This window comes from Butyrivibrio sp. FCS006, from assembly GCF_000424525.1.
GTDB lineage: Bacteria > Bacillota > Clostridia > Lachnospirales > Lachnospiraceae > Butyrivibrio.
In genome coordinates this window covers 115,343-173,013 of the sequence record NZ_KE384203.1, presented here as the reverse complement: position 1 = coordinate 173,013, position 57,671 = coordinate 115,343, and the positions used below count along the sequence as shown (strand labels likewise).

Genomic DNA, 57,671 nt, shown 5'->3' with positions numbered 1-57,671 from the left:
TCAAGACTTTTGACGAGGACAACGGATACGGTCTTCTTCGCCATGTGCTTATAAGGATAGGTAAGAACACCGGTGAGATCATGGTTGTATTGGTTACCGTCTCACCTGTATTCCCGTCCAAGAATAACTTCGTCAAGGCACTTAGAAAAGAGCATCCGGAGATCACTACAATCGTTCTTAATGTTAATGACAAGCAGACCAGCATGATCCTCGGAGATAAGGAAAAACCTATCTATGGACCGGGATTCATCTATGATATCTGCTGTGGTATGAAGTTCAAGATTTCACCAAAGTCTTTTTACCAGGTAAATCCTATTCAGCAGGAAGTGCTGTACAAGACTGCAATCGAAATGGCTGATCTATCAGGCGATGAAGTTGCCATGGACTGCTACAGCGGAGTTGGAACCATCGGCCTTATAGCAAGTCCTCATGTAAAAGAGGTCATCAGTGTTGAACTTAACAAGGATGCAGTAAAAGATGCAATCCTCAATGCCAAGATCAATGAAGTAAAGAACATTACATTCTATCAGAATGACGCCACTGTATTTATGCAGCAGATGGCAGAATCCGGAGATAGGGTCGACCTCGTGTTCATGGATCCTCCAAGATCAGGATCAACACCGGAGTTTATCAGGTCGCTGATAGCTCTTTCTCCCAAGAAGGTAGTGTACATATCCTGCAGCCCGGATTCACTGGCCAATGATCTTAAGCTCATTACCAAGGGCGGCTACAAGGTTAAAAGAGCTGTTCCCGTGGACATGTTCCCGTTCACAAGAGGCTCGGAAGTAGTATGTCTTTTAACAAAAGAAAAATGAACTAAATAACATTTTGTATAATTGTATACCTTGATTCTTTTTCAAGTCTGCGTTATATTTTATTGAAGAAATCAGCGATTTAACGTGGTGAATTTGAGAGGAGAAAAAGATGTCCCAGGTTCAAGGCAGTACAAAGAAGTATGTTGAGATGAGCAAGCAGGAACTTGAGCAGGAAATTGTTAAGCTCAAGGCCGAGTACAAGAAGTATCAGGAGATGGATCTGAATCTGAACATGGCAAGAGGTAAGCCATGCAGAGAACAGCTTGATCTTTCTATGGGTATGATGGATGCCCTCAATTCAGAGGCGGATCTTTCATGCGAGGATGGTACAGATTGCCGTAATTACGGCGTTTTGGATGGTATTCATGAGGCCAAGGTACTTATCGGTGCAATGATGGAGAACAAGCCGGAGAATATCATTATATATGGAAACTCTTCACTTAACGTAATGTATGATACCGTATCAAGGGCCTATACACATGGTGTTATGGGAAACACTCCATGGTGCAAGCTTGATAAGGTTAAATTCCTTTGCCCTGTTCCCGGTTATGACAGACACTTTGCAATTACAGAATACTTCGGAATCGAGATGATCCCTGTACAGATGACACCTACTGGTCCTGATATGGATGAGGTAGAGAGGCTCGTTGCTTCTGATGAGTCCATCAAGGGAATCTGGTGCACACCTAAGTATTCAAATCCTCAGGGCTATTCCTATTCAGATGAGACAGTAAGACGTTTTGCACGCCTTCGTCCCGCTGCAAGAGACTTCCGTATCTTCTGGGACAATGCATACGGAGTTCACCACCTTTATGATGACGATCAGGATTACCTTATTGAGATCTTAGAGGAGTGTAAGAGAGCAGGAAGCCCGGATATGGTCTACAAGTTCTCATCAACTTCCAAGATCACATTCCCCGGTAGCGGAATTGCTGCCATTGCCACATCTCTTAACAACTTAGAGGAGATCAAGGCTCAGCTTACATATCAGACCATCGGACATGACAAGGTTAACCAGCTCCGTCATGTAAGATTCTTTAACGGAGATATCAATAATCTCAAAGAACACATGAGAAAACATGCAGCCATCATAAGACCTAAGTTCGAGGCTGTTTTGGAACTTCTTGACACCGAACTTGCTCCATACGGAGTAGGAAGTTGGACAAGACCAAAGGGCGGATATTTCATCAGCTTTGATGCACCGGAAGGATGCGCCAAGGCTGCTGTTGACAGGGCTAAGAAGGCCGGTGTAACCATGACCGGAGCCGGTGCCACATATCCATATCACAAGGATCCTCATGATTCCAATATCCGTATTGCCCCGACACTTCCAAGCCTGCCGGATCTTAAGCTTGCTATGCTCATCTTCACAGTTTGCGTAAAACTCACAGCAGCTGAGAGACTTCTTAAGGAGATGGATTAATAATGAATTTAAAAGAACTGAAGATTGGTCAGTCGGCGGTCATTAAGGCCGTCGGCGGAGAAGGCGCACTTAGACAGCACTTTTTGGACATGGGAGTTATCCCCGGAACAGAGGTGACTGTTATTAAGTATGCGCCTCTTGGCGACCCTGTAGAACTTCAGATACACGGTTATGAGCTTACGCTCCGTCTTGCTGATGCAGAGAAGATCGAGATTGAGCCGATAAAAGAGCGCACCAACAAGCATGAGAGAATAAAAGAGATAGTAAGTTCAGAGCACCCCGGACTTGGTGAGGACGGAAAATACCACGTTGAAGGCGATAAGGACAAGCTTCCTGACGGAACGCTTTTGACCTTTGCTCTTGTGGGAAATCAGAACTGTGGCAAGACCACTCTTTTCAACCAGCTTACAGGTGCCAATCAGCACGTTGGAAATTTCCCGGGCGTTACCGTAGATCGCAAGGACGGACCCATCAGAGACTTCCCGAATACTCTGGTTACGGATCTTCCCGGAATCTATTCCATGTCTCCTTATAGTGCAGAGGAGCTGGTATCCAGAAACTTTGTAATTGAAGAAAAACCAAAGGCCATTATCAACATCGTGGATGCCATGAACATTGAGAGAAACATGTATCTTACCATGCAGCTTCTCGAGATGGGAGTACCCATGGTAGTTGCTCTTAACATGATGGACGAGGTCAAAGGCAATAACGGCTCCATTGATATCAACAAAATGGAGACGCTTCTTGGTGTGCCTGTGGTTCCCATTTCTGCCTCCAAAAATGAGGGCGTGGCAGAGCTGGTGCGTCATGCCGTGCACCTTGCTCAGTACCAGGAAAAGCCCATGGAGCAGGACTTTTGCTCCAAGACCGATCACGGCGGAGCTATCCACAGAGCGATCCATGCAGTGGAGGCTATTTTGGAGGATCATGCAGAGAAGGCAGGACTTCCCTTAAGGTTTGCCACCACCAAGGTCATCGAGGGCGATGAAATCGTAATGGAGAAGCTCTCTGTCGATGAGAATGAAAAAGAAATGATCCGTCAGATCATAAAGAAGATGGAAGATGAGAGCGGAATGGACAGAAGCTCTGCCATCGCCGATATGAGATATGACTTTATTGAGCGTGTCTGCGAGCAGACTGTGGTTAAGCCCAAGGAGAGCAAGGAGAGAATACGCTCAGAGAAGATAGATAAGATACTTACGGGAAAATGGACGGCAATTCCCTGCTTCATCCTGATAATGCTCCTGGTATGCCATCTGACTTTCAATGTTATAGGCGCTTTTTTACAGGACGTTTTGGAGATGGGAGTCGACTACCTTAAGGGTCTTGCTGAAGCCGGAATGAGCGCAGCCCATGTCAATGCAACCATACAGGGGCTTGTGCTTGATGGAATATTTGACGGTGTCGGAAGTGTCCTTAGCTTCATGCCCATTGTTGTTACACTGTTCTTCTTCCTTTCACTTATGGAGGACAGCGGATATATCGCAAGAGTAGCATTCTTTATGGACAAGCTCCTCAGGAAAATCGGACTTTCGGGAAGAAGTATCGTGCCGCTTCTTATCGGCTTTGGATGTACGGTTCCTGCCGTAATGGCAACGAGAACCCTTCCTTCAAGAAGGGATAGAAGGATGACCATACTCCTTACTCCGTTTATGAGCTGCTCAGCCAAGGTGCCTATTTATGCGTTCTTTGTAGCAGCTTTCTTCCCGGATAAAGCAGCACTTGTAATGGTGCTCTTATATCTTCTGGGAATAGCAGTCGGAATCCTGGCTTCTCTTGCTTACAAGAACACAATCTTCAGAGGCGAAGCAGTTCCCTTTGTAATGGAGCTTCCCAATTACCGTATGCCGGGTGCAAAGAACGTAGCAAGGCTTCTATGGGATAAGGCGAAAGACTTCTTCACAAGGGCCTTCAGCGTTATCCTGGTTGCAACTATTGTAGTATGGTTTTTACAGAGCTTTGACCTTCGCTTTAATCTGGTGGAAGACTCTTCAACCAGCATAATGGCTGCGCTTTCAAGCGTGCTTGTTCCTCTGTTCACTCCACTTGGTCTTGGGGACTGGAGAGTTGTGACATCCCTTATCACAGGATTTATCGCCAAGGAGAGCGTTGTTTCAACCATGAGCATTCTCTTTGACGGCGGTGTGGAAAATGCGCTTACAGCTGTTACTGCCGCAACGCTGCTTGTGTTCTCACTTCTTTACACACCTTGCGTTGCAGCCATTGCAGCCATAAAAAGAGAACTTGGCGGACTGTATGCTCTTGCAGTAGTTTTGTGGCAGAGCGCCATCGCCTGGCTTGTTGCATTTATCCTTAGGTTTGTCTTTATAGCGATGGGAATGTAATATGACTGATCTTGAAAAGAATGTGCGGGAGAAATTCCGCTATATAACGAATACTTTAATTAAGGAGCAGCTCACCATAACGACAATGGAGAGCTGCACTTCTGGTCTTGTGGCATCTCTTTTGACAGACACCGAAGGTGCATCTGCGGTATTAAAAGGTGCCTTCATAACCTATTCAAATGAGGCCAAGATAAAGCAGAATGTACCTGCGGATGTGATAGAGAGATTCGGGGTGTACTCAAAGGAGACTGCCCGGGAGATGGCACTTGCAGCCAAAAGAGCTTATGGCGCAGATATAGCGATCGGAGTTACCGGGACCATGGGCAACGTAGACCCTGCAAACAACGACTCGACTCCGGGCGAAGTGTTTTTTGCCATAGCTCATAAAGAGGGCACTGAGAGCTTTCATATTTCCGTGCCTGTTCAGGATAGCAGATACGAATACAAGCTCTTTGTAGCGGGCGCTATTGCAGAAGAAATCACACGTGTTATCTAAACAAAAGACCTTTTGGTGTTTTGTATTCTATGCTATACTATACCTTGGTTACATATTAGTAAGAAAGAGATGGAATAATGGAGTCTAAGCAGTACAGTAAAAGGATCCGATATTTGCGCAGACTCATCATTACTACAGTGGCAGCTGCCTGCCTTATTCCCACTTGTATATGCGTTATTCTGGCCATCAGATACGACCGTCTTCACACAGAATATGAGAAGAGCATGGCGGATCTGGAGTGGTACAGAGAGCAGTTCGGCAGCGAGAGAGATATTCTGGCTACAGAAGCTGAGCCGGATGGGGAAGATTCGAATATTGTAGAGACTACTTCGGAAGGGATGGATGTTGACTACGCCACGGTGGATGTCAGTGGCGCTCAGAATCCTGAGGATATAGAGGGCACCAGATATGTTTATCTGACCTTCGACGACGGACCAAGTACGTACACAGACGAGATACTCGATATATTAGAGCAGCACAACGTAAAGGCTACCTTCTTTGTCTGTGGCAAACCAAATGCCAAGTATACAGATCTTTACAAGAGAATAGTTAATGATGGGCATACTCTTGGGATGCACTCGTACAGTCACAAGTACAGCGAATTATATGCTTCTCTTGATTCGTTCAAGGAAGATACGGATAAATTAAGAATTTTCTTATACGAGACAACAGGCGTGTGGTCTAGTTTTTACCGGTTCCCCGGTGGAAGCTCCAATACGGTCAGCAAGGTGGATATGCATGAGCTGACTGATTATCTGGAGAGCAGCGATGTCACCTTCTTTGACTGGAACGTTTCAGCAGGTGATGACAAGGCCGGTGCCAACAAGGACACAATCTACGCCAACATAGTTAACAACGTACCCAGATTTAAACACTGCGTAGTACTTATGCACGACGCAGCAGACAAAAAGAGTACGGTAGAAGCACTGCCTGAGATAATCGAAGCGATCCAGGCAATGGATGACACAGTGATAGTACCGATAACCGAGGATACGTTACCGGTTCAACATATCAATTAAACGAAAAAAGATTGAATGGAGGATATCTAGATGGGATTTTTTTCTGAGCTGAAAAGCGACCTCTCACAGGCTGTAAACACTCTTATGCCTGAGGACAAGCCGGAAGCTGAAAGCAAGGGCAGCAATGGACCTGTAGAAGCTCCTAAGCCTGTAGACCTTGACAGCATGCTTAATCGTCTCGACGACATTAAGCTTGATGAGGCAGCAGAGAGAAAAGAGGATGCTGTGGAAGAGACTACGGCAGCTGCTGAGGATGCAGTAGAGACTTTAGACGAGGTTGCAGATGAAGCAGTCGAGACTATAGATGAGTTAAAAGAGGAGATCGAAGAAGTTTCTGAGACCGTTGACGAAGTTCGTGAGCTCGAAGAGAAGATTGAAGAGCAGACTCAGGAAGAGATCAAGGTCGAGGAGCCCAAGAACGCACTTGAGGCTATAAATCCTGCACATATTGGCAAGTATGTTGCAGATAAAAATGCAGAAACAGAAATGATAACAAGAAACGGGGGAATTGAAACTATGGATTTCGAACAGCAGACACCTACAGATGAAGTTGCCAGCATTACCGAAGGTATGATCGTCAAGGGCGACATTGCCACAACAGGTTCACTTGAGCTCATCGGTAAGATCACAGGTAATATCAAGTGTCTCGGCAAGCTTAACATAACAGGCGAGATCAACGGAGATTCAGACGCAGCAGAAGTTTATGCAGAGTCAGCAAGGATCACCGGTGAGATCAAGAGTAAGGGCAGCGTTAAGGTTGGCCAGAGCACAGTTATCGTAGGTAACATCTATGGATCAAGCGCAGTTATCGCAGGCGCTGTAAAGGGTGACATCGATGTTCACGGTCCTGTAGTTCTTGATACAACAGCTATCGTAATGGGCAATATCAAGTCTCAGTCAGTACAGATCAACAATGGTGCTGTTATCGAGGGTATGTGCTCACAGGCATACGCTGATGTTAATCCTTCAGAGTTCTTCGAGGGACTTAAGAATAAATAATTTGATAATGGAGAAGATATGAGAATTTTATTAAAGCTCAGTGGTGAGGCACTTGCAGGTGATAAGAAGACAGGCTTCGATGAGGAGACCGTCAGAAAGGTTGCACTTCAGGTTAAGCAGCTTGTAGATAACGGAACTCAGGTAGGTATCGTTATCGGCGGAGGCAATTTCTGGAGAGGACGAAGCAGCGAGAACATTGATCGCACCAAGGCTGACCAGATCGGAATGCTTGCCACAATCATGAACTGCATCTATGTATCCGAGATATTCAGAAGTGTAGGCATGATGACCAATATACTTACTCCATTCGAGTGCGGATCCTTCACAAAGCTCTTTTCCAAGGATAGAGCAAACAAGTACTTTGCAAGGAATATGGTAGTGTTCTTTGCAGGCGGTACAGGTCATCCGTATTTCTCAACAGATACAGGAGTTGTTTTAAGGGCCATCGAGGTTGAGGCTGACTATATACTTCTTGCCAAGGCTATTGACGGAGTATATGATTCAGATCCTGCCAAGAACCCTGATGCAAAGAGATATGACACTATCTCAATCGATGAGGTTATAGAGCAGAACCTTCAGGTTGTAGATATGACAGCATCAATACTCGCCAGGGACAATCACATGCCTATGAGAGTATTCGCTCTCCAGGAGGAGAACAGCATAGTTAAGGCATCAACAGGCGATTTTAACGGAACAACCGTTACAACAAATTAACCAGGGGAGGTTATGTGTATGAACGAGAGACTTAAGACCTTTAACGACAAAATGCAGAAGTCATTTGATTATCTCAAGGATGATCTTGCATCAATAAGAGCAGGTAGAGCTAATCCACATGTTCTCGATAAGATTAAGGTTGATTACTACGGAACACCTACTCCTATTCAGCAGGTTGGAAACGTATCTATTCCTGAGGCCAGGATCATTCAGATCGCTCCTTGGGACAAGACACTTATCAAGGACATTGAGAAGGCTCTTATGGCATCAGATCTTGGTATCACACCAAGCAACGACGGTGCTGTAATAAGACTTGTTTTCCCTGAGCTCACAGAGGAGCGCAGAAAACAGCTCACCAAGGATATCCGCAAGAAGGGTGAAGACGCTAAGGTTGCAGTTAGAAACGTAAGACGTGACGGCAACGACGCCCTCAAGAAGCTCAAAGGAACCGAGGTTTCAGAGGATGAGATCGAGGATCTTAACGACGAGCTCCAGAAGATAACCGACAAGTTCATCAAGGATATCGATGCAGCTGTAGAAGAGAAGAATAAGGAAATCATGACGGTGTAATCTATGGAAGCAAATACAAATATTCCTGCACATGTAGCCATCATCCTCGATGGCAACGGAAGATGGGCCAAGGCTAAGGGCATGCCCAGAAACTACGGCCATATGCAGGGAGCAAAAGCTGTTGAAGACATTCTCGTAGTCGCAAGAGACATGGGAATTAAATATCTTACAGTCTACGCATTCTCAACTGAGAATTGGAGTCGTCCTGAGGCAGAGGTATCTGCCCTCATGACGATTTTGCGTAATTATTTAAAAACCAGTATAAAGAAATCCATGAAGAACAATGTGCGCTGCCGTGTTATTGGTGAGCGCTCTCTGCTTTCAGAGGATATCCAAAAGGCTATAAAAGAGCTTGAGGATACCACTGCAGGCAACACCGGACTGACCTTTACCATTGCCATCAATTATGGCAGCAGGGATGAGATCACAAGGGCAGTCAGAAAGGTTGCTGCGAAAGTAGAGGCCGGAGAGCTGCGTGCTGAGGATATAACAGAGAAGGATATTGCAGATAATTTAGATACCAACTTCCTTCCGGATCCGGACCTTCTTATCAGGACCTGCAATGAGCAGAGAATTTCCAATTACCTGCTCTGGCAGTGTGCGTATACGGAGTTCTACTTTACTCCCGTAGCATGGCCTGATTTTGATAAGGCTGAGCTTGAAAAGGCGGTAGAAGCCTATGCCGGCAGAAACCGTAAGTTTGGAGGACTGAAGGAATCTTGAAGACTAGAGTTATCAGTGGAATTGTAATTGGTATTGTGCTGGCGGCAGTACTTATCCCGGGAGGGTATGTACTCTCGGCAGCACTTTTGATAGTGTCACTTATAGCGTTTTTTGAGCTCACAAGAGCACTTGGAGTTCACAAGGACGGACAGAAGATCAATATGCTTGAAGCCTGCGGATACGCATCAATCCTGGTTCACTACATCCAGATGATGCTGGTAAAGGATTACAGGTATTACATTTTCTCGATAATGTTTGCCTTTTTCCTGATCATGGTCTGCTATGTGATATCATTCCCGAAATATAGTGCTTCTCAGGCAATCTTTTGTTTCTTCTGCTTTATCTATGCACCGGTCAATATGTCTTTTGTCTACCTCTTAAGGATAAGGCATCTGGGCGTATACTTTGCCTGGGTTCCGTTTATTGCCTGGGTTTGTGATACCTGCGCATACTTTGCCGGAAGAGCCTTTGGAAAGCACAAGATGGCGCCGGTATTATCACCTAAGAAGACCATCGAGGGCGCTATCGGAGGAATCCTGGGTTCTGTGATCGTCGGAGGCATCATAGGATATATCCTCTATGTGAATGAAACTCACAGTCCATCTACCGTTTGGGGACTCATGATCATCTGCTTTGCAGGAAGCATCATCTCCCAGATCGGAGACCTTCTTGCATCCGGTATTAAGCGTGATCACAATATCAAGGACTACGGAACGCTTATTCCGGGACATGGCGGAATAATGGACAGGTTTGACAGTGTTATTTTTGTCATTCCATGTATTTATTTTTTGGCGGCAGTTATGCTGCCTGTACTGGGGTAACTTAAGATTAAGGAAGAAGATATGAGAAAGATAGTTTTACTGGGATCAACAGGATCCATTGGAACACAGACTCTGGACGTTGTAAGAAACAACCCTTCAGAACTTGAAGTTGTTGGAATTGCAGCAAACAGAAGCGTTGCCGAAGTAGAGAAACAGGTCCGCGAGTTTAAGCCGAAGTACGTCTGCATGTTTGATGAAACAGCAGCAAAAGAGCTTCAGGACAAGATCTCGGATACCGGCATCAAAGTAATGGCCGGTATGGACGGACTTCTTGATATAGTTTCTGTTCCCGAGGCAGATACCGTGCTTACAGCAGTAGTAGGTATGATCGGAATCAGACCTACCATTAAGGCAATTGAGTGCGGAAAAGATATTGCTCTTGCCAACAAGGAGACCCTTGTATGCGCAGGACACATCATCATGCCACTTGCCAGGGAGAAGAATGTACAGATACTGCCTGTGGATTCAGAGCACAGTGCAATTTTCCAGTCCTTAAACGGCGAGCCAAGGGACAAGGTTGAAAAGATTCTTTTGACGGCCAGCGGCGGACCATTCAGGGGTAAGAAAAGGCAGGAGCTTGAGAACATGACAGCAGCGGATGCCCTTAAGCACCCTAACTGGGACATGGGACCAAAGGTTACCATCGACTCTTCATCCCTTGTAAATAAGGGCCTTGAAGTTATGGAAGCAAAGTGGCTCTTTGGAGTATCACTTGATGATATTCAGGTAGTTGTTCATCCGCAGAGCATTGTTCACAGCGCAGTTCAGTTTGTGGACGGTGCTGTTATTGCACAGCTTGGCGTTCCGGATATGAAGCTGCCTATTCAGTATGCTCTTTTCTACCCGGACAGAAGACCTATGCAGGAAAAGAGATTAGACCTCTTTGAACTCTATTCCCTGACCTTTGAAAAGCCTGATACAGACACATTCAGAGGACTTAAGCTTGCCTATGATTCTGCCCGTATCGGCGGAAGCATGCCCACAGTTTTCAACGCTGCCAACGAGATGGCGGTTAAGAGATTTTTAAAGGGCGATATTAAATATCTTGAGATCTACAGCATGATAGAGGAGGCCATGAGCCACCACAATAAGGTGGACAACCCTGACGTTGCTGCTATTCTTGCAGCTGAGCAGGAGACCTACGACTTCCTCGGAAAGAAGTACAACATCTGATGTTAGTAAGTGTTTTAATTTTCTTTATCATATTCGGAGTACTGGTAACATCCCATGAATTCGGTCACTTTATCATCGCCAAGTCAGGCGGTATAAGGGTCAACGAGTTCTTTGTGGGAATGGGACCGACTATCTGGAAAAAGCAAAAAGGAGAGACTCTCTACAGTATCAAGCTTCTTCCGATCGGAGGTGCATGCGTATTTGACGGCATGGATCCCGTGGCTGAGGAGAAGGAAGGGTATGACGAGCATTCCTTTTTGAACGCGCCTGTGTGGAGGAGGATAGCTACTCTTTTCGCAGGACCTTTTGCAAACTTTATAATCGCATATATCCTGGCGGTGGTTCTTGTAAGCTTTTCAGCCTGGAACTTCCCTGTTATCAACAAGATGACTGAGGAGTCCGCTGCAGCTGAGGCAGGAATGCTTCCGGGAGATAAGATAATCAGCGTAGATGGTGAGAAGGTTTACATGTCAGGTGAAGTGACCATGATCTCACAGTTCGCTGAAGGAAGTCCGATGGACATCGTGTATGAGAGAGACGGTCAGAGATACGAGACCACTCTTTTACCCAAGTACAGTGAAGATGAGGGCCGCTACTACATGGGAATCTATCTTGGTGAGTATGGCAAGATAGAGGGACCGGCTGCTCTTAAGTACGCCTGGTACGAGGTAAGATACTACTTCAAGACCACCTACAGGAGTCTGGCGCTTCTCGTAAAGGGCAAGCTTTCCAAGGACGATGTTTCGGGACCTGTGGGCATGGTGAAGATGGTGGATGATACCTACGAGGAGGTTAAGCCCTACGGAATCTCCGCAGTCATCCTTACAATGCTGTCCCTGACGGTGCTTTTGTCGGTGAACCTGGGAGTGATGAATCTTTTGCCGATTCCTGCTCTTGACGGAGGAAGGCTGGTATTCCAGTTCATCGAAGTCATTGTCGGTAAGCCCGTTCCTCCTGAGAAGGAAGGCTTCGTTCACATGATAGGAATGGTGGCGCTTTTGGCGCTTATGGTATTTGTACTGTTCAATGACATTACAAAGTTTACGAGGTAATTTTCATGGCATATAGAGATAATACTAAAGTTATTCATATTGGCGACAGAGTGATAGGCGGAGGTAATCCCATCCTCATCCAGTCCATGACCAACACAAGGACTGAGGACGTGGAGGCTACAGTTGCTCAGATAAAGAGACTCGAGGAGGCGGGATGCGAGATCATAAGAAGCACCGTGCCTACAATGGAGGCTGCCTTGGCTCTTTCAGAGATCAAGAAGCAGATACATATTCCTATTGTTGCAGATATTCATTTTGACTATAAGATGGCCATTGCTGCCATGGAGAACGGCGCTGACAAGATCAGGATCAACCCCGGTAACATCGGAAGCAGAGACAGGATCGCATCAGTCGTATCCTGCGCCAAGGAGAGAAATATTCCGATCAGAGTCGGCGTTAACAGCGGCTCTTTGGAAAAAGACCTTGTGGAGAAATATGGCGGTGTTACAGCAGAGGGCCTTGTTGAATCAGCCCTTGATAAGATCGGCATCATCGAGGACCTCGGATATGACAACATGGTAGTCAGCATCAAGTCCTCAAACGTTATGCTCTGTGTTAAGGCCCATGAGCTGCTGGCCGAGAAATGCCAGTATCCGCTCCATGTAGGTATCACTGAGGCAGGAACAGTCTATGGCGGAAACATCAAGTCATCCATCGGACTTGGCATCATCTTAAATGAGGGCATCGGTGATACCATAAGAGTTTCACTCTCAGGTGACCCTGTGGAGGAGATCAAGACAGCCAAGATGATCCTTAAGACTCTCGGAATGAGAAGCGGAGGAATCGAGGTTGTATCATGTCCTACCTGTGGCAGAACCAAGATCGATCTCATCGGCCTTGCAAATGCGGTTGAGACCATGGTTCAGAAGTATGACCTTGATATCAAGGTTGCAGTTATGGGCTGTGCAGTAAACGGCCCCGGAGAAGCCAAGGAGGCAGACATCGGAATAGCAGGCGGCGTGGGAGAAGGCCTGCTTATCAAGAACGGAGAAGTAGTTAAGAAGGTTAAGGAAGACCAGTTGCTGGCTACGTTAAAAGAAGAGCTGGACAATTGGCCTAGGTAAAGGTTTTTATGGGGAAGAGTTTTTTTGAAGTATTTCCTGCCCTTAAGCTGGATGAACACACCGGCGATATCATGGGGCAGACTGAAGTTGTAAAGGTTTCCACCACCAGGAAACAGGATTTTATCAGGATTTATATAGCCAGCAACAAGCTCATTGACAAGGCAGACATCATAAAGACCGAGAACAGCATCAAGAAGCAGTTGTTTGGCAATCAGGATATAACTATCAAGATCTACGAGAAGTTTTCTCTTTCGGCCCAGTACACGCCGGAGAATCTTCTTGATATATACAGAGAGAGCATTGAGCTCGAGCTTAAAGACTATGACCATATGGAGTATAGTCTGTTTCGCTCGGCTTCTTTTTTGTACCCCGATCAGGACAATGTCATCATGCAGCTTGAGGACAGCGTTGTCGGCAAGAAGAAGGCCCCTGACCTGATCCGTGTACTGTCCAAGATATTCAACGAAAGGTGTGGCCTTTCTGTAGTTCTTTCACCTGAATTTGTAGAAGTTGAAAAAGACGATAAAGAGCCCGATTACTCCGAAGAGTCAGCCAAGATGGTCAAAAAGCTTGAGGCTATGGAGGAGAAGGAGGCAGAAAAAGAAGCTGCCAAAGAAGCGGCCAAGGAAGCAAAAGCTTCTGAAACAGCCAAGCAAAGTAGTCCTTCCAAGGTTGAGGGCAAGGCATCCTCATTTGCACCCAAAGAGGGCGAGAAGAAATCCTTTGGCAAAAGAGATTTCGGCGGAAGCTACAAGAGGTCCGATAATCCTGATGTTCTCTTTGGAAGAGATTTCGATGATGAAGCCATGAAGCTTGTTGACCTTATGGGCGAGCTGGGTGAAGTCACTATTCACGGCAAGATCATCGAGTGGGATCAGAGAGACATCAGAAATGACAAGACCATTCTCATCTTTGCTGTGACTGACTTTACAGATTCCATCGCAGTCAAGATGTTCGTAAATACTGCAGATGTGCCCGATATAACAAAGAGCATCAAGATGGGTGCTTTTGTTAAGATCAAGGGAATTGCTGCAATTGACAGATTTGACCACGAGCTCTCTATTCAGTCCGTTGTCGGGGTTAAGAAGATTCCTGACTTTACAGTCAAGAGAGTTGACAACGCTGATGTGAAGAGAGTGGAGCTCCACTGCCATACCAAGATGAGTGATATGGACGGAGTTTCCGAGGTAAAAGACATTGTAAAGCAGGCCTACAAGTGGGGAATGCCGGGTATTGCCATCACAGACCACGGCGTTGTTCAGGCTCTTACCGATGCCAACCACGTGTGGGAGGATCTTTATAAGGATGAGAAGTCCCGCAGAAAAGAGGCAGGAGAGCCCCCTATCGACAGGCAGGATTTCTTTAAACTGGTGCTGGGCGTTGAGGCCTATGTTGTTGATGACTTAAAGGAAATAGTTGTCAATGACAAGGGACAGAAGCTCGATGATACCACCTTTGTTGTATTTGATATTGAGACAACGGGCTTTTCACCCATCAAGAACAAGATCATTGAGATCGGTGCCGTTAAGATCAAAAACGGAGAGATTGTAGACAGATTCTCTGAGTTTATCAACCCACAGGTTCCTATTCCTTACAGGATCGAGAAACTCACCAGCATCACCGACGATATGGTAATCGGTGCGCCAACAAGAGAAGTTATCATCCCGAAGTTCGTTGAGTTCTGCGAGGGAGCAGTACTGGTGGGACACAATGTCTCTTTTGACATAAGCTTTATAAATCAGAACTGCGAGGAGCTTGGTATTGATGCGGATTACACCACCGTAGATACTCTGTGGCTCTCAAGATATTTCTTCCCGCTGCAGGCTAAGCATACGCTGGATGCAGTGGCTAAGACTTTGAACATTGTACTTGGGCATCACCACAGAGCTGTAGATGATGCTGAGTGTACTGCGCTTATTTTCAATAAGTTTGTACCAATGCTCAAGGAGCAGGGAGCTGAGGATCTTACTCAGGTCAATATCCTCGGAAAGCCAACACCTGAGATGATAAGGCACCTTCGCCCCAATCACTGCATTATTCTTGCCAAGAATACGCTGGGCAGGGTCAATCTCTATACACTTGTCAGCAAATCACATATAGATTATTTCAGAAGATTTCCGCTTATCCCTAAGAGCGAGCTCATCAAGTACAGAGAGGGACTTATTATCGGTAGTGCCTGCTGTGCGGGAGAACTCTACGGCGCTGTTGTTGAGGGAAGACCACCTGAGGAGATTGCAAGACTTGTCAGCTTCTACGACTATCTGGAGATTCAGCCTGTGGGCAACAATCATTTCATGGTTGAGTCCGAGAGGTATGAAGATATCAACAGCGATGATGATATCAGGGAGATCAACAAGGAGATTGTAAGGCTGGGAGAACAGTGGAATAAGCCTGTTGTCGCTACCTGTGATGCGCACTTCTTAAATCCTGAGGATGAGATCTACAGGACCATCATCATGTCCGGAAAGGGTATGAATGATGAGGAGCCGGCACCTCTTTTCCTGAGGACCACAGATGAGATGATGGCCGAGTTTGACTATCTCGGTGGAGAGAAGGCAAAAGAAATCGTCATCGACAACACCAGAAAGATCCTGGATATGTGCGATTCAATATCACCGGTCCGTCCCGATAAGTGTGCGCCTGTCATCGCAAACAGTGATGAGATCCTGACCAAGATCTGTTACGACAAGGCCCATGAGATCTACGGAGAAGAGCTTCCGGAGATCGTTAAAGAGAGACTTGAGAGGGAGCTTAACTCCATCATCAAGAACGGTTTCGCGGTTATGTATATCATTGCCCAGAAGCTGGTTTGGAAGTCCAACGAGGACGGATATCTGGTAGGTTCAAGAGGATCCGTAGGATCGTCCTTCGTTGCCTTTACTTCAGGAATTACGGAGGTTAACTCACTTAGCCCTCATTATGTTTGCCCGAATTGTAAGTACTCCGACTTTGATTCAGAGGAGGTTAAGGCTTACGGCGGAAACTCGGGCTGTGATATGCCTGACAAGATGTGCCCTAAGTGTGGTACCAAGATGAACAAGGACGGATTTGATATTCCTTTCGAGACCTTCCTTGGATTTAAGGGTGACAAGGAGCCTGATATCGACCTTAACTTCTCCGGAGAGTATCAGTCCAAGGCCCACAAATATACAGAGGTTATCTTTGGTTACGGACAGACCTTCAGAGCCGGAACCATAGCTTCTCTTGCGGATAAGACGGCTTACGGTTTTGTTAAGAAGTACTATGACGGAATCGGAGTAAGTAAGAGAAAGAGTGAGATAAACAGAATCGTTCAGGGCTGTACCGGCATAAGACGTGGTACCGGTCAGCATCCGGGAGGAATTATAGTTCTTCCGGTTGGAGAGGACATCAATTCATTCTGTCCTGTTCAGCACCCTGCCAACGATATGACCACAGCTACAATTACAACACATTACGATTACCACTCCATCGACCACAACCTTCTAAAGCTCGATATTCTGGGACACGATGATCCTACCATGATAAGGTTCTTGCAGGACTGCACGGGTATGGATCCCAAGACTGTGCCACTGGATGACAAGAAGGTAATGAGTCTTTTCATGAATACAACTGCCCTGGGCATTGAACCGGAGCAGATTGGCGGAACAAAGCTCGGATGCCTTGGACTTCCCGAGTTTGGTACGGACTTCGCTATGCAGATGGTTATCGATGCTCAGCCCAAGTCTTTGTCACACCTTATAAGGATTTCAGGTCTGTCCCACGGTACCGACGTTTGGCTCGGCAATGCCCAGACCCTTATCCAGGAGGGCAAGGCAACCATTGATACCTGTATCTGCTGTCGTGACGATATCATGATCTACCTTATCCAGAAGGGACTTGATAAGTCTGAATCCTTCAAGATCATGGAGGCTGTTCGTAAAGGTAAGGTAGCCGGAGGTAAGGAGAAGAACTGGCCAGACTGGAAGAAAGACATGATAGACCACGGCGTTCCTGACTGGTATATCTGGTCCTGCGAGAAGATCAAGTACATGTTCCCTAAGGCCCATGCGGCAGCTTACGTTATGATGGCCTGGAGAATAGCATACTTCAAGGTTTATATGCCACAGGCCTTCTATGCAGCGTGGTTTTCTATAAGAGCCAAGGCCTTCAACTATGAGCATATGTGCCAGGGCGAGAATCATCTTCACAGTATTATGAAGGATTACTTAAGCCGTAAGGATGAACTTACTAACGCTCAGCAGGCTGAGTACGGAGATATGAGACTTGTCGAGGAGATGTACGAAAGAGGTATCGAGTTTATGCCAATCGATATCTTCAAGGTTAAGTCCAGAGAATTCCAGGTTATCGGCGATAAGATCATGCCCGCTCTTACCAGTATCGACGGTATGGGTGAGAAGGCTGCCGACCAGATCGTTGAGGCAGCCAAGGACGGTCCGTTCCTTTCCAAGGACGACTTCCGCCAGAGGACCAAGTGCCCTCAGACCGTAATAGACAAGATGTCAGACATGGGACTTCTCGGTGATATCCCGGATTCCAACCAGATAAGCCTCTTCGACCTGATGAAAGGATTCTAAAGGGATTAATAATTATTGAGATTATGAATGGCCGGGCCTTTTGGGCCCGGCTGTTTTCTTTTAGGGCGGCTGTTTTCTTGTAGGCCTGGCTGTTTTCTTGTAATAGGAGCAGTGTGCGCATAAGCGATATGTACGAGTCGGACTGAAATGGTGTTTTTTGCTCTCAGGCCGACAATTTTATTGCTTTTGCTATCATAATTGATAAAAATACGCCTAAAGCCTGTGGTATTATGATTTATGAAGTGATTTTTGATACTGTTTACGATATTGCGTTAATAATGCAAGAGAAAGTTCGGCTTGGATATACATAAAAGTTGTTTTGGGCCGATACCGAGGAAATATGGGATATGATAGATGTGTTTGGAACACTGGGACCAAGTTGCAGAGATGAGGAAGTGTTGTCTTCGATGTTTGCTGAAGGCATGACGGGGATCAGGATCAATCTCTCTCATGTCATGCTTAAGGATTGCCTTGAGGACCTTGATAAGGTTAAAAGAGATGCAGCAAAAAGCGGGATTGTTCCCAAAATCCTGATAGATATGCAGGGGCCTGAGCTTAGGATCGGGAAGCTGGATGCGCCAATAAGCCTCTATAATGGCGATGAGCTTGTACTTGAGCCTACAGTTTCGGACAAAACGGACACGTATCCGGGCAAGACGGATGCACATCCGGGCAAAGCGAACACGCAGCCGGGCGATAACACAATAATACTTGATAAAATAATCCTTGAAGCCCTTGAAGTTACTGATGAAATCCTTCTTGATGACGGCAAGATCGCAGCAACCATAATTGAAGCAGGAAGCAGCTCTGCCAAAGCCCGCATCACCAGAGGTGGAGCCCTAAATGGCAAAAAGAGCATAGCAATAGTTGGCAAATCCGTTGATATGCCAGCGCTGACAGACAGTGATATCGAGAACATCAAACTTGCTTGCAAGTCAGGTATCTACGGAGTAATGCAGCCCTTCGTAAGAAGTTCAGACGACCTTAAGATGCTGCGAAGCGTCCTTGATGATAACGGCGGAAAAGACATAAAGATATATGCCAAGATTGAGAATACCCGAGGCGTAGATAACCTCGAGAGCTTTTTTGAAGTAGCCGACGAGATAATCATAGCAAGGGGAGACCTTGGAAATGCAGTTCCGCTTTGGACCCTTCCGGGAGTTCAGAAGGACATAGCAGCAAGATGCAGAACAGCGCATAAGCCGTTTATGGTAGTGACTCAGATGCTCTCATCCATGGAGCACAGCAAGGTTCCGACCAGAGCAGAAGTGAGTGATATCTACAACGCAGTACTGGACGGAGCGGCATCTGTCATGGTGACCGGAGAAACTGCAGTGGGCGAGTATCCGGCAGACGTTATCAGATACATGAGAAAGACTGTGGAAGCGGCAGAAGCCGGCAGCAAACAATGATCACAATTAAATAATTAAAAAAACAAGTGAATGTGTATTGACATATGCATTCACTTGTTTTATATTCAACATATGAACAATTATTCATATGTTTAAATGAAACGAAAGGAAATCGATATGTCAATCAGTGATGTAGAACATTGCGATGTAGTGCACAAGCACGCAGATGTGGTGCTGAAGGTCCACAGAGAGATGCCCGATGATGATGAGCTTTACGATCTGGCAGAACTGTTCAAGGTCTTCGGAGATTCCACAAGGATTCGAATTCTCTTTGCCTTGTTTGAAGAAGAGATGTGTGTATGTGATATAGCTGAGAGCCTTAATATGACCCAGTCGGCCATATCCCATCAGCTTAAGATACTTAAGCAGAGCAAGCTCGTCGGAAACAGAAGAGAAGGCAAACAGATAATATATTTCCTGGCAGATGACCATGTAAGGACCATCATAGACCAGGGTATCAATCATATTGAAGAGTAAATTATGAGCTCTAAGAGGGCAGAAAGGTGGATATTATGAAGAAAACATTTAAGTGTGAGGTAGACTGTGCAAACTGTGCAGCCAAGATGGAGGATGCAGTTAAGAAGATCGAGGGCGTTGTAAGCGCAAGAGTAAATTTCATGACTCAGAAGTTTACATTAGAGGCTGCTGATGACGTTTTTGACAAGGTATTTGATGCTGCTGTTAAGGCATGCAAAAAGGTTGAGCCGGATTGCGAAATTGAGTGATATAGGGATTCAAAGTCAAATAATATTGTGCTTGCACAAAACATTATTTGACCTTGAAGACCGAACATACATGAGGAAGTAGGCAGATATGCCGGATTCCGAATGTGTGTAGCCTTGCGAGAACATGGTGAAGCAAGGCGTATATCACGGAGTATAGAGGTGATTTATGACCAAGAAACAAAAAAAGACCCGTAACAGAATACTGATAGTACTCGCCATGTTCGTGATCCTTCTGGTACTGGACAAGCTCGGTATCATGGATCCGCTCCCCTGGTTCGTCAAGCTGATAATCTATCTCGTTCCTTATGGAATCATCGGCTACGATGTAGTGAGAAAGGCCATTATCAATATCAGCCACGGACAGGTTTTTGACGAGAACTTCCTGATGATGATAGCTACCTTCGGTGCATTCGGAATCGGTGAGTACTCCGAGGCGCTGGCAGTAATGCTCTTTTACCAGGTAGGTGAGCTCTTCCAGAGCTACGCTGTAGGTAAGTCCAGACAGTCAATCACAGACCTCATGAGCATTGCTCCCGAGTATGCAAATATAGTTAATGAGGACGGCTCTACTACAGAGGTAGATCCTGAGGAAGTCAGTGTTGGAGACATTATCCTGGTAAGAGCAGGAGAGAAGATCCCGGTAGACGGAACCGTTGTAGAGGGAGAGTCCTTCCTTGATACAGCAGCTCTTACAGGTGAGTCTGTTCCCAGAAGGGCAGCAGAAGGCGACGCTGTAATAAGCGGATGCGTAAACGGCGAGGGAATCCTTAAGGTAAGAGTAGATAAGGCCTACGAGGATTCAACCGTTGCAAGGATCCTTGACCTGGTTGAGAATGCCAGCAACAAGAAGTCCAGAATGGAGAACTTCATCACAAGATTTGCAAGATATTACACTCCTGTTGTTACCATCGGAGCAGTACTTCTTGCAGTGATCCCTCCGATCATCGGACAGCTCCCTCTTTCTGACAGTATCAGAAGAGCATGCATTTTCCTTATTGTTTCTTGCCCATGTGCTCTTGTTATCTCAGTTCCTCTTGGGTTCTTTGGAGGAATCGGAGCATCTTCCAAGAAGGGTGTCCTTGTTAAGGGCAGCAATTTCCTTGAGGCGGCATCGAAGGTTGACACAGTTGTATTTGATAAGACAGGAACCATCACAAAGGGCGAGTTTAAGGTATCTGAGATAGTTCCTTCAACTTCAGGTGATATATCAGAGGACCAGCTTTTGTCCCTGGCAGCTTACGGCGAGATGTATTCAAATCATCCCATCGCAAGATCGATCCTCTCCTGCTACATGGAGAGAAACGGAGGCGCTAAGCCTGACAGTTCATACATAGATGAGTCCCAGACCAAGGAGATCGCAGGTAACGGTATCAGGACCGTCCTTGATGGAAAAGAGCTTTTGGTGGGCAATGATAAGCTCATCAAAGTTCCGGCTTCCATAGGTCTTTTGGATGAGGCAGCAGGCACAGTTGTTTACGTATCTTACGACGGTGTCTATGCCGGAAGTATCGTGATCGCCGACGCTATCAAGGAAGGAGTAAAAGAGGGAATCTCAGCCCTGTACGACCTTGGAGTTAAGAGAGCAGTCATGCTCACCGGCGACAATGAGGCTATAGCAAGACATGTAGCTGATCAGGTCGGCATAAATGATGTCAGGGCAGGACTTCTTCCTGCAGACAAGGTCAGCGCAGTTGAAAAAATGCTCTCAAAAGGCGATAATGGTAACAGGCTTGCGTTTGTAGGCGACGGAATCAACGACGCTCCTGTACTTATGAGAGCAGACGTTGGAATCGCCATGGGATCCATGGGATCTGATGCTGCCATAGAGGCAGCAGATATAGTCATCATGGATGATGATATCAGCAAGATCTCAGCTGTTATGAAGATCGCACGCAAGACCATAAGGATTGTAAAAGAAAACATAGTCTTTGCACTGGCGGTTAAGCTGATAATCCTTATTCTGGGAGCACTTGGTCTTACAACCATGTGGCTTGCAGTATTCGGAGATGTCGGAGTAGCAGTAATAGCAATACTTAACTCTATGAGGGCGCTTAAGGACTAACTTTTACAAAATGAATCCTTCATGGAGGTAAACATAAATGCCAAGAGCAGAACTTTACGTTGGAGAGCTTCTAATGAAGATGGTCGCCAGGCAGACCGGCGAGATCAGCAAGGTGGATTTTAATCCCCAGAAGAAAGCATTTTCAAGCTTCTCCTTCCCTGATGAACAGTTTTTGGAGAGAACTTCTCCGGAAGCTCAGGGCGTAAGCTCTGCTTTTTTTACTGACCTGATCAGGGACCTTCAGGCGGACAGGGAGTGCAGGATGCACAAGTTTATGGCCCTCCGTCATGGCAAGGTAATTGCTGAGTGTGCCTTTGAACCCTTTGATATGGATATGTGGCATGTTACTTATTCCATGTGTAAGTCAATCACGGGAATGGCCATAGGCATACTTATGGGCGATGGTAAGCTAACCCTTGACGACAGGCTCAGCGATATATTCAGCCCAAGACTTGGGCCTTTCAGCATCTTCAGAAAGACCATGACAGTCAGAAACCTTCTTAATATGTCCAGCGGCGTTGATTTTAACGAGATAGGTGCCATCAGTGGCAATGACTGGCGAAAAGGCTTTTTGGATGCGTCTTTTAAATTCGATCCCGGAACAAAATTTGAATACAACAGCATGAACACTTACATGCTATCTGCCATAGTCACTGAGATCACGGGACAGTCCCTCTTTGACTTCTGTAAAGAGAGATTATTTAACCCCATGGGCATCAAGAGAGTCTTTTGGGAGAGCTGTCCACAGAGCATCACCAAAGGTGGCTGGGGAGCCTTTATGCGAATTGAGGATATGGCTAAGCTTGGCCAGCTTTACCTACAGAAAGGTGTATGGAACGGGCAGCAGCTGATCCCCGAGGAGTGGGTGATTGAGTCCACTACCAAGCAGATAGAGACAGGTAGAGAAGATAATCCCTATTACGGCTACCAGCTATGGATAAATGATGACAGAGAAGGCTGCTTTGCCTACAACGGTATGATGGGCCAGAATGTCTTTGTCTATCCCGATATTGATATGGTCATAGTGACCAATGCCGGTAACAGCGACGTCTTCCAGACCAGTAGTATGGCCATCAAGATCCGTGACAGAATGAAGAATGTCATAGAAGTGTCTGATGCGCCTCTCCCTGAAGATTTCCGGGCTCTGACGGAGCTTAAGGCAATCTGCAAGTCCGTAAGTGGAAGAACAGCAGATTTCCCGGTTATCAGTTCAGGAGGCTGGAAGAACAGAACGGTGCGCATGACCACAGGCTCTCCCAGAAACAGGAGCATAAGCTTTTCAGGAAAAAGAACTGACTTCAAATCGGCAGTAAACTCCTACAATATCAGAAATGAGAACCAGCTGATACTTACATGGCTGAAAAAGCTCGACGGCAAGATTTACGACCTTGAGACCACGGGAATAGGCTTTATGCCGGTGATGATGCAGATAGTGCACAACAATTTCACCGACGGCATGAAGAAGATCGGCTTCAGGTTAACAGAGGATAACGCTTTTTACATAGACATCTATGAAGGAGAGGTTATTTACAAGCTTCGCTGCGGATTTGGAGGCAAAAGATATACCAGCGACATCAACATTCACTGCGAGAACTATAAGGTATCACTGGACTCGGTATGCACCAGAGACGAGTACAACAGGCTGACGATCAGAAATGAAGTGTATTTTCTGGAGGAAGCCAGCAAGCGCACATTTAATATCTACTTTGAGGATGATGCGGTAGATAGGGTGGATAAAAAGTCTACTTTCATCTATCCGGCAGTTCCGGGCAGAATTGAGATAAGGATGCAGGAATCGCCAGGTGCAGACATGCTCCATGATACGCTAAAGAACTTCTCCATCGAAGGCACAGGCTTTGAGAGCGCCATCATTTCAAGGTTTGTAAAGGGCGGTATGAAAGAAGCTGTGATTCATGCAGTGAACAACACCATTGAACCTGTTATAAAGGGAAGGCTCTTTAACCCGGACCTTCCACCATATCTGGAAGAAGCTATAAATGCTGATACAATGTATGAGACAGGAGAAATAAATGAGACTGAAACAGCAGAATTTGCAGATGAAGACACAGATGTTATATCATTAGATGAAACCAACAGAAAGGGGTAATGATTATGGGAAACGCAGTATATGAAAAACTACTTAAATGCAAAGAGGCAGTGAGAAAGGTGACTGATTTTGAGCCTGATGTAGCACTGGTTTTGGGCTCAGGCCTTGGCGGCTTTGCAGAGAATATCAAGATAGAAACAGAGATTTCATACAGTGATATACCGGGATTTCCGGTTTCAACAGTTCCGGGACATGCAGGAAAGTTCATTTTCGGATATCTTGGAGATAAAAAGATTGTATGCATGAAGGGAAGGATCCACTTTTACGAGGGCTACAATATCAGCGATGTAGTTCTTCCCGCAAGACTTATGAAGATGCTGGGAGCTAAGATCCTTTTCCTCACAAACGCAGCAGGCGGACTTGGCGAAGGTTTTGGCGCAGGTGATCTTATGCTTATCACAGATCACATCTCAGTCTTTGCACCAAATCCTCTTATCGGACCAAATCTCGATGAGCTCGGACCAAGATTCCCCGATATGTCCAATGTCTACAAGAAAGACCTTCAGGACGTGATAAGAGCCGTTGCAAAAGAGAACGGGATCGATCTTAAGGAAGGTGTGTACTGTCAGTGCACAGGCCCTTCATTTGAGTCACCTGCAGAGATCAAAATGCTGGCTAAGCTCGGCGTTTCAGCAGTAGGCATGAGTACCGTAAACGAGGCAATTGCAGCAAACCACATGGGCATGCGCATTTGCGGAGTTTCATGTATCTCAAATCTGGCAGCAGGCATTTCAGGTGAGCCTCTCTCACACGAGGAAGTTCAGGAGGCTGCAGATAAGGCAGCACCTCTTTTCACCAAGCTTGTATCTGAGTCCATCAAGAGGTTTGAAGTATGAGAACAAGATTTTATAACGCAAGAATTCTGACAATGGAGCCGGGAAAAGAGATCTTTATCGGCGAAGTCTGGGTAAACGGCGATACTATACAGTTCGTTGGAACAGAAGAAGAGGCCCTTAGCTACTGTGAGGAGCACAAGGACTCGATTCTTATATGGGACAGAGAGATTGACTGCAAAAAGAATCTCCTTATGCCCGGCTTTAAGAATGCACACACACACTCAGCCATGACTTTGATGAGATCCAAGGCTGATGATCTTCCGCTTTCAGACTGGCTTAACACGCAGATATTCCCCATAGAAGCCAAGATGACAGCAGAGGATATCTATCATCTGTCCAAGATTGCTATCATGGAGTATCTTACCAGCGGAATCACAGCCGTTTTCGAGATGTATCTTACACCTTATTCCGTTGCGGATGCCTTCAGAGACTGCGGAATGCGCTGCGTTCAGACCAGCTGTGTCAATAACTTCAGCCAGTCAGTGGAGATGCTGGAGGGGTATTACAATGACCTTAACGGAAGGGATGAATACAACTCATTTATCCTTGGCCTTCATGCTGAGTATACATGTTCAAAAGAGCTTTTGGAGAATACAGCAGAGCTGGTTCAAAAATACAAAGCTCCTTTCTGGGCACATATTCAGGAGACAGAGTCTGAGACAAAAGAGTGCATCGAGAGATACGGTATGACTCCCATTAAATTCTTTGATTCTCTGGGACTGTTTGATTACGGCGGAGGCGGATATCACGTTGTATGGACCGATGACGAGGATATGGAGATCATGAAGAAGAGAGGTCTTTATGCTGTGACCAATCCGGGCTCCAACACCAAGCTGGCCAGTGGAATTGCGCCTATTTCCAAATACCTTGAAAAGGGTATTCCGGTAGCAATCGGAACAGACGGTCCTGCCAGCAACAACTGCCTTGATATGTTCAGAGAGATGTTCTTAACGACAGGACTTGCCAAGCTAAAGAACATGGATGCTTCCAGCGTTGACGCATCAGAAGTTCTTAAGATGGCAACTGTCAACGGCTCTCACGCTATGGGACTTAATGATTGCGACTATCTTGCAGAGGGCAAGAAGGCTGACATCATCATGCTGGACCTTTATCAGCCCAACATGCAGCCCATCAACAATATCGTCAAGAATATTGTTTACAGCGGAAGTAAGTCAAACGTTAAGCTTACAATGATCGGCGGTATCATCCGCTATGAAAACGGAAACTTCAATATTGGCGCAGAGCCTGCAGATATCTACGCCAAAGCTGAGGAAATCGGAAAGAGGTTATACAGCTGATATGGAAGGATACATGATAATATTCCTGGTTGTTTGCTTTATAGTCATCGCATTTGTGCTGGGCCTTAGGGATAAGTACAATGCCAGGAAATACCTGTTAAGTAAGCTGATAAAGAATTACGGAAATCCCCCTGCAAGGGAATATAAGGCAGATGACCTTGATCACGTCGCAGGCTTTTTTAAGAATCATCCGGAAGAAGCGCAGATTGACGATATCACCTGGAATGATCTTGGAATGGACGGGGTTTATAAGAGACTTAATTACTGCCTTTCCGCTGCGGGAGAGGAGTATCTTTATTATCTCTTAAGGTCCCCCAGACAGGCGGATGACTTTAAGTCCTTTGAAGAACAGGTTACTTTCCTTAAGGAGAATGATGAGGACAGAAGAAAGATACAGACTATCTTCTGGGAGATCGGCAATAACAGCAGATACTCGATATATGACTACATCGACTATCTTGAAAACATATCAGGTGCCGGCAATACCAGGCATTTTGTTATGATTGCCCTGATCCTGGCAGCAATCGGCTTTTGCTTTGTAAACTTTGCGTTGGGATTTATAGCACTTGCTATTCTGATGCTGGTACAGATTGTATCTTATTTTAGAATAAAGAGTGATATAACTCCTTACCTTGTAACTTACGGATATGTCATGAGAGTGATCAAATCCATTGATAAGTTTTCAGGGATAAGGGCTGAGGTTTTCTCAGAGGATATCAGAGAACTTAACGCTATCTCAAAAGAGTTTTCTTCCTTCAGGGCCGGTTCCTCCATTCTTCTTACATCAGCTCAGACCAATTCCAGCGGAAATCCGGTTGATCTCCTTCTGGACTACATTCGCATGGTGACTCATATAGATCTGATCAAGTTCAATCAGATGTACAAACAGCTTATGTCAAAGAGGGACAGGCTTGATAAGATCCTTGAGATCACAGGAAGGATAGAGGCGGAAGTATCCGTTGCCTGCTTTAGGGCTTCTTTTGAAAACGGATATTCTATTCCTGAATTTACAGGTGATACTTACGTGGCAAAAGACCTGATCCATCCCCTTATAGATGGGGCAGTTGCCAACACCATTGAGGCAAAGGAAGGAGTTCTTTTAACAGGATCCAATGCTTCCGGTAAGTCCACATTCCTTAAGACCTGTGCCATAAACACTATTCTTGCTCAGTCAATCCATACGGTGCTTGGTACAAGGTACTGTGCTCCGTTTTACAGGATTTATTCATCCATGGCACTTAAGGATGATATCTCAATGGGAGAGAGTTACTACATCGTTGAGATCAAGTCCATTAAGAGGATAGTAGATAAATCCAAGACTTCAGGCAACAAGGTTCTGTGCTTTGTGGATGAGGTCCTTCGCGGAACCAACACTGTTGAGAGAATTGCAGCTTCCACACAGATTCTTAAGAGCCTTGCTGAGAATGGAGTTCAGTGCTTTGCTGCAACTCATGATATTGAGCTGACAGCTCTTTTGAAAGACATCTATGAGATATATCATTTTGAGGGTGATGTGACGGATAATGACGTCAAATTTGACTATAAGCTCAAAGAAGGCCCGGCTACAACCAGAAACGCCATCATGCTTCTTAAGGTTTTGGGCTATGATGAAAATATCGTAGAAAATGCGCAGAAGATGGCGGACGGATTCTTAAAGACAGGCAGCTGGGCTGTGACTACTTAACGAGGTATTCTCGAGTTTAGTAGGAGCGTGTTCTGGCGAGCGAAGCGAGAGCAGAACTTCCTTAGAGAGGAGATTTTACATGCAGGTAAGCATATATTCTGACGGATCTGCCAGGGGAAACCCCGACGGACCCGGAGGTTACGGCGTGGTTTTGCGCTATATAGACCCCAAGGGTGAAGTACATGAAAAAGAGATAAGCGCAGGGTATGACAAGACCACCAACAACCGAATGGAGCTTATGGGCGCTATTGTGGGACTTGAGAGTCTTAACAGGCCATGTGAGGTAGAAATGTACTCGGACTCAAAGTACGTCATCAGCGGCTTTAACGAAGGCTGGTTAAAGAGTTGGGTCAAAAACGGCTGGAAGACAGCAGGAAAAAAGCCTGTTAAGAACGTAGAGCTCTGGCAGAGACTTTTAAAGGCTGTAGAGCCACACAAAGTAAGATGGAACTGGGTAAAGGGACACAACGGACATCCCGAGAATGAAAGGTGCGATGCGCTGGCTACTACAGCAGCTGATCAGGATCCGGAGTTTCTTTTACACGACGATGGAGCAGGACTATATTAACTTATTATTAAAAACAGCTTTCTGTTATTTCGTAAACTACATCAAAAGTGATATACTGAATAAGGACACTTTTCACTTGGTATACGACCTGTTTGTATACCGCTACGCATAAGGATCGGGGGCAATATGAGCGACAAAAAGAGACTTGTGACACGAAGTGATTTTGATGGTTTGGTTTGTGCGATGATCTTAAAGGAGTGTGACCTGATAGAGGATATCAAGTTTGTACACCCCAAGGATGTTCAGGACGGCAAGATTGAGCTTTCGGGTAACGATATTACAACCAATCTGCCTTATGATTCAAGAGTTTTTATGTGCTTTGACCACCATGAGTCTGAGCTTATCAGAAACGCATCCATGAAGGATAACGGCAACTGGTTCATAGAAGGCCAGGCTAAGTCAGCAGCCAGGGTGGTTTACAATTATTACAAGAAAGCCGGATACGCGCTTGACAGAATATCCGATGAGATCATGACTGCAGTGGATAAGGGTGATTCTGCTGACTTTACAGAAGATGAGATCCTCAATCCCAAGGACTGGGTTCTTATGAACTTCCTTATGGATGCAAGGACAGGTCTTGGAAGATTCCATGACTTCAGGATTTCCAACTATGACCTCATGATGGAGCTCATCAGCTACTGTGTAAATCATGATATCAAGGATGTTTTGGATCTTCCTGATGTCAAGGAGAGAGTAGATCTTTACAATGAGCAGTCAGAGCTCTTTAAACAGCAGCTAAAAGAGATTTCCCACATGGAGGGAAAGGTTGTTGTGGTAGATCAGAAGGCAGCAGGCGATGTGATCTATGCCGGAAACAGATTTATGATCTATGCTCTGTATCCTGAGGCAGAAATTTCAGTTCATGTAGCCTGGGGCTTTAAAAAACAGAACACAGCTGTTATGATAGGTAAGTCTATTATCAATAAGGCATCGAACTTCAACATCGGAGATCTTTGTCTTGAGTATGGCGGAGGCGGACATGCAAATGCCGGAACCTGCCAGATAGACAATGACAAGATAGACCAGGTACTGCCGGAGATTATTAAGAAAATTAACGCATGATGAGTAACGAGAATAAAAAAGCTTTAATAGCTATGAGTGGCGGCGTGGATTCTTCCGTAGCCGCTGCTCTTATGTTAAAAAAAGGGTTTGATTGCATGGGATGTACCATGCGCCTTTATGAGAACGATATGATTGGCGAGGACCTCTTTGGAACCTGCTGCAGCTTAAAGGACACCCAGGATGCAAGGGCTGTCTGCGAGAAGCTCGGTATAGAGTACAACATATACCACTATGAGGCAGAGTTTACCAAGAATGTCATCGAGCCCTTTGTGTGCAGTTATGAGAGGGGCGAGACACCAAACCCCTGCATAAGGTGCAATAAATACCTTAAGTTCGACATCCTCTATGAGAAGGCCAAGGCCCTTGGATACGACAACATCGTAACAGGGCATTACGCAAGGATCGAGGAGAGAGATGGACACTTTTATCTGCTAAAAGCAGTAGATCCGAGGAAGGATCAGAGCTACGTTTTATATGACCTTACAGAAGAGCAGCTCTCACATACGTACTTTCCTCTCGGTGAGATGACCAAGGATGAGGCCAGAGAAATTGCTGCCGGGTACGGTTTTGTAAACAAGGATAAAAAAGACTCTCAGGACATCTGCTTTGTTCCTGGCGGCGACTATGCAGCCATGATCAAGAGATACAGGAATAAAGAATACCCAAAGGGCGATTTTGTCGACCTTCAGGGAAATGTCCTTGGAACTCATGAGGGAATAATAAATTACACCATAGGTCAGAGAAGAGGTCTTGGAATTCCTGCGGACAGAAGACTCTACGTAAAGCGCCTTGATACTGAGAACAATCGCGTCATCCTTGCAGATGATGAGGATCTGTTCGACAAAGAAGTAATGGTAAGGGAATTTAACTGGATAACAGGGGATGCACCAAGTGAGCCCATAAGATGCCAGGCCAAGATCCGTTACAGGCATAAAGAGCAGCCGGCAACGGCAACTATCTTTGCAGATGGAAAGGCAAGAATAGTCTTTGATGAGCCGCAACGCGCCATAACACCGGGACAGAGTGCAGTTTTGTACGATGGGGAGATTGTCCTTGGCGGCGGAATTATAGGCTGAGAGAACCTGACTTCATTAAGGAGGATTATGAAAAAAGATAATGTAGTTTTAATCGGTATGCCAACATCAGGCAAGAGTACCATGGGAGTAATCCTTGCCAAGATCCTTGGCTACAGATTTCTGGATGCGGATATCGTGATCCAGGAAAAGGAGGGCAAAAAGCTCTCAAAGATCATTGAAGAAGAGGGAGTGGACGGCTTTATTGAGATTGAAAACAGGATAAATGCCGGGATCGAGACAGAGAAGACCGTTATTGCTACCGGAGGAAGCGTGGTTTACGGAAAAGAAGCCATGGACCACTACAAGAACATCGGTAAGGTGGTTTATCTGAAGGTCGATATGGATACTCTTACAAAGCGCCTGCACAATGCAAAGCGGAGGGGCGTTGTCATGAGAGAGGGTCAGTCCCTTGTATCCCTCTACAATGAGCGAAGCGCTCTGTATGAGAAATATGCTGATATCACCATCGAGGAAAAAGACTTTACGATGGAAGAAGTCATCGATATCACCCTAGAAGCTCTAAAAGCTCTTCCTTTGTGAGGCTTGGAGCACTAAGTGAACCTGTATTAAGGAGCTGGTCAGCCAGCTCTTTTTTCTTGTTCTGAAGTTCGATTATTCTCTCTTCAATGGTATCTTTCATGATGAGTCTGTAGACGGTCACCACATTCTTTTGCCCGATCCTGTGGGCCCTGTCGGTGGCCTGATTCTCTACAGCAACATTCCACCAATGGTCGTAATGAAGCACAATATCGGCAGCTGTCAGGTTAAGACCTGTTCCGCCGGCCTTTAATGATATGCAAAATACCGTGGTGTCATCTTCCTGGAAAGCATCCACCAGTTTTATACGATCTTCCTTCTTGGTTGAGCCCGTAAGGAGATAGTGGGATATACCTTCTTTTTTGAACAGCGCAACCAGTCTCTCCAACATGGAAGTGAACTGGGAGAAGAGCAGTACTTTGTGTCCGCTCTCGGCGGCGCTCTTTATCATCTCTACGCAGAGCTCAGCCTTGGCAGAACCTCCGTCATAATGATCGTAGATAAGGCCGGGATCGCAGCAGAGCTGGCGCAGTCTTGTAAGCTCTGAGAGGATCATGATCCTGTCATTTTTGATCTCCGCATCGCTCTTGGTTGAAACCATCATCTTGACCTGCTGAAGATGAGCTTTATAGAGCTCCTGCTGACCCTTGGTCATCCGGGTTACGATGTTTTCTTCAAGCTTATCCGGAAGGTCCGTAAGGACATCCTTTTTAAGGCGCCTTAGAACAAAAGGCGCGATCATCTTCTTTAAGCGCAGCATTGCGCTTTCATCTCCCTCAGCAATTGCAGGGATCTCAAGAATTTCTTTAAATGCCTTGTAGCTAAAAAGATATCCCGGCATACAGAAATCAAATATGCTCCAGAGCTCGCTGAGCCTGTTTTCAATGGGAGTTCCGGTAAGCGCAGCCCTGAAAGAGGCGCTTACTGACTTTGCGGCTCTTGCAACCTGGGTTGTGGGATTTTTTATGAACTGAGCCTCATCTATTATCATGCACTCAAAGGATAAGTACTTGTACAGTTCAATATCCCTGCGCAGAAGATCATAGGAGGTTATTAATACGTCTGTTTCTTCTTCATCAATTTCAGATGTCACCCTGACTCTGTCGGGCTTTATGCCAACAGCCAGCTCACACTTAAGGCTTGGAGTAAATTTCCTTATCTCGTGCTGCCAGTTGTAGACCAGGGAAGCAGGGCACACGATAAGAGAGCAGCCAAGCTTTTTGCCTTCCTTTTTAGCTTCTTCCTTTAAGGAAAGAAGGAGAGTAAGGACCTGGAGCGTCTTTCCAAGACCCATATCGTCTGCCAGTATTCCGCCAAAGCAGTTGTCCTTAAGAGTTCTTAGCCACTTATAACCTTTTTTCTGATAGTCGCGAAGAACATCATCAAGTTCCCCAGGGACTTCATAATCAGAACTTCCGGGATCCTTGAAGGAACTGATCAGGTTTTTAAAGGTGCCTGCCCTTGATAGCTTTGTGAATTCGTAGTCCGATGATTTCTCGGACAGTTCATTCAGGAAAAGAGCTCTGTACATTGGCACGGAGGCATGACCTTCCAAAATGCTTTTGGAGGTAAGACCAAGACCGTCCTTTACAGAGTACATAAGCTCCATGTCCTCGCTGGTGAGCTTTAGGATATCTCCGTTCTTTAGGCGGTAGTACTTTCTCTTTCTGTCATATCTGTTAAGGATGTCATCAAGTTCTTTAAGCGAAAGGTCCTCAGGGACCATTGTAATCTCAAGAAGGTCAGAAACGACGGATACGCCAAGACTAATTCTCGGAGCCTTTCTGATGTTGATGGCCTTAATGTTATCCGAGAGATATACATCCCCGAGTCTGTCCAGCTCAGCGAGGTCGTCGGATATAAAAGTGTAGAGATTATCCTCTTCTCCGGGCTTTGGAGATAGTACCAGCTTATTTTGACTCTCATCTATGGAATCGAAAAATCTTCCCACAGCCTTGATTATCTGGCTCTCCTGCAATAGATTTCGCCTGATATCTTCATCTGTCTTATCTACATTTTCAAAGACGTTTACCGTTGTTTCCGAGGGCTCGTCTTCCCTGTAGAGGGCTTTGATCTCACAGGTTATTTTATTCTCATCAGGCATGTCGATGTAGAGCCTGAACTTTGGCATGTCGGGAGCATATTTGGACGGAGAGAAGCCTCCGTAATTTACATTGAAATACTGCTCGATAACAGGGAAAAGACCTGTCGAAAACAGCGTAAGATCCTTGTTTGATACAAACAGCTCATTTCCTGTTCTTCTTGCTGACAAAAACTTAAGGAAGGGCAGCACAGGTTCTGAAATTTCGCTGTCCACAACGTGCAGCTTGTGTCGCCTTTCAAAATATATGTTTGAGTGGCCCTCAAACATGGTAAATCTGCTGGCTTCAAAGGTTATTCCGTTTTTGTCTGTCTCGATGTTGAGGTCAATGGGCGGAAATACGCGAACGATCTCAAGGAGTCTTTCATCGCTGTATCTTGCCCTGAAGTCAGAGTTTAAGAAGTAGACTTCATCCAGTATCTCAAACAGCTCATCAATCTCATGCCCAAATAGCTCTATCTGCTTGCCTCTTCCTTTGGCGTAGGTATAGGAAATCGTGGAAGTGGAGCCCGAAGGAATCAGATTATCTTTGAGCTGTCTCTCTCTGAAATAGGAGATAAGAAAACGGATGATTTTTCTTGATTTTTCCGTGAAAGCTGACAGGTCATGGGTAAATTCCAGGTGTTTTCCATAACTGACGGTATCGCCGTTGTGAATGGCACTAAGGAGCGCCAGGATGTCTTTAAGCACATACTTATAGCCAGTATCGCCGGAGATGATGTTAAAGCTTAGCTCAAGCTTATCCTTTGTAAGGACCACGTGGGGTTCGAGCTCAACAAAAGAGCCCTTCTTGTACAAAAGAGGAGATCGTATCTCAGGTGAGTAGGCCTTTAAGAGGTTCTTTGTCTCAAAGGAGGTATAGTGGAAACTCTCCTTGGCATCAGAAACAAAGCGCCTCCCGGAGCCCGATATAAAGCTGTTTCTTAAGTTGTCGTCATTGTTATTTTGCATTATTCAGATACTTGTCCAAAGTGGTGAGTACATCGGTGAAATACTGCTTGCGTGTAATTTCGTCTGCGTTGAAGATCTCATGCCTTGATTTTTCATAGTGATGAAAAACGGCGGCGGGTACTTTTTCTTTAAAAGCCTCGTAGCCTGCCGGATCGATGAGATGATCGCAACCTGCAGTCATTACGGTTAGCGGGATTTTAATTTTCCCCGCATTCTTAACTGCTTTTCTCGAAGCCTTCATGCTGGCAACAGCCCAACCAAAGGAAGCTCCGCAGGTCTGATAGTGCTCATCGGCTCTTCGCATTGAGAGCTGGAATTCAAACCTTGGGGCAGAGATGGCGCTGCTGTTTGTAACTGTTACTGTAGGATCAAAGTGCTTCTGATTAGGCGCAAGCTTTTTGCTCTTACCTGTAAGTTTTGCATAGAGCCCTATAAGAGTAACCAGAATCGCCGGATAGTCTGCTCCCTTCATCTTCATCATGGGAGAGCTGAGGATAGCTGCCTTAAAAGTCTCGGGATGCTCTTCAAGGTAAAGTGCTCCTGTGCATCCGCCCATGGAATGAGCGATCATAAAGAGCGGAAGATCACCCAAATCGGGCTCTACTACAGCTTTTATAAAGTGATGCAGGTCTTTTACATAGGTTTCATAACTATCGATATAGATGACGTCTGCCTCGGGGCACTTGCCCTCTGAATAGCCGTGACCTCGCTGTTCCATGAAAAAGACCTTGTAACCTGCCCTGTACAGATACCAGAGATATTCTCTGTACTTCCCGATAAATTCAGCCATTCCGTGAACAACAACGATGCAAGCTTTGGGGTTATCAGGTGTTATGGTAAAATACCGAAGCCTTGTGCCATCAAAGCTCTCGTGGGTACCTGAGACTGCCTCTTTTTCAAACCATGCTTTATTTTCATTTTCCATTGCAGAAAGGAAGTCATCCTCTCCGAGAAACTTTATGTCTGTCATTTGTTTGTTCCCTTAGTGAGTGTATTTGCCGGGTTCCACAGTTTGTCATAAGAAATGCCGGTTACTTTTTCGCAGATTTTCTTTTCCATACCGTTTGCTTCTGTATCTATCTGGCCTTTGCGTCTTGCAATCTCTGTCTGGACTACCTTAAACTCTTTTCCTGTAAGAGGGAAGATATATCCGACAATAATGAGAAGAGCCATGAGGATCACTGGAACAAATACAAAGATATATACGATGCCCCTTTGGGTCTCGAGGCTCTGTCTTATCTTGTTGTTGGCAAGATAGGAGTCATAGCCTACAGCTGCAAGCAGAAAGCCTATGGTTGCGTTTGACAGACCGGCTGATATCTTTCTTGCAAAGGTTGCCATTCCTGAAACTATGCCGGGTCTTCTGATGGAAGTGATAAGCTCATCGACATCAGCCATGTCAGCCATGATCGAGAAGATACTTGTCAGAGTTGCAGCGTTACCAAGTCCTATGATAGCTGTGAGTATAAGGATCGGAACAAGGGATGCACCTTCCTTGGATACGAATAAAAGACCAAGCGTTGCGAAAAGTCTCATAGGTGCACCGATCAGGATTGTTGTTCTCTTGGATGTCACGTTCATCACAGGGCCCCAGATCAGCATTCCAATCAGCTGAGATGCTAAAAGAGTAGCCATAAGAGCTATAAAACATCCGTTATTGTAACCGTTTAAAACGTCGTCACAGTAAATGAGTGCCATTCCTGAAACGATGTCCATACCACACTGTCCGAAGAGATATATGCCGATAAAGAGCCTGAAGGATCTGCTCTTGAATACGCTTATAGCCTGAGGAAAGCTCTCTACAATGCTGGACTTAACAGGTGGCTTTGGATGTTCCCAGGTTCCTGCAAAGGTCACCATGGATGTTGCGAAGAACAGGAATCCGAACAAAAGCGCACAGGTTAAGTACTGCGCCGGATTGGTGTTGTCTTTTATGATGAAGGTCGGAACAAGGCCACAGACAGCGGAACCTATTGTGGACCAGATCATGCGGACATTTGAAAACTTAGCCCTTATGGTGTAGTCATCAATCATATCCGGAAGAAGTCCGTTATACGGAACCGATATGATGGTAAAACCAGTGGAGAAAAGGCAGTACATAAACAGATAGAATGCGTACATAGCGCCTGCCGACTTAGTGGGAATTGTGACCCACATCACAACGAAGGTGAGAGCTGATATTATTCCGCCCACCAGAATATAGAATCTCTTTGGACCAAATCTTGACACCGTTCTGTCGGTGATGTTGCCCATGATAGGATCGGTTATGGCATCCCAGATCTTTCCCACAAGTGGGATGGTACCTGCAAGTGCAGCCGGCATACCCAGTGCCTTGATAAGAAAGGCTGTGAAGAAGGTGTTGATGATGACAAATGCACCTCCGCTGTAGAACTCAGCCATACCGTAGAGATTACGACTTAGTAGAGAATAGTTTTCTTTTTTACCCATATTTTGCCCCCTGAAATACAATACATTTTATCCTTATATTTTATCACAAATTATTTATTAAATCTTCTTTACAGTGCCCTGGCATTGGGGTAGAATAATAACGCACGCTACTAATTAGATAGTCTGAAATTCATAAGTAGCGGTCTTGTCAGGAGGAGATTTATGTCTAGAAAAGCTACCATCACGCAAAAAGAAATAGTGAATGCTGCGTTTAAAATAACCAAGAAAGAGGGCTTTGAGTCTATTACTTCCAGGAAGCTTGCTGCTGCAACAGGTTGTTCTACACAGCCTATCTTCAGAGTTTATGAGACCATGGACGAGTTGAAGAAGGACGTTTATGCCAAGACAGCTGAGTTCTATTCCGAGTACTATGCAGAGTTTGCCAAGAACCATGAGGTTCCTTTTGTTGACCTCGGCCTTGCATACATCGGCTTTGCCCAGAAGTATCCGCATCTCTTCAAGCTCCTTTTTGTATCAGGCCAGACACCTGACGGCAAGAGCATGTACGATCTTGTAAACGGAACCGATGAGAACGTGGTAAAAGAGATAAACAGAGCCACAGCAGCCGGTGCAAAGAATGCACAGCAGCTCTTTATGCAGATGTGGATATTCATCCACGGTGCAGGATGCATGGCAGTTACCGGAGATTATGACCTCGATGAGGCTACCAGTGTAAACATGCTTGAATCAGTATACAGATCATTTGCGCAGTAACAGGCTGTAAGTTTTCAGAGGGGTTATGAAGTTCGAAGCAGACGTAGATGTAATTACCAGAATAAATGAATGCTACTCCAGGATGAGCAAGGGCAAAAAGAACATTGCCAGCTATATCTGTGATCACTACGAGCAGGCTGTATTCATGACAGCTGCTGAACTCGGCAAGATCGTAGGGATGAGTGAATCCACCGTTGTAAGATTTGCCATGAGTCTCGGATATGAAGGATATCCCGAGTTTCAGAAGGCGCTTGCTTCCTGGGTGGGAGATAAGTTCGGATCCGTAGAGAAGGTAGGCAGGAGATTTGGCAAGAGTAGTGAAGGTGAGATTCTCCAGGCAATCCTTACATCTGATATTTCAAATATTCAGCACACCATAAATAATATTGATGTTGCTGCCTTTAAGACAGCGGTTGATATTATTCTCAAGGCCAGAACGGTCTATATTGTAGGCCTTCGCAGCTGCGAGCCTCTTGCTGATTTTCTTCACTTCTATCTGAATATGATAAGAGGAAACAACGTTCTGATCAGGACAACCAGTGTCAGTGAGATGTTTGAGCAGATGATCAGGATCGGAGACAGAGACTGCATCATAGGAATCAGCTTTCCGAGATATTCCATGAGAACACTTAAGTGCATGGAGTTTGCCAACGACAGAAACGCCAAGGTCATCACCATCACTGATTCTGTCCATTCACCCATGAACCTGTACTCATCCTGTAATATCCTGGCAAAGAGCGAGATGGCTTCAATCGTTGATTCTCTCGTAGCACCGCTCAGCGTCATAAACGCTCTGGTTGTAGCTCTTTGCATGAGAAGACCCAACGAGGTTCAGGCTGACCTCAAGATGCTGGAAGAGACCTGGAACAATTATCAGGTATATCTCAATGATGAGATAGACTTTGCTTCTGACGATCTGGGGATGCACCTTGTAAATACTTCCCTTGGTCGTAAGGATAAGGAATAATATGAAAAAAATAGCAGTGATCGGCTGCGGAGCAGCCGGTATGATGGCGGCGCTATCTGCTGCGGAAAGCGGCGGAAGCGTCACTATTTTTGAAAAAAATGAAAAGCCCGGGAAAAAGATATACATAACCGGTAAGGGAAGGTGCAATGTCACCAATGCCTGCGATGTCACTGACTTTTTTGACAATGTCAGGAGAAATCCCAGATTTTTGTACAGCGCAGTTTACGGCTTTGATAACAGGGCCGTGATGGACTTTTTTGAGGATAACGGATGTCATTTGAAGGTGGAGAGAGGTGATAGGGTATTTCCTGTTTCTGACCATTCCTCGGACATCATCAGGACTCTTTTTAATGCCGTCAAGAAGGCAGGCGTCAACGTAAAGTTTGAAGTTGAGGTATTCTCCGTAGAAGCTGAGCAAGGTGCTGTAAAGGCAATAACCTACAGCAAAAAGGATGAGCCCATAACAAGAGAAGAGTTTGACAGCGTGATCGTATGTACAGGTGGTCTTTCCTACCCGTCAACAGGCTCTACCGGAGACGGATACAGATTTGCCAAAGATCTTGGACACACAGTGGTTCCCACAAGACCATCACTGGTTCCCTTTGAGGTTGAGGAAGACTGGTGCACGGATCTTCAAGGCCTCTCGCTTAAAAATGTTGGTCTTAAGCTCTTTTTAGAGGATCCTTCAAAAGACAAGGCACCTGCCAAGAAGGTTAAGCCTGTATATGACGGCTTCGGAGAGATGCTCTTTACGCATTTCGGCATAAGTGGTCCGCTGGTTCTGACATCGAGCTGCTACTATGACAAGGATAAAAAGGGAAGATTTCTTTTGGACCTTAAGCCCGCTCTTGATGAAGCTCAGCTTGATAAGCGCATCCTTAGGGACTTCGATGATGCTCCTAACAGACAGTTTAAAAATGCGCTGGGAGGTCTTTTCCCTTCAAAGCTGATACCTGTGATGATTCGACTCTCCGGGATTGATCCGGAGAAGCCTGTAAACAGCATCACCAGAGAGGAGAGACTCTCCTTCGGAAAACTCATCAAGAACCTTCCGATGACGATTAAGAAGACAAGGGACTTTAATGAGGCTATAATTACAAGAGGTGGAGTAAGTGTAAAAGAAGTTGATCCTTCCACCATGGAATCCAAGCTGGTTTCGGGACTTTTCTTTGCAGGAGAAGTTCTTGATGTCGACACCGTGACAGGAGGCTTTAACCTTCAGGTTGCCTGGTCCACGGGACATCTTGCGGGAATCAGTGCAGTAAATTAAATTCAGGAGATAAAATATAATGAGCAGAAGTATAGCAATAGACGGACCTGCCGGAGCAGGAAAGAGCACCATTGCCAAGAAGGTTGCCAAGGAACTTGGTTTTATCTATGTGGATACCGGTGCAATGTACAGAGCAATGGCCCTGTATATGATAAATAACGGAATTGATGCAAGTGAGTCCGAGAAGATAAGTGCCACATGTCAGAGCGCAGATATAACCATCAAATATGAGAATGGTATACAGGTGGTTTATCTTAACGGAGAGAATGTAAACTCTCTTATAAGAACAGAGGCAGTAGGTAACATGGCCTCAGCCAGCAGCGTAAACGGCGATGTGAGGAAAAAGCTTGTTGAGCTTCAACAAAAGCTTGCGCAGACCACTGACGTTGTTATGGACGGAAGAGACATAGGAACCGTGGTGCTTCCCGGGGCAGATCTTAAGATATATCTCACAGCAAGCTCCAAGGTAAGAGCTGAGCGCAGATACAAAGAGCTCACGGAAAAGGGTGTAAGCTGTGACTTTGATGCCATCGAGAAGGACATCATCGATAGAGACTACCGCGATATGCACAGGGAGATATCTCCGCTTAAGCAGGCTGAAGATGCAGTGCTTTTGGATTCATCAGATATGACCATCGATGAGGTTAAGGACAGGATACTTGAGCTGTACCATATAGCTGTGGGGTGATGATATGGAAGTGATCGTAGCCGAACATGCGGGTTTTTGCTTTGGAGTTACCAAGGCGGTGGAAACCGTATATGAGCAGATAGAAAAAGAGAATTCGAATATTTATACATACGGTCCGATCATTCACAATGAGACCGTTGTCAGCGACCTTGAGAAAAAGGGAGTCAAGGTGATAGAGAGCGTAGATGAGCTTGAAGGCATAGGTGAAGGCACTGTTGTTATCCGATCCCACGGTGTCACAAAGGAAGTTCATCAAAAGCTTGAGCAGTCGGGACTTAATGTAATTGATGCCACCTGCCCCTTTGTTAAGAGAATCCACAGGATCGTGGAGGATGAGAGTAAAAAGGGAAAGAGCATCATAGTTGTGGGGAGCGAGAGCCATCCGGAAGTAGAGGGGATTGTAAGCTACGCCACAGGCCCTGTGTACGTTATAGATTCCCCGGAAAAGGCCATGGAATTTGAAGGTGACAAAAAACTCGAGTACACAGTCGTGTCCCAGACTACCTTTAACAAAAACAAATTTCAAGAAACCATTGAAATCTTTAAAAATGTTGGTTACAATATTAATATTGTGAATACAATATGCAACGCCACTGATGAAAGGCAGACAGAAGCTGAGGAAATTGCATCCAGAGCTGACGTCATGATTGTCATAGGAGGCACACACAGTTCCAATTCAAGGAAACTGTACGAGATTTGTGCAAATAAATGCACAAATACATATTTTATTCAGACTTTAGATGATCTTCATCTGGAGATACCCAGATCGGCCAAGCTGATCGGGATTACCGCCGGGGCTTCAACCCCAAAGAACATTATTGAGGAGGTTCAGAAACATGTCAGAACAAACTTTTGAACAGATGCTTAACGAATCGTTCAAAACAATTCACACAGGGGAGGTTGTAGAGGGAACTGTTATTGACGTTAAGCCTGACGAGATAATCCTTAACATTGGTTACAAGTCCGACGGTGTTTTAACAAAGAGCGAATACTCTAACGACAACAGTATTGACCTTACAACAGCCGTTAAGGTTGGCGACACAATGGACGTTAAGGTTCTTAAGACCAACGATGCAGACGGCCAGGTTATTCTTTCATACAAGAGACTTGCCCTTGACAGAGGCAACAAGAGAATTGAGGAAGCATTCAACAACAAGGAAGTTCTTACAGCTAAGGTTGTACAGGTACTTGAGGGTGGACTTACAGTAGTAGTTGATGAAGTTAGAATCTTCATCCCTGCAAGCCTTGTATCAGACAGCTATGAGAAAGATCTTTCCAAGTATCAGGATCAGGAGATCCAGTTCGTTGTAACTGAGTACAATCCTAAGAGAAGAAGATACATCGGTAACAGAAGAATGCTCGTAACAGCTGAGAAGGCAGAAGCAGCTAAGAAGCTCTTCGATACAATCCATGCCGGCGACATTGTTGACGGTGTAGTTAAGAACGTTACAGACTTTGGTGCATTCATTGATCTTGGCGGAGCAGATGGTCTTCTCCACATCTCCGAGATGAGCTGGGGCCGTGTTGAGTCTCCCAAGAAGGCATTCAAGATTGGCGATACAGTTAAGGTTCTTGTTAAGTCAATCGACGGAAGCAAGATCGCTCTTTCAAGAAAGTTCGATAATGAGAACCCTTGGAAGGATGCTACTGAGAAGTATGCAGTTGGAAACATCGTAAAGGGTAAGGTTGCCAGAATGACTGACTTTGGTGCATTCGTAGAGCTTGAGCCCGGTATCGACGCACTCCTTCATGTATCTCAGATTGCAAAAGAGCATGTTGAGAAGCCTGCAGATGTCCTCAAGGTAGGTCAGGAAGTAGAAGCTAAGATCGTAGACTTCAACGAAGCAGACAAGAAGATCAGCCTTTCAATCAAGGCTATGTTCGCTCCTGAGAAGGAAGAGGAAGCTCCTGCTGAGGAAGAGGGCGATGTAGTATCAGTTGACATCGACAAGGTTATCGCAGAGCAGAACGAAGAGAACTGATCATACTGAAAATATTAAGGAGTGGAATATTATTCCACTCCTTATTTTTATGCAAAAATTGACGAAATTTTATTTATACTTATTTAATTTTACATACAATTCGAACTAATATAAAATTGAAGTAGTGACAACTACTAAATTTTGTTTAGGAGGATATTGAGCTTTATGGCAGCTGATTACGAGTGGTTCAAGAAAAATGTTTACGATCTGACCAAGATTGACTTAAACGCTTACAAAGAGAAGCAGATGAAGAGAAGGATTGATACTCTGATCGGTAAGTATGAAGTTAACGGTTATGAAGGATTTTTTAATCTGATCAAGAAAGATAGAGAAGCACTGGATTCCTTTGTTACATATCTGACCATCAATGTATCTGAGTTCTTCAGAAACAAAGAGCAGTGGGAGCTTATGGACAAGGAAATGGTTCCCGAGCTTATGAAGAAGTTCGGTAAGAACTTAAAGATCTGGAGTGCTGCATGTTCAACAGGTGATGAGCCCTATACCATTGTTATGATGCTCTCTAAGCATTTACCGCTTAATCAGATCAACGTATATGCAACCGATCTTGATGCAGTAGTACTTGCCAAGGCTAAGGCAGCCATCTATGACAAGAAGGAAATAGCAGGAGTTCCTGAGGAGTTTAAAAAGAAATACTTCACAGAGACACCTGATGGCAAGATGAAGGTTTCAAGTGAGATCACATCAAGGGTTACCTTTAAACAGGCTGACCTTCTCCGTGATCCTTATCCGAAGGATTGCCACCTGATCGTTTGCAGAAACGTACTTATCTACTTCACTGAAGAAGCTAAGGATGATATTTTCAGAAAGTACTTCGCAAACCTTAAGCCCGGTGGAATTCTCTTTATCGGAAGTACCGAGCAGATCGTTAACTACAAGGATATCGGATTTGTAAGAAAGAACTCTTTCTACTACGAAAAGCCCATGACATAAGTTTAGAAAACATGATATTCAGACACCTCTTTTGACACAAAGAGGTGTCTTTTTTGTGGTATCATAGATACTGTAGGGGATTTAGAAAGTGGGAGAGTATATGAAGAAAACCAGTGAAATAATTGAGGGAATAAGTAGTGATGCTCTTGAGATGCTGCCTGAGATCGTAGGATGCAGCAAAGAGGGCATTCTTTTTATTGACATTGAGACAACAGGTCTTTCACCAAGAAATTCGGACCTTTACATGATAGGTACCGGTTTTTGGGAGAACGGAAAGTGGGTAATAAGGCAGTTCTTTGGCGAGAATGCACAGGAGGAAGAAAAGGTCTTATCAGAGTTTTCGGACTTCTCAAGGTCTTTTACCAAAGTAGTACACTTCAACGGGGACAGATTTGATATTCCGTTCCTTCAGAGTAAGTACGAGGAGCATAAGCTGACGGACCCATTTGGACGACTTGAATCCTTTGATCTGTACAAATGGGTTAAGCCTTATAAAAAACAGCTCGGACTTCCCGATTGCAAGCAAAAGACAATTGAGAGGTTCCTTAAGATCGACAGAGAGGATGAGTACGACGGAGGGAAACTCATCGCAGTATACAAGGACTACGAGGAGAGCAAGAGTTCTGAGCTTTTGCAGCTCCTTCTCCTTCACAATTTTGAAGACGTAAAGGGAATGATGAGGATGGCACCCATCCTTCTATATGGCAGGTTCTTCAAGATGTTTGATAATCTTCCCAAGGTATCGGTAAGAACCGATGAGGAGATAAATGAACAGGACTACATAACTGATGAGCTTCCTGTTAAGGCTGTTAAGGTCCAGGCCAATAAGTATAAAGACCTGGACAGAACGGAAAAGATGGAAGTGTTTATGAAGCTTGTGCTTCCGATTGAACTTCCGACATCCATTTCAGGAAATGTAGACGGATGCTTTTTTAAGACATCGGGAAGAGAAGCGACCTTAAGAGTTCCGCTTTATGAGATGGAGCTTAAGTACTTCTATTCGAATTACAAGGATTACTATTATCTGCCACAGGAGGACATGGCAATCCATAAGAGCCTTGCGACCTTTGTTGACAAGGATTTCAGGGAAAAGGCAAAGCCTGAAAATTGCTACACCAAAAAACAGGGACAGTACCTTATGGAGTGGGATCTTGTTTTTGCTCCGTTCTTTAAGAGGGACTATGAAGATAAGAGCTTCTTCTTTGACCTGAATGAAAATATGAAGAAGAGCAGATTCGCAATGAGTCTTTACGCATGTCATGTAATTGCTTATATATTGGGCATTTATTGACAAAAGAATAACTAAAAAAGTTGAGATTAATCATAATTTTTTAGACAAAAGCGAGTATAATAAATAAGTGTATATCATCTCAAATTCTTTGAGATAAGATTTCTAAAATCGGAGGAAGGTAGGAAATGGCAAGAGGTACTTTTACGGGGGGAATCCACCCTTATGAAGGTAAAGAGCTTTCTAAGGATAAACCCATCAAATCAGTAATGCCAAAAGGGGATCTGGTATATCCTGTATCCCAGCACATTGGCGCACCTGCTAAGCCCGTTGTTGCTGTTGGCGACCATGTCCTGACAGGTCAGATGATTGCCGAGGCCGGTGGTTTTGTTTCTGCACCGATCTTTGCAACCGTATCCGGAACTGTTAAGGCAATCGAACCAAGAAGACTGGCAACCGGTGCTATGTGCAACAGTATCATCGTCGAGAACGATGGTAAATATGAAGAAGTGGAGTTTAAACCGGCAAAGCCCTACGAGGAGATGACTCCTCAGGACAAGATCGACTATGTCATCGCTAACTGCTCAGAGTGTGAGCCTTATCTTACATCTGACTACAGAAGGATGATCGAAGAGCCTGAGCTTCTTTTAGAGGGTCTTAAGATTGCTGTAAGTATCTTCCCTAATGCAAGAGGAATTCTTGCAATTGAGGATAACAAGCCCGATGCAATCGCCAAATTCAAAGAATTAACTAAAGATGAGGATAAGATAAGCGTAAAGGCTGTCAGGACCAAGTATCCTGAAGGCGCTGAGCGTATGCTTATTTATGCCTGCACAGGAAGAGAGATCAATTCTTCGATGCTTCCCGCCGATGCCGGATGTATCGTAGATAACGTTGATACTCTCTGCGCAGTATGCAGAGCGGTTAAAGAGGGCAGACCTCTCATGGAGAGGATTGTAACCATCACAGGTGATGCTGTTGCAGAGCCCCAGAACTATAAAGTAAGGATTGGAACAAACTATCGCGAACTCTTAGAGGACGCAGGCGGCTTTAAGACTGAGCCTGCCAAGATCATCTCAGGTGGTCCCATGATGGGATTTGCCATCTTTGATCTTGATGTTCCTACCACCAAGACAGCTTCAGCTCTGACCTGCCTTACCAAGGATGAGGTCGCAGCAATGGAGCCTTCAGCATGTATCAACTGCGCACGCTGCGTAGAAGTATGTCCTGAGCATCTTGTTCCCAAGAATCTTGCGGATGCGGTAGAACATAACAATGAGAAGGCATTCCTTGATATGTACGGAATGGAATGCTGCGAGTGCGGATGCTGCTCATATATCTGTCCTGCTAGACGTCAGCTCACTCAGCTGATCAAGGGTATGAGAAAGATCCAGCTCGGCAAGAGAAAGAAGTAAGGGGGACATTTGAATGAGCGATTTAAGAAGAGTGTCATCCAATCCGCATGTTAGAAGTAAGACAACCACATCCAATATCATGATGTGGGTAGTTATAGCACTTCTTCCTACTACCGGCTTTGGTATTTATAACTTCGGACTGAATGCACTTATTATCATTTTGTTATCTGTTGGATCTGCAGTGCTTGCGGAATTCCTATATGAGAAAGCGCTGAAAAAGCCCATCACTATCGGAGACTTTTCAGCTGTTGTAACAGGTCTTTTGCTGGGCCTTAATCTTCCATCCACTGTGCCGTGGTGGATCCCAATCCTCGGAAGTGCTTTTGCCATCATTATGGTTAAGCAGATTTTCGGCGGACTTGGACAGAATTTCATGAACCCGGCTCTTGGCGGAAGGTGCTTCCTTGTTATATCCTTCCCTGCAATTATGACCAATTTCATCACAGATACATACACAGGAGCAACACCTCTTCAGAATCTCAAGAACGGTGTTGAGCCCGTTGTTATGGATATGATCATCGGTAAGACAGCAGGAACCATCGGCGAGACATCAATGCTCTGCATCGTGATCGGCGCCATGATCCTCTTTGCAGTCGGTGTCATTGATTATGTGATTCCATTTACCTATATCATTACATTTTCACTGTTCGTAGTTCTCTTTGGCGGATATGGCTTTAACTTCTCATATCTGGCTGCACACCTTGCAGGTGGCGGGCTTATGCTCGGTGCATTCTTCATGGCAACCGACTATGTAACATGCCCTATCACTCCCAAGGGAAAGGTTATCTACGGTGTGATCTTGGGACTTCTTACAGGTATATTCCGTATACTCGGAGCTAATGCAGAGGGCGTTTCCTTTGCGATCGTTATCTCTAACCTCTTAGTTCCGCTTATCGAGAAGTACACAATTCCGAGAGCCTTCGGTATTAAGAAAACAGCAAAGAAGGAGGCGAAAAAAGCATGAATGATACAAAATCAATGATCAAAAATGCGCTTATCCTTTTTGCTATCACATTAGTTGCAGGTGTTCTTCTTGGCCTTGTATATCAGGTTACAAAAGACCCTATCGCTTACCAGGAGAAGCTTGCACAGGATAAGGCTAATCAGTCGGTATTCGCTTCTGCACAGACCTTCGAGGATGTAGCTCTTGATGAAGCTGCAGCAGCACAGGTTGCTACAGACTTTGCGGGAGTATCTATCGAGAGTGTAAAAGAGGCTAAGGACGCTTCCGGAAACGGTCTTGGATATGTTATCCAGGTTAAGTCCAAGGGCTATGGTGATTTCATCACCTATACAGTTGGTATCACAAATGAGTCCTCTATAAACGGTATCTCTATTATCAAGATCGCTGAGACACCCGGACTTGGAATGAATGCTGAGAAGGTTCTTGTTCCGCAGTTTGTAGACAAGGCAGCTTCTGCACTTACAGTTGCAAAAAGCGGTCAGGTAACTGATGCAAATTCACAGATCGAGGCAATCTCAGGTGCCACAATTACATCAAGAGCTGTTACAAACGGTGTAAATGCGGCAGTTTCATATTTTGAAAATGTATTGAAAGGAGGACAGTGATAAGCATGGAAGCAAAAAAAGGCGCTTTAGGCTTTAAACAGAACACTCCTGCCGAGAGATTTTTTAACGGACTTGTTGTCGAGAACCCTACACTGGTCCTTATGATTGGTATGTGTCCCACACTGGCTGTTACATCATCAGCCATAAACGGTATTGGTATGGGACTTGCAACTACTTTTGTACTTGCACTCAGTAACGCGGTTATTTCAGCACTTAGGAAGACAATTCCTTCAACAGTCAGAATTCCTTCCTTCATCGTTGTTATAGCTTCCTTCGTAACACTGGTTGAGCTTCTTATGAAAGCTTATGTTCCTGCTCTTAATGCAGCGCTTGGAGTTTATATCCCTCTTATCGTTGTTAACTGTATCATCTTTGGCAGAGCGGAAGCATACGCCAGCAAGAACGGTATCATCCCTGCATTCTTTGATGGAATCGGTATGGGTATAGGATTTACCTGTGCCATCACCTGTATCGGTCTTGTGAGAGAGTTCATCGGTGCCGGAACAGCATTTGATGTTCAGATCCTTGGCGAGGGGACAGTGGTTCCCGGAGCAGTAGGAGCTTTCCTTTCACAGTATCAGCCTGTAAGTATCTTTATCCAGCAGGCCGGAGCATTCTTTGTTCTTGCATTCCTTATTGCTATCATGAACAAGATCAAGATGAACATGGCTGCTAAGGGAAAAGACACATCGAAGTTTGGCCAGGGATGCTGCTCATCAGCTGAAGAAGCTGCAGCAGACAAGATAATGAAAGGCAAAGAAGCTGGAAAGGAGGCTAAAGGATAATGACAGAATCTATTTTAAGTCTTGTGGGGCTCATGATCACAGCTTCACTTGTTAACAACGTAGTACTTAGCCAGTTCCTCGGACTTTGTCCTTTCCTTGGTGTTTCCAAGAAAACAGACACAGCTCTTGGAATGGGAGCAGCGTGTATTTTCGTAATCACCATGGCTTCACTGGTTTGCAGCATTATCTATAAGTTCATACTTGCACCACTGGATATTTCATATCTTAAGACCATCGTATTCATCCTTGTTATTGCGATGCTCGTTCAGTTTGTTGAGATGATCCTCAAGAAATACGTAGTTTCTTTGTATCAGGCACTTGGTGTATACCTTCCTCTTATTACAACCAACTGCGCGGTTCTCGGTGTGGCACTCAACAACGTAACTGATGGATACACAATCCTTCAGAGTGTGGTTTGCGGATTTGCAACTGCAGTAGGATTTACGATCGCAATCGTTATTCTTGCAGGCCTTCGTGAGAAGATGGAGTACAACGATATTCCCGCTCCTTTCAAGGGAATGCCCCTTGTTCTTCTTACATCAGGACTTATGGCAATAGCGTTTACAGGATTCAGTGCTCTTAAATAAAACAAGGAGATAAGACTATGGTAACAGGAATAATCATAGCAACTTTGGTAGTTGCCGGTGCCGGAATCATAATCGGATTGATCCTGGGCGTGGCAGACCTTAAGCTGCATGTTGATGTAGATGAAAAAGAAGCTGCAATACTTGAAGCTCTTCCGGGCAATAACTGTGGTGGCTGTGGATTTCCGGGATGTTCGGGATGTGCAGCAGCAATAGCCAAGGGAGAGGCAGCAGTTAATCAGTGTCCGGTTGGTGGCGCTCCGGTAGCTGAGATAATCTCAGGAATCATGGGCGTTGAGGCCGGAGATTCCACCAGGATGGTTGCATATGTTCACTGTCAGGGTGACTGTGAGAAGGCTAAGAGCCAGTACGAGTACAACGGAGAAGCTGATTGCAGACTTCAGACCCAGCTCCCCGGTGGCGGTTCCAAGACTTGTACCTACGGATGTCTTGGCGGTGGAAGCTGCGTATCTGTATGTCAGTTTGATGCCATCCATGTGGTAAACGGTGTAGCAGTAGTTGATAAGGAAGAATGTAAGGCCTGTGGCAAGTGTATAGATATTTGTCCTCGTCATCTTATTGATCTTATTCCGTATGACGCTACCTGCGCTGTATCCTGCAAATCTCAGGACATGGGCAAACTGGTTAACCAGTACTGCGGTATCGGATGTATCGCATGTCACATCTGTGAAAAGAACTGTCCTGCAGGAGCTATAACTGTTGAGAACAATGTAGCTCATATAGACCAGGAGAAGTGTACACATTGCGGAACATGTGTGGAAAAATGTCCTAAGAAGGCTATAAAAGCTCTGTGATATTTGCATTTTTATAAGGATTTTGAAAATTCTTCAAAAATTCTTAATATTATGATGGTTCTTATGATGGGGAGATTCATACAATAAAAGATGATAGTATAATTTGGCGAGGAGTGTTTATGAATCCAAAATCACATAACAACGGTTACAGTAATGGAACCTTTATAGTAAAAATAGAGCACTGTTGCAATGAAACCTGGCAGGGCGAGGTTGTATGGGCTGAAGAGAACAGAAGAGAGAAATTCAGAAGCGCTCTTGAACTGATGAAGCTCATGGATGAAGCCATGAAGATGTCCAAAGGGCAACAGGAAGAAAATCAGCATTTTCATATAGGATGAGATATAATAATAGTATCCCCGCAGAGCTTAGCTCTACGGGGATATATTTAAATTTACGGGGGCACGATCATGAAGAATATAAAGAATCCCAAAGATGTATTTTATATTTCAGTTATCGCACTTGCATTTATTGTCGCAATCATTCTTGTAATCAGGTTCCGCAGTGATATGGCGGACAAACAGTCAGTCGACTATAAGACTCCGGCTCTTGCTCCCAAAGAGGAGAAGGTCATTGTTACCGTAAACGTAGAGACCATTGAAGATGGTCTTGAAAATATGGGCGTTCTTGTAACCCAGGAGTATTACTTCACTCAGGTTGAAACCTATACAAAAGAAAAGAAAATTCTTAATTTGATCAATTCAGAATCCGGATTTACCTATAGCTATGATGGCAAGGTAACAGCAGGAATCGATTTTGGGAAGGTCACCGTCTCGAAGGACGAAGAGACTAAGACACTTACAGTTGAGATTCCCTATTCAGAGCTTGAGTCAACCGACATCGATATGGACAGCTTCAGGATATATTCGGAAAAAGAGTCTTTATGGAATCCCATTAACTTAGAAGATTACAACATGTCCATGGCAGAGTTTGAAGAAACTGCAGAGAGAAAGGCCTTGGATAGCGGAATACTTGAGAGGTCCAACGAGCAGGCAAAAGAGCTTATAAGGAATTTCATTGTAAATATGCCCGGGACTGAAAATTATACTATAGAGTTTGAGCAAAGGAGTAACCCCTATGAGTCTTAAAAAAATTGCGCTTGTGGCAGTAGTTCTTTTGGCAGCCGTAATTTCTTTTACCATAATAGCACCCTGGGCAGCTGATCCTGTAAATCATGCCTCTACTATAGAAAAAACAGAGAATAAGATCAGCGCGGTAATGACTCTTTCAGGTGGAGCAGCAGGTGCATCAGCAACGCTCTCAGTACTTCCAGGAGATTTATGTACGCCTCTTGCAACCGAGCTGGCAGAGCTTGCCAAGTATTTTCTAATAATACTAAGCGCACTGTATCTGGAGAAGTTTCTTATTACCATCTCAGGTTATATCACGTTCTCCGTGCTGATACCTTTGGCACTTATCATTGTTGCGGCTGTGATCATAAGCGGAAATAAGAGATTCTTATCCCTGGCAGGTAAGCTTGCCATTATCGGGGTTATAATTTACCTCATTGTTCCGGCCAGTACGCTGCTCTCTGATAAGATTTATCAAACCCAGGAGGATACTGTGGCTCAGACTATCGAGGAGTATAATAACCTGGATATTTCGGGAGACTCGGACAGCGGAATCATTGGAGAGATAACAACCATTACGACCAACACCATCGACAAGGTGACAAACTTTATTAGCGATCTTACTGAGTCTTTGGCGGTTATGATCGTCACAGCCTGCATAGTTCCTGTGCTTGTGTTTGTCTTACTGGTCTGGATAATGAAAATTATGTTTTATGCGGGAGGAAATGTATAAATATAAACTGAATATAAACAACTCATAAGCAAAGACTTAAACAACAAAATACAAGAAGTTTATGATAAGTGCTATGATTACCACCTTGATATTATATGCATACAGAGTTCACAGAATGAACACAATTTAAAGGTAGCGGTGTTTGGTTTGAATGAAAAGTGAGGGATGCATATGAAGAACACAAGGATGGTAAAATTATTAGCACTTGGTATCAGTTTAACATTATTACTTCAACCCATAGCAGCTTTTGCTGAAGAGGGTGAGCCTATTGCAGAGCCTGCAGTAGTTGAAGCAGCACCCCAGATGAATGATGCGGTAGAAGAGAAGGTTGAAGCAGCAGAGGCAGCAGTAGAGCAGGCGCTTCCGGATAACGAGGTAGCACAGCCTACAACAGATAAATATCTCGAGAACACAGAGACAGCACTTGAGAATATCGATAATACGATCGAAGAACTGGATGAACTCAATGATGCAGCACAGGACAAGATTGATGATTACAACGATGCAGTAGAAGATGCCAAGGAAAGCACAGGCGATTTTTTACAGGAAGTCGGAGAGACATTGCCACAGGCAGGTGGCGCGGTTATAGGAACATTCGTTGATGCAGTTGGAGCATATCAGGATGCGAACACAGTAGAGTCGATGGCTGGTGAAACATATGAGACACAGGCAGAAGCAGAGGCAGCTAAGACTCAGGCGACAGGAATTGCAGCTGAGGCACAGGCTAAGGCAGACGATGCAGCGCAGCTTGTAGAAGATCTGGGAGAAAAGCTTGAGGACGCAAAAGAGGCTAAGGATCAGGCTAAGGCAGATCTTGATGAAGCAGAGAAGGCGCTTACAGATGCAAATAGGGCTGTATTTGATGCAGAGATAGAACTTTTAAAGATTCAGAACAAGTATGGATATAACAGCATGTTCTTTAATCCGGAATCATCTATTACTTGGCTTCATGGCTCAAGTGATGTGGCAAGTGCTCTTAACAATGCACAGGCTGCAGTAGCTGAGGCAAACAGACTTAAAGGCATCGCAGAGCAGAACGTAACAGATAAGCAGAATGCATACGACGAAGCAGACGGTGCATACAATAAAGCAGTACAAGATAAGAAAGACGCAGAAGATAGTCTTGCAGACGCACAGGCAGCACTTGATGATGCGAAGGCTCTTGAGGCACTGATCAAAAAGGTTAACGGAATTGAGCAGGATGAAAGAGATACCTGGAATACTTATAAGAATTACTACGATTATGGCGGACGTTCGGCAGCACTTATAGATCAGGCAGATAAAGATCTGGCAAAGGCACTGGTAGAATATAAACTCTTTGGTAATGAAATAATTTCAGTAAACAAGGGCAGTAGTAATAACAAGTTTGTTGTAACTTATAAAGATAAAGACGGTAATACAAAAACTGATAAATTCTTATATGAAGTAGAGGATAAAACATATATAGTTGACGGGCATAAGTCAGTTCACTGGATCAAGATTAAAAAGAAAGTTTCCGGTAATTACGTAGAGTATTATAAAGAAATAGATTATTACAAAACTGACAAGAACAGTGCAGATGGTAAGGTTGATGAAGCTCAGGGTGTTATAGACGGACTTAACAAGCTTATCAATGTAGATCTTTCAGAACTTGATCAGGCACGTCAGAACGCATACAGCGAAATCGGTACAGCACAGGGAGCAAAAGAGGCTGCTGAGAGAAAACTTGCAGCAGTAGAAGATGCTCAGAAAGCAGTTATCGATGCAGCAAAGGCACTTAAAAATCTTAAGGCAAAAGAATTTGTATCAGCACAGGCGCTGAGTGCGGTAAGAAATCAATACAACTCAGCATTGTCAGGATATAACCTTGCGAAGGGTGCATACTTCATAGCAGCAATAAATGCAGGTATAGCACAGGATGAAGCAAACAGAGCTCTTGCAGCACTTGAAGAAGGATTCGATTATCTTATTCCGACTCCTACACCCGGCCCCGGACCTTCAGGTGAGCCAACAGGCGAGCCTACAGGCGATACAACACCTGACGACACAACAGATTACATTCCTGTAGCACCTATAGCAGTAACACCCGCTCCTGCAGCACCAGCACCTCAGCAGGCAGTTCTCGGAGCAACAAGAACAAGATCAGGCGCAGCAGCTACAGCAGTAGAGGCAGGAGAAGGTGAAGAAGAGAAAAAGGCAACTCCGGCAGTAGAGAAGAAGCAGGAAGAGAAGAAAGAAGAGACAAAGCCAGCAGTAGCAATCGAAGAAGAAGAGACAGCTAAGGCAGCAGCTCCTATTGCTACACAGACTCCATTCCCTTGGTGGGTACTTATCATTCTCGCAGCTATTACAGCACTCTCAATTGAAGAGTACGTAAGAAGAAGGAATGCAAAAGCAAACGCTCAGGGATAATCAATTAAAGCAAATATTACCACTTCTAAACATATTTTAATCAAACACCACAATAGTAAGAGCGGATCGAAAGATCCGCTCTTATTATGTATGAATAAATATCAAAAAATAAACATAAAATAAAGCAAAACTTAAAAGAATCATAAACATCAAAAATAGTGAAAAATGTGATTATTTTTATGATAGTGTATGCCTTAGGATGTATTTCGCAACGTGTTGTTTAGCAAAAAATGTGTGTGGTATGGAGGCGTTAAAATGAAACTGTACAACAATGTTCCTCAGGCTATAAGGGAAGGAATCTTTTGCCTAATGACCGGAACTCTGGTCTTTGCAGCAAACGGAATTACTGCAGAAGCAAGTGATGGAATTCCTGAAGATGATTCATCAGATAACAATGCAGCTGAAGCTGTTCAGAATTCTGTTGCGGATCAGGCTGCTGCAATTATAGAAAACACTGATGAAAGTCTTGAGAATGTAAAGACTGAAGTTAATGTTGTTGAGAACACAAAGAGCCCTGAGGAGCTGACGAAAGATACAGAGAATGTCACAGTAGTAGAAGACGGAAACACAGTCACAACTACCGGTGAATACATAGAGGACGTTTATACTAAAGAGACTACATCAACTACCACTGTAACAACATCTGATGAGAAGCTCGCAGAAGAGATAAAGAGCCAGGTTGAAGAGCAGGCGGGGAATAATACAGAAAACAGTGGTATTGAGTTTGATAGTATAACAAAGAAATACTACATTACTGATAATAAGGGAAATCGTGTATCGGAAATTGAGGATCCCGATGCACTTGGTGGCGCAGATAAGTTCATTCTTGAGTCAAAAGTGGGCTCTTCTGAATCAAAGGTGATAGCTGTGATAGGAGATGAGGAAGTTCCTCTTACTGATGCGCCTGATGAGATAAAGGACGCGCTTGAAAATGAGAATACAAGTTATGCTTTGGATAACAGGATCGAGTATTCTCTTGGCAGTACAACACTTACAAGCGAGCAGACAGATCTTTTAACAAAGAATTCTATTGCCAAAGACACAAAATTTATCATAGCTCCATCTGTTTCATGCGGAGAGAAGTACGATATTACCTATGTTGAAGATGGTGTTACAAAGATAGTAACTGATACTGAGTTAAAAGAGCTTATCCTTGGCTCTATAGAGAACCTCGAAGAGAAGGTAAAGAAATACGAGCCTCAGGAAGAGTATAAGACAGCAGAAGCAGCAGAATCAGAAATGGATGAGGCAAGAAAGAGCGGCTACGCGCTGGTTACTGTCGGATATGGAACCGGAACCCACAGTGAAGCTTATGCCAGCGATATAATCTATGAAACAGAGGATGAAGCAAAGGCAGCAAAAGCAGCCCTTGAAGCAGACGGTTATCAGATTGAAATAGTAAAACATCCTTTACCTGAAGAGCAGAAAACCGGCATCATCACTAACTTCAGCGGCTATAAGGTTACATCTGAAGCTGAATATAACAGGATCATTGCTCTTAAGGATAAAGAGGTTGTGGACGGCGAGACAATCTATAAAGAGACCAAGTCTGACGGCACTACTGTTTACTATAAAGTAAATTCAGTCGATGAGTCTTTTACCATTCTTGCGGTTAATGGCACAATGACTCAGCATCAGGAGTGCAGCTACATCGTAGGCGGAAGATATTATTACTACGACGAGCATAATAATATCAGGTCCAGTACTTCTTATGGTATTGATACATCAACCTATGTTAACGAGATGAACAAGATTCTCTCAACTGAAAAGACAGCTGACAATACATTGAACTGGTACACAGGCGTAGGTGAGAGATCTGAGAAGAATAAAATTGACATCACAAAAGGCGGAACCTACTACGTTGACGGAACAGTAGGTGATACTTTTATTCGCATTGCAACATCGGAGAAGGTAACAGTTATTCTTACCGGTGATAAGGTTACAATGCCTATCGTGACCACTAAGTCAAACTACCAGTCCAACCAGACCGGCAATCATCAGAATGATTTTGGTGGCATCAGCCCTGACATTACATTTGTGACAGGGGCAAAAGAGATCAACGTTCAGTGCGAGAATAACGTAGGAAATATCCTGGCTCCTAACTCTAAAGTTACTCTTAACAGCGGAAACTTCAGTGGAACAATTATCTGCAATGAGATTAATGGTGCAGCAGAAGGACACTGGAGTACATTTGGATCTAAGGGCTTCCTTGTAGATAGCAAGGTTGTCGGAGCAACCGGCAGAACCTATTACACACTTGCCGGCAATAAGACGGTTAAGAATTACGTTGTTTCAGGAATTATGACTGATTCAGTACTTCTTGATAAGACGGAGTATACAAGAAGTCTTACTATGATTGACAGCCTTTATGAGGTTAAGTTCATTAAGTACACCAAGGAGAGCAGAAAAGGAACCTGGACAGAGACAAAGACCGTGGATATTCCTGATACACCACCATCAGTAATCGTGGTTCCACCCACTCCTCCTACACCTCCAACACTTGAAGAAAATCCACCTGTTGATCCTCCTGTAGATAACACCGTAATTGTACGCGCGGAAGATCCTCAGGTACTTGGAGCAACAAGAGATCTGCCACAGGTTCTTGGAGCAAGAAGAGCAAGAACCGGCGATATGGCTCAGAATCCGCTTGTAGCTTCTATGATAATCTTAAGTGCTGCTACAGTAGCTCTCGGAGCACTTACATCGCTCAGAAAGAGAAGATAAACAAATAAAAATACATGATTATTTTGGGTCTGGCCTGATGGTCAGACCCATTTTTATGTGCTAAAAGAGTCGGATTTGAATAAAAATTAAATTTTTAAAAAAAATTTGTGTTCGGAAAACCGCATATTTACTGGATTCATCACATGCTAACATAGAAAATACAATATTTATATAAATGATGATGGGTAGTATTGTAGAATTAGGAACGCTAAGGCTAACTCAGACAGCTCCAAGAAGAACTAAATTATCAGCTAATAATCAAACACTTATTATAAAGAAAGAGGCGGATTCATGAGGATCCGTCTCTTTTTTTGCACCCGGAAAAAATAAAATAAAAAAAATTTAAAAAAGTGCTTGCATTTTATTTTGATTTGTAATAATATAAACAAGTCGCCGCAATACGGACGACTAAAAAATGCCTCGTTGGTCAAGCGGTTAAGACGCTGCCCTCTCACGGCAGAATCAGCGGTTCGATTCCGCTACGAGGTACTGACTGTTTATAACAGCCCAACCCGAGAAGCTAGAATACATAAGTATTCTGGCTTATTTTTTTGCCCGAGATAATTCCCAATTTTATTCACTGATGAGCCTTTATCAGTATTTAGTAAAACTTGATAAAGGGCAGTCTGCCTAAATTGAAGAATGTTCAAAAGCAACAGTGATTTTTGGCTCATATAATGCTTGTAAAATGTGAATCAGACATCATTTTGTGATTGGTGGACAAAATTCAAAGAGAATTAACGATATTGCGCTTGTTTTCGCTGATCTTTCCTGTTTTTTCACTGTCTAAATTTGAAAAATTCTAAAAAGCAACAGGAAAGATGTGCTACAAATCCTGGAACAATTGCTGTATTCTATTTGTTGTCGTATTATGAGAGTGCATAGCAGGCCGGTATTATGATTTGTGACCTGCACCGGCACAGCAAATACATTTCGAAAGATGAAATAAGGACTAAATAAAATGAGAAAAGCACGTACAGAAAAAGAAAACTTAATAAGAGAGAAAATGATTGCTGAACTGTACTCCAACAAGTACAATCAGTTCATTGGCTTTGAGATACTTGAACTTAGCTCAACCTACAGCAAGGCAAGAGTTAAGTGTGACGAGAGACTCCATAACACATACGGAAGTATTCACGGCGGAGCGCTGC

The 57,671-nt window shown here is 44.6% G+C and carries 49 protein-coding genes and 1 tRNA gene (2 of these 50 running past the window's edge); 47 read left to right on the top strand and 3 right to left on the bottom strand.

The features are described from left to right. The 26 genes from rlmD to G633_RS0107880 all read left to right on the top strand — a co-directional run. Nucleotides 1-815, top strand: partial view of a 23S rRNA (uracil(1939)-C(5))-methyltransferase RlmD gene (gene rlmD / locus G633_RS17795; protein ID WP_051200048.1) — the 3' portion only. The gene continues 349 nt to the left of window position 1, outside the view; only the last 815 of its 1,164 coding nucleotides appear in the window; its start codon lies off the left edge, out of view; the stop codon is at nucleotides 813-815. 109 nt (nucleotides 816-924) lie between these two features. Further along, complete coding sequence (locus tag G633_RS0108000) at nucleotides 925-2,238, top strand: aminotransferase (protein WP_026519614.1); 1,314 nt, start codon at nucleotides 925-927, stop codon at nucleotides 2,236-2,238. Between the two features lie 2 nt (nucleotides 2,239-2,240). Continuing rightward, nucleotides 2,241-4,583 carry a ferrous iron transport protein B gene (gene feoB / locus G633_RS0107995; RefSeq protein WP_026519613.1) on the top strand — a complete coding sequence of 781 codons (2,343 nt, stop codon included), beginning with the start codon at nucleotides 2,241-2,243 and terminating at the stop codon, nucleotides 4,581-4,583. Between the two features lies 1 nt (nucleotide 4,584). Then, on the top strand, nucleotides 4,585-5,079 hold the full coding sequence (locus G633_RS0107990) for a CinA family protein (RefSeq protein ID WP_026519612.1): 495 nt from the start codon (nucleotides 4,585-4,587) through the stop codon (nucleotides 5,077-5,079). Nucleotides 5,080-5,156: 77 nt separating this feature from the next. Further along, nucleotides 5,157-6,098: a polysaccharide deacetylase family protein gene (locus G633_RS0107985; RefSeq protein ID WP_035770971.1), complete on the top strand. Its 942-nt coding sequence runs from the start codon at nucleotides 5,157-5,159 to the stop codon at nucleotides 6,096-6,098. 30 nt (nucleotides 6,099-6,128) lie between these two features. Next, the gene (locus tag G633_RS20260; protein WP_026519610.1) at nucleotides 6,129-7,097 is read left to right on the top strand and encodes a polymer-forming cytoskeletal protein; all 969 of its coding nucleotides are present in this window, start codon (nucleotides 6,129-6,131) and stop codon (nucleotides 7,095-7,097) included. Between the two features lie 18 nt (nucleotides 7,098-7,115). Next, entirely contained in the window at nucleotides 7,116-7,811 is a 696-nt protein-coding gene (pyrH, locus tag G633_RS0107975) for a UMP kinase (RefSeq protein ID WP_022769556.1), read from the top strand. An 18-nt stretch (nucleotides 7,812-7,829) separates the two neighbouring features. Further along, nucleotides 7,830-8,381 carry a ribosome recycling factor gene (gene frr / locus G633_RS0107970; protein ID WP_022769557.1) on the top strand — a complete coding sequence of 184 codons (552 nt, stop codon included), beginning with the start codon at nucleotides 7,830-7,832 and terminating at the stop codon, nucleotides 8,379-8,381. Nucleotides 8,382-8,384: 3 nt separating this feature from the next. Beyond that, entirely contained in the window at nucleotides 8,385-9,104 is a 720-nt protein-coding gene (locus G633_RS0107965; protein WP_022769558.1) for an isoprenyl transferase, read from the top strand. Then, on the top strand, nucleotides 9,101-9,925 hold the full coding sequence (locus tag G633_RS0107960; RefSeq protein WP_051200046.1) for a phosphatidate cytidylyltransferase: 825 nt from the start codon (nucleotides 9,101-9,103) through the stop codon (nucleotides 9,923-9,925). The genes G633_RS0107965 and G633_RS0107960 overlap by 4 nt, the downstream gene beginning before the upstream one ends. A gap of 21 nt (nucleotides 9,926-9,946) precedes the next feature. Further along, nucleotides 9,947-11,098, top strand: coding sequence for a 1-deoxy-D-xylulose-5-phosphate reductoisomerase (locus tag G633_RS0107955; RefSeq protein ID WP_022769561.1), 1,152 nt, complete (start codon nucleotides 9,947-9,949; stop codon nucleotides 11,096-11,098). Next, complete coding sequence (gene rseP / locus G633_RS0107950) at nucleotides 11,098-12,150, top strand: RIP metalloprotease RseP (protein ID WP_026519608.1); 1,053 nt, start codon at nucleotides 11,098-11,100, stop codon at nucleotides 12,148-12,150. The genes G633_RS0107955 and rseP overlap by 1 nt, the downstream gene beginning before the upstream one ends. Before the next feature lie 5 nt (nucleotides 12,151-12,155). Then, complete coding sequence (gene ispG, locus G633_RS0107945; RefSeq protein ID WP_026519607.1) at nucleotides 12,156-13,214, top strand: flavodoxin-dependent (E)-4-hydroxy-3-methylbut-2-enyl-diphosphate synthase; 1,059 nt, start codon at nucleotides 12,156-12,158, stop codon at nucleotides 13,212-13,214. Nucleotides 13,215-13,222: 8 nt separating this feature from the next. Continuing rightward, entirely contained in the window at nucleotides 13,223-17,770 is a 4,548-nt protein-coding gene (locus tag G633_RS0107940; protein ID WP_026519606.1) for a PolC-type DNA polymerase III, read from the top strand. Between the two features lie 347 nt (nucleotides 17,771-18,117). After that, a complete protein-coding gene (gene pyk / locus G633_RS0107935; RefSeq protein ID WP_035770969.1) occupies nucleotides 18,118-19,182 on the top strand; it encodes a pyruvate kinase in 1,065 nt (354 codons plus the stop codon). Between the two features lie 117 nt (nucleotides 19,183-19,299). Next, a complete protein-coding gene (locus G633_RS0107930) occupies nucleotides 19,300-19,659 on the top strand; it encodes an ArsR/SmtB family transcription factor (protein WP_026519604.1) in 360 nt (119 codons plus the stop codon). 35 nt (nucleotides 19,660-19,694) lie between these two features. Further along, complete coding sequence (locus G633_RS0107925; RefSeq protein WP_026519603.1) at nucleotides 19,695-19,907, top strand: cation transporter; 213 nt, start codon at nucleotides 19,695-19,697, stop codon at nucleotides 19,905-19,907. A gap of 166 nt (nucleotides 19,908-20,073) precedes the next feature. Next, nucleotides 20,074-21,969: a heavy metal translocating P-type ATPase gene (locus G633_RS0107920; RefSeq protein WP_026519602.1), complete on the top strand. Its 1,896-nt coding sequence runs from the start codon at nucleotides 20,074-20,076 to the stop codon at nucleotides 21,967-21,969. A gap of 37 nt (nucleotides 21,970-22,006) precedes the next feature. Continuing rightward, the gene (locus G633_RS19235) at nucleotides 22,007-24,076 is read left to right on the top strand and encodes a serine hydrolase domain-containing protein (protein WP_051200044.1); all 2,070 of its coding nucleotides are present in this window, start codon (nucleotides 22,007-22,009) and stop codon (nucleotides 24,074-24,076) included. Between the two features lie 5 nt (nucleotides 24,077-24,081). Continuing rightward, nucleotides 24,082-24,912 carry a purine-nucleoside phosphorylase gene (locus G633_RS0107910; RefSeq protein ID WP_022768331.1) on the top strand — a complete coding sequence of 277 codons (831 nt, stop codon included), beginning with the start codon at nucleotides 24,082-24,084 and terminating at the stop codon, nucleotides 24,910-24,912. Then, complete coding sequence (locus G633_RS0107905; RefSeq protein ID WP_026519601.1) at nucleotides 24,909-26,210, top strand: amidohydrolase; 1,302 nt, start codon at nucleotides 24,909-24,911, stop codon at nucleotides 26,208-26,210. Before G633_RS0107910 ends, G633_RS0107905 begins: the two co-directional genes overlap by 4 nt. Before the next feature lies 1 nt (nucleotide 26,211). Further along, nucleotides 26,212-27,894, top strand: a complete 1,683-nt coding sequence (locus G633_RS0107900; RefSeq protein WP_026519600.1) for a MutS-related protein — start codon at nucleotides 26,212-26,214, stop codon at nucleotides 27,892-27,894. A gap of 79 nt (nucleotides 27,895-27,973) precedes the next feature. Beyond that, a complete protein-coding gene (rnhA, locus tag G633_RS0107895) occupies nucleotides 27,974-28,462 on the top strand; it encodes a ribonuclease HI (protein ID WP_026519599.1) in 489 nt (162 codons plus the stop codon). Nucleotides 28,463-28,588: 126 nt separating this feature from the next. Next, nucleotides 28,589-29,524 carry an exopolyphosphatase gene (locus tag G633_RS0107890; protein WP_026519598.1) on the top strand — a complete coding sequence of 312 codons (936 nt, stop codon included), beginning with the start codon at nucleotides 28,589-28,591 and terminating at the stop codon, nucleotides 29,522-29,524. After that, a complete protein-coding gene (gene mnmA, locus G633_RS0107885; RefSeq protein ID WP_026519597.1) occupies nucleotides 29,521-30,600 on the top strand; it encodes a tRNA 2-thiouridine(34) synthase MnmA in 1,080 nt (359 codons plus the stop codon). The genes G633_RS0107890 and mnmA overlap by 4 nt, the downstream gene beginning before the upstream one ends. A 27-nt stretch (nucleotides 30,601-30,627) precedes the next feature. Then, the gene (locus tag G633_RS0107880; RefSeq protein WP_026519596.1) at nucleotides 30,628-31,140 is read left to right on the top strand and encodes a shikimate kinase; all 513 of its coding nucleotides are present in this window, start codon (nucleotides 30,628-30,630) and stop codon (nucleotides 31,138-31,140) included. Here the strand turns inward: G633_RS0107880 and G633_RS17785 are convergent. The 3 genes from G633_RS17785 to G633_RS0107865 are packed head-to-tail and all read right to left on the bottom strand — an operon-like array spanning nucleotide 31,106 to nucleotide 36,637. Then, a complete protein-coding gene (locus tag G633_RS17785) occupies nucleotides 31,106-34,189 on the bottom strand; it encodes a DEAD/DEAH box helicase (protein WP_051200042.1) in 3,084 nt (1,027 codons plus the stop codon). The genes G633_RS0107880 and G633_RS17785 overlap by 35 nt on opposite strands. After that, the gene (locus G633_RS17780; protein ID WP_051200039.1) at nucleotides 34,179-35,159 is read right to left on the bottom strand and encodes an alpha/beta fold hydrolase; all 981 of its coding nucleotides are present in this window, start codon (nucleotides 35,157-35,159) and stop codon (nucleotides 34,179-34,181) included. Before G633_RS17780 ends, G633_RS17785 begins: the two co-directional genes overlap by 11 nt. Beyond that, the gene (locus G633_RS0107865) at nucleotides 35,156-36,637 is read right to left on the bottom strand and encodes an MFS transporter (RefSeq protein WP_026519595.1); all 1,482 of its coding nucleotides are present in this window, start codon (nucleotides 36,635-36,637) and stop codon (nucleotides 35,156-35,158) included. Before G633_RS0107865 ends, G633_RS17780 begins: the two co-directional genes overlap by 4 nt. A 162-nt stretch (nucleotides 36,638-36,799) precedes the next feature. Here G633_RS0107865 and G633_RS0107860 point away from each other — a divergent pair, with 162 nt between their 5' ends. The 21 genes from G633_RS0107860 to G633_RS0107760 form a co-directional block, all read left to right on the top strand. Beyond that, nucleotides 36,800-37,351 carry a TetR/AcrR family transcriptional regulator gene (locus G633_RS0107860; protein WP_026519594.1) on the top strand — a complete coding sequence of 184 codons (552 nt, stop codon included), beginning with the start codon at nucleotides 36,800-36,802 and terminating at the stop codon, nucleotides 37,349-37,351. Between the two features lie 25 nt (nucleotides 37,352-37,376). After that, on the top strand, nucleotides 37,377-38,318 hold the full coding sequence (locus G633_RS0107855; RefSeq protein WP_026519593.1) for a MurR/RpiR family transcriptional regulator: 942 nt from the start codon (nucleotides 37,377-37,379) through the stop codon (nucleotides 38,316-38,318). A 1-nt stretch (nucleotide 38,319) separates the two neighbouring features. Continuing rightward, complete coding sequence (locus tag G633_RS0107850; RefSeq protein WP_026519592.1) at nucleotides 38,320-39,588, top strand: NAD(P)/FAD-dependent oxidoreductase; 1,269 nt, start codon at nucleotides 38,320-38,322, stop codon at nucleotides 39,586-39,588. A gap of 19 nt (nucleotides 39,589-39,607) precedes the next feature. After that, entirely contained in the window at nucleotides 39,608-40,276 is a 669-nt protein-coding gene (cmk, locus tag G633_RS0107845; protein ID WP_026519591.1) for a (d)CMP kinase, read from the top strand. Nucleotides 40,277-40,280: 4 nt separating this feature from the next. Next, nucleotides 40,281-41,132, top strand: a complete 852-nt coding sequence (gene ispH, locus G633_RS0107840) for a 4-hydroxy-3-methylbut-2-enyl diphosphate reductase (RefSeq protein WP_026519590.1) — start codon at nucleotides 40,281-40,283, stop codon at nucleotides 41,130-41,132. Further along, entirely contained in the window at nucleotides 41,113-42,258 is a 1,146-nt protein-coding gene (gene rpsA, locus G633_RS0107835; RefSeq protein WP_026519589.1) for a 30S ribosomal protein S1, read from the top strand. Before ispH ends, rpsA begins: the two co-directional genes overlap by 20 nt. A gap of 165 nt (nucleotides 42,259-42,423) precedes the next feature. Continuing rightward, on the top strand, nucleotides 42,424-43,209 hold the full coding sequence (locus G633_RS0107830) for a CheR family methyltransferase (protein WP_022768345.1): 786 nt from the start codon (nucleotides 42,424-42,426) through the stop codon (nucleotides 43,207-43,209). A gap of 100 nt (nucleotides 43,210-43,309) precedes the next feature. Further along, nucleotides 43,310-44,500 carry a ribonuclease H-like domain-containing protein gene (locus G633_RS0107825; protein ID WP_026519588.1) on the top strand — a complete coding sequence of 397 codons (1,191 nt, stop codon included), beginning with the start codon at nucleotides 43,310-43,312 and terminating at the stop codon, nucleotides 44,498-44,500. Between the two features lie 125 nt (nucleotides 44,501-44,625). Continuing rightward, nucleotides 44,626-45,852 carry an RnfABCDGE type electron transport complex subunit C gene (locus tag G633_RS0107820; protein WP_026519587.1) on the top strand — a complete coding sequence of 409 codons (1,227 nt, stop codon included), beginning with the start codon at nucleotides 44,626-44,628 and terminating at the stop codon, nucleotides 45,850-45,852. A 13-nt stretch (nucleotides 45,853-45,865) separates the two neighbouring features. Then, nucleotides 45,866-46,816: an RnfABCDGE type electron transport complex subunit D gene (locus G633_RS0107815; RefSeq protein WP_022768348.1), complete on the top strand. Its 951-nt coding sequence runs from the start codon at nucleotides 45,866-45,868 to the stop codon at nucleotides 46,814-46,816. Beyond that, nucleotides 46,813-47,421 carry an RnfABCDGE type electron transport complex subunit G gene (locus tag G633_RS0107810; RefSeq protein WP_026519586.1) on the top strand — a complete coding sequence of 203 codons (609 nt, stop codon included), beginning with the start codon at nucleotides 46,813-46,815 and terminating at the stop codon, nucleotides 47,419-47,421. Before G633_RS0107815 ends, G633_RS0107810 begins: the two co-directional genes overlap by 4 nt. A gap of 5 nt (nucleotides 47,422-47,426) precedes the next feature. Continuing rightward, on the top strand, nucleotides 47,427-48,206 hold the full coding sequence (gene rsxE / locus G633_RS0107805) for an electron transport complex subunit RsxE (RefSeq protein ID WP_026519585.1): 780 nt from the start codon (nucleotides 47,427-47,429) through the stop codon (nucleotides 48,204-48,206). Then, nucleotides 48,206-48,793, top strand: coding sequence for an electron transport complex subunit RsxA (rsxA, locus tag G633_RS0107800; protein WP_026519584.1), 588 nt, complete (start codon nucleotides 48,206-48,208; stop codon nucleotides 48,791-48,793). The genes rsxE and rsxA overlap by 1 nt, the downstream gene beginning before the upstream one ends. A gap of 17 nt (nucleotides 48,794-48,810) precedes the next feature. Then, nucleotides 48,811-49,605, top strand: a complete 795-nt coding sequence (locus G633_RS0107795) for an RnfABCDGE type electron transport complex subunit B (protein ID WP_026519583.1) — start codon at nucleotides 48,811-48,813, stop codon at nucleotides 49,603-49,605. A 119-nt stretch (nucleotides 49,606-49,724) separates the two neighbouring features. Next, nucleotides 49,725-49,943, top strand: a complete 219-nt coding sequence (locus G633_RS17775; RefSeq protein WP_022768353.1) for a hypothetical protein — start codon at nucleotides 49,725-49,727, stop codon at nucleotides 49,941-49,943. Nucleotides 49,944-50,012: 69 nt separating this feature from the next. Beyond that, a complete protein-coding gene (locus G633_RS0107785; protein WP_022768354.1) occupies nucleotides 50,013-50,690 on the top strand; it encodes a DUF4230 domain-containing protein in 678 nt (225 codons plus the stop codon). After that, nucleotides 50,680-51,405, top strand: coding sequence for a hypothetical protein (locus G633_RS0107780; RefSeq protein ID WP_026519582.1), 726 nt, complete (start codon nucleotides 50,680-50,682; stop codon nucleotides 51,403-51,405). Before G633_RS0107785 ends, G633_RS0107780 begins: the two co-directional genes overlap by 11 nt. A 171-nt stretch (nucleotides 51,406-51,576) precedes the next feature. Continuing rightward, nucleotides 51,577-53,796 (top strand): hypothetical protein, encoded by a 2,220-nt coding sequence (locus tag G633_RS0107775; protein WP_026519581.1) that lies wholly within the window; start codon nucleotides 51,577-51,579, stop codon nucleotides 53,794-53,796. Between the two features lie 255 nt (nucleotides 53,797-54,051). Further along, nucleotides 54,052-56,520, top strand: coding sequence for a collagen-binding domain-containing protein (locus tag G633_RS0107770; RefSeq protein ID WP_026519580.1), 2,469 nt, complete (start codon nucleotides 54,052-54,054; stop codon nucleotides 56,518-56,520). Between the two features lie 417 nt (nucleotides 56,521-56,937). Continuing rightward, nucleotides 56,938-57,009, top strand: a tRNA-Glu gene (locus tag G633_RS0107765). Between the two features lie 517 nt (nucleotides 57,010-57,526). After that, nucleotides 57,527-57,671: the beginning of a PaaI family thioesterase gene (locus G633_RS0107760; RefSeq protein ID WP_196804245.1), read on the top strand. The gene runs 272 nt beyond the window's last position; the window shows 145 of its 417 coding nt (coding positions 1-145); its start codon is at nucleotides 57,527-57,529; the stop codon falls past the right edge of the window.

Excerpts from the sequence above, each read along its gene's own strand:
- G633_RS0108000 (WP_026519614.1), top strand. The coding sequence starts at position 925 with ATGTCCCAGGTTCAAGGCAGTACAAAGAAGTATGTTGAGATGAGCAAG.
- feoB (WP_026519613.1), top strand. The coding sequence starts at position 2,241 with ATGAATTTAAAAGAACTGAAGATTGGTCAGTCGGCGGTCATTAAGGCC.
- G633_RS0107990 (WP_026519612.1), top strand. The coding sequence starts at position 4,585 with ATGACTGATCTTGAAAAGAATGTGCGGGAGAAATTCCGCTATATAACG.
- G633_RS0107985 (WP_035770971.1), top strand. The coding sequence starts at position 5,157 with ATGGAGTCTAAGCAGTACAGTAAAAGGATCCGATATTTGCGCAGACTC.
- G633_RS20260 (WP_026519610.1), top strand. The coding sequence starts at position 6,129 with ATGGGATTTTTTTCTGAGCTGAAAAGCGACCTCTCACAGGCTGTAAAC.
- pyrH (WP_022769556.1), top strand. The coding sequence starts at position 7,116 with ATGAGAATTTTATTAAAGCTCAGTGGTGAGGCACTTGCAGGTGATAAG.
- frr (WP_022769557.1), top strand. The coding sequence starts at position 7,830 with ATGAACGAGAGACTTAAGACCTTTAACGACAAAATGCAGAAGTCATTT.
- G633_RS0107965 (WP_022769558.1), top strand. The coding sequence starts at position 8,385 with ATGGAAGCAAATACAAATATTCCTGCACATGTAGCCATCATCCTCGAT.
- G633_RS0107955 (WP_022769561.1), top strand. The coding sequence starts at position 9,947 with ATGAGAAAGATAGTTTTACTGGGATCAACAGGATCCATTGGAACACAG.
- rseP (WP_026519608.1), top strand. The coding sequence starts at position 11,098 with ATGTTAGTAAGTGTTTTAATTTTCTTTATCATATTCGGAGTACTGGTA.
- ispG (WP_026519607.1), top strand. The coding sequence starts at position 12,156 with ATGGCATATAGAGATAATACTAAAGTTATTCATATTGGCGACAGAGTG.
- G633_RS0107940 (WP_026519606.1), top strand. The coding sequence starts at position 13,223 with ATGGGGAAGAGTTTTTTTGAAGTATTTCCTGCCCTTAAGCTGGATGAA.
- pyk (WP_035770969.1), top strand. The coding sequence starts at position 18,118 with ATGATAGATGTGTTTGGAACACTGGGACCAAGTTGCAGAGATGAGGAA.
- G633_RS0107930 (WP_026519604.1), top strand. The coding sequence starts at position 19,300 with ATGTCAATCAGTGATGTAGAACATTGCGATGTAGTGCACAAGCACGCA.
- G633_RS0107925 (WP_026519603.1), top strand. The coding sequence starts at position 19,695 with ATGAAGAAAACATTTAAGTGTGAGGTAGACTGTGCAAACTGTGCAGCC.
- G633_RS0107920 (WP_026519602.1), top strand. The coding sequence starts at position 20,074 with ATGACCAAGAAACAAAAAAAGACCCGTAACAGAATACTGATAGTACTC.
- G633_RS19235 (WP_051200044.1), top strand. The coding sequence starts at position 22,007 with ATGCCAAGAGCAGAACTTTACGTTGGAGAGCTTCTAATGAAGATGGTC.
- G633_RS0107910 (WP_022768331.1), top strand. The coding sequence starts at position 24,082 with ATGGGAAACGCAGTATATGAAAAACTACTTAAATGCAAAGAGGCAGTG.
- G633_RS0107905 (WP_026519601.1), top strand. The coding sequence starts at position 24,909 with ATGAGAACAAGATTTTATAACGCAAGAATTCTGACAATGGAGCCGGGA.
- G633_RS0107900 (WP_026519600.1), top strand. The coding sequence starts at position 26,212 with ATGGAAGGATACATGATAATATTCCTGGTTGTTTGCTTTATAGTCATC.
- rnhA (WP_026519599.1), top strand. The coding sequence starts at position 27,974 with ATGCAGGTAAGCATATATTCTGACGGATCTGCCAGGGGAAACCCCGAC.
- G633_RS0107890 (WP_026519598.1), top strand. The coding sequence starts at position 28,589 with ATGAGCGACAAAAAGAGACTTGTGACACGAAGTGATTTTGATGGTTTG.
- mnmA (WP_026519597.1), top strand. The coding sequence starts at position 29,521 with ATGATGAGTAACGAGAATAAAAAAGCTTTAATAGCTATGAGTGGCGGC.
- G633_RS0107880 (WP_026519596.1), top strand. The coding sequence starts at position 30,628 with ATGAAAAAAGATAATGTAGTTTTAATCGGTATGCCAACATCAGGCAAG.
- G633_RS17785 (WP_051200042.1), bottom strand. The coding sequence starts at position 34,189 with ATGCAAAATAACAATGACGACAACTTAAGAAACAGCTTTATATCGGGC.
- G633_RS17780 (WP_051200039.1), bottom strand. The coding sequence starts at position 35,159 with ATGACAGACATAAAGTTTCTCGGAGAGGATGACTTCCTTTCTGCAATG.
- G633_RS0107865 (WP_026519595.1), bottom strand. The coding sequence starts at position 36,637 with ATGGGTAAAAAAGAAAACTATTCTCTACTAAGTCGTAATCTCTACGGT.
- G633_RS0107860 (WP_026519594.1), top strand. The coding sequence starts at position 36,800 with ATGTCTAGAAAAGCTACCATCACGCAAAAAGAAATAGTGAATGCTGCG.
- G633_RS0107855 (WP_026519593.1), top strand. The coding sequence starts at position 37,377 with ATGAAGTTCGAAGCAGACGTAGATGTAATTACCAGAATAAATGAATGC.
- G633_RS0107850 (WP_026519592.1), top strand. The coding sequence starts at position 38,320 with ATGAAAAAAATAGCAGTGATCGGCTGCGGAGCAGCCGGTATGATGGCG.
- cmk (WP_026519591.1), top strand. The coding sequence starts at position 39,608 with ATGAGCAGAAGTATAGCAATAGACGGACCTGCCGGAGCAGGAAAGAGC.
- ispH (WP_026519590.1), top strand. The coding sequence starts at position 40,281 with ATGGAAGTGATCGTAGCCGAACATGCGGGTTTTTGCTTTGGAGTTACC.
- rpsA (WP_026519589.1), top strand. The coding sequence starts at position 41,113 with ATGTCAGAACAAACTTTTGAACAGATGCTTAACGAATCGTTCAAAACA.
- G633_RS0107830 (WP_022768345.1), top strand. The coding sequence starts at position 42,424 with ATGGCAGCTGATTACGAGTGGTTCAAGAAAAATGTTTACGATCTGACC.
- G633_RS0107825 (WP_026519588.1), top strand. The coding sequence starts at position 43,310 with ATGAAGAAAACCAGTGAAATAATTGAGGGAATAAGTAGTGATGCTCTT.
- G633_RS0107820 (WP_026519587.1), top strand. The coding sequence starts at position 44,626 with ATGGCAAGAGGTACTTTTACGGGGGGAATCCACCCTTATGAAGGTAAA.
- G633_RS0107815 (WP_022768348.1), top strand. The coding sequence starts at position 45,866 with ATGAGCGATTTAAGAAGAGTGTCATCCAATCCGCATGTTAGAAGTAAG.
- G633_RS0107810 (WP_026519586.1), top strand. The coding sequence starts at position 46,813 with ATGAATGATACAAAATCAATGATCAAAAATGCGCTTATCCTTTTTGCT.
- rsxE (WP_026519585.1), top strand. The coding sequence starts at position 47,427 with ATGGAAGCAAAAAAAGGCGCTTTAGGCTTTAAACAGAACACTCCTGCC.
- rsxA (WP_026519584.1), top strand. The coding sequence starts at position 48,206 with ATGACAGAATCTATTTTAAGTCTTGTGGGGCTCATGATCACAGCTTCA.
- G633_RS0107795 (WP_026519583.1), top strand. The coding sequence starts at position 48,811 with ATGGTAACAGGAATAATCATAGCAACTTTGGTAGTTGCCGGTGCCGGA.
- G633_RS17775 (WP_022768353.1), top strand. The coding sequence starts at position 49,725 with ATGAATCCAAAATCACATAACAACGGTTACAGTAATGGAACCTTTATA.
- G633_RS0107785 (WP_022768354.1), top strand. The coding sequence starts at position 50,013 with ATGAAGAATATAAAGAATCCCAAAGATGTATTTTATATTTCAGTTATC.
- G633_RS0107780 (WP_026519582.1), top strand. The coding sequence starts at position 50,680 with ATGAGTCTTAAAAAAATTGCGCTTGTGGCAGTAGTTCTTTTGGCAGCC.
- G633_RS0107775 (WP_026519581.1), top strand. The coding sequence starts at position 51,577 with ATGAAGAACACAAGGATGGTAAAATTATTAGCACTTGGTATCAGTTTA.
- G633_RS0107770 (WP_026519580.1), top strand. The coding sequence starts at position 54,052 with ATGAAACTGTACAACAATGTTCCTCAGGCTATAAGGGAAGGAATCTTT.